This is a genomic window from Dendrosporobacter quercicolus, assembly GCF_900104455.1.
Taxonomy (GTDB): domain Bacteria; phylum Bacillota; class Negativicutes; order DSM-1736; family Dendrosporobacteraceae; genus Dendrosporobacter; species Dendrosporobacter quercicolus.
On sequence record NZ_FNHB01000013.1, the window covers coordinates 1 to 57,671 of the forward strand.

Annotated in this window: 55 protein-coding genes, 3 tRNA genes and 1 riboswitch (1 of these 59 running past the window's edge); of the genes, 13 read left to right on the top strand and 45 right to left on the bottom strand. The window is 51.1% G+C overall.

The features are described from left to right. Positions 1-161: 161 nt before the first annotated feature. The 4 genes from BLR06_RS17055 to BLR06_RS17070 all read right to left on the bottom strand — a co-directional run bounded on the left by BLR06_RS17055 (position 162) and on the right by BLR06_RS17070 (position 1,625). Entirely contained in the window at positions 162-479 is a 318-nt protein-coding gene (locus BLR06_RS17055) for an N-acetylmuramoyl-L-alanine amidase family protein (protein WP_092074807.1), read from the bottom strand. Between the two features lie 122 nt (positions 480-601). After that, positions 602-913, bottom strand: a complete 312-nt coding sequence (locus BLR06_RS17060) for a single-stranded DNA-binding protein (RefSeq protein WP_173812923.1) — start codon at positions 911-913, stop codon at positions 602-604. 158 nt (positions 914-1,071) lie between these two features. Next, positions 1,072-1,290, bottom strand: a complete 219-nt coding sequence (locus BLR06_RS17065) for a hypothetical protein (RefSeq protein ID WP_092074809.1) — start codon at positions 1,288-1,290, stop codon at positions 1,072-1,074. 113 nt (positions 1,291-1,403) lie between these two features. Further along, entirely contained in the window at positions 1,404-1,625 is a 222-nt protein-coding gene (locus BLR06_RS17070) for a helix-turn-helix domain-containing protein (protein WP_092074810.1), read from the bottom strand. Positions 1,626-1,818: 193 nt separating this feature from the next. Between BLR06_RS17070 and BLR06_RS17075 the strand changes: the two genes are divergently transcribed. Both BLR06_RS17075 and BLR06_RS20415 read left to right on the top strand, forming a co-directional pair. Beyond that, positions 1,819-2,163, top strand: a complete 345-nt coding sequence (locus BLR06_RS17075) for a helix-turn-helix transcriptional regulator (RefSeq protein ID WP_092074811.1) — start codon at positions 1,819-1,821, stop codon at positions 2,161-2,163. A gap of 77 nt (positions 2,164-2,240) precedes the next feature. Beyond that, the gene (locus tag BLR06_RS20415; RefSeq protein ID WP_173812925.1) at positions 2,241-2,555 is read left to right on the top strand and encodes a tyrosine-type recombinase/integrase; all 315 of its coding nucleotides are present in this window, start codon (positions 2,241-2,243) and stop codon (positions 2,553-2,555) included. 110 nt (positions 2,556-2,665) lie between these two features. On the opposite strand, the gene BLR06_RS17085 is transcribed toward BLR06_RS20415, so the two are convergent. The 4 genes from BLR06_RS17085 to larAH10 all read right to left on the bottom strand — a co-directional run bounded on the left by BLR06_RS17085 (position 2,666) and on the right by larAH10 (position 5,432). After that, positions 2,666-2,742, bottom strand: a tRNA-Arg gene (locus tag BLR06_RS17085). Between the two features lie 279 nt (positions 2,743-3,021). Further along, entirely contained in the window at positions 3,022-3,699 is a 678-nt protein-coding gene (locus BLR06_RS17090) for a GGDEF domain-containing protein (protein WP_092074813.1), read from the bottom strand. Positions 3,700-3,823: 124 nt separating this feature from the next. After that, entirely contained in the window at positions 3,824-4,111 is a 288-nt protein-coding gene (locus BLR06_RS17095) for a hypothetical protein (RefSeq protein ID WP_092074814.1), read from the bottom strand. 19 nt (positions 4,112-4,130) lie between these two features. Beyond that, a complete protein-coding gene (larAH10, locus tag BLR06_RS17100) occupies positions 4,131-5,432 on the bottom strand; it encodes an NPN-dependent 2-hydroxyacid racemase, LarAH10 family (protein WP_092074815.1) in 1,302 nt (433 codons plus the stop codon). Between the two features lie 271 nt (positions 5,433-5,703). Here larAH10 and BLR06_RS17105 point away from each other — a divergent pair, with 271 nt between their 5' ends. Further along, the gene (locus BLR06_RS17105; RefSeq protein ID WP_092074816.1) at positions 5,704-6,159 is read left to right on the top strand and encodes a DUF441 domain-containing protein; all 456 of its coding nucleotides are present in this window, start codon (positions 5,704-5,706) and stop codon (positions 6,157-6,159) included. Here the strand turns inward: BLR06_RS17105 and BLR06_RS17110 are convergent. Together BLR06_RS17110 and BLR06_RS17115 are read right to left on the bottom strand one after the other, a co-directional pair. Beyond that, the gene (locus BLR06_RS17110; RefSeq protein ID WP_092074817.1) at positions 6,156-8,258 is read right to left on the bottom strand and encodes an RNA degradosome polyphosphate kinase; all 2,103 of its coding nucleotides are present in this window, start codon (positions 8,256-8,258) and stop codon (positions 6,156-6,158) included. The genes BLR06_RS17105 and BLR06_RS17110 overlap by 4 nt on opposite strands. Continuing rightward, positions 8,258-9,817, bottom strand: a complete 1,560-nt coding sequence (locus tag BLR06_RS17115) for a Ppx/GppA phosphatase family protein (RefSeq protein WP_092074818.1) — start codon at positions 9,815-9,817, stop codon at positions 8,258-8,260. Before BLR06_RS17115 ends, BLR06_RS17110 begins: the two co-directional genes overlap by 1 nt. A gap of 228 nt (positions 9,818-10,045) precedes the next feature. On the opposite strand from BLR06_RS17115, the gene BLR06_RS17120 reads away from it, so the two are divergent. Further along, positions 10,046-11,566: a Ppx/GppA phosphatase family protein gene (locus BLR06_RS17120; RefSeq protein ID WP_245698209.1), complete on the top strand. Its 1,521-nt coding sequence runs from the start codon at positions 10,046-10,048 to the stop codon at positions 11,564-11,566. 63 nt (positions 11,567-11,629) lie between these two features. Here the strand turns inward: BLR06_RS17120 and BLR06_RS17125 are convergent, their stop codons facing one another. Next, the gene (locus BLR06_RS17125) at positions 11,630-11,809 is read right to left on the bottom strand and encodes a hypothetical protein (RefSeq protein ID WP_139164529.1); all 180 of its coding nucleotides are present in this window, start codon (positions 11,807-11,809) and stop codon (positions 11,630-11,632) included. Positions 11,810-12,038: 229 nt separating this feature from the next. Between BLR06_RS17125 and BLR06_RS17130 the strand changes: the two genes are divergently transcribed. After that, positions 12,039-13,109, top strand: coding sequence for a tetraprenyl-beta-curcumene synthase family protein (locus BLR06_RS17130; protein ID WP_092074820.1), 1,071 nt, complete (start codon positions 12,039-12,041; stop codon positions 13,107-13,109). A gap of 77 nt (positions 13,110-13,186) precedes the next feature. Here BLR06_RS17130 and BLR06_RS17135 read toward each other — a convergent pair whose 3' ends face one another. Then, positions 13,187-13,384 (bottom strand): small, acid-soluble spore protein, H family, encoded by a 198-nt coding sequence (locus BLR06_RS17135; protein WP_092074821.1) that lies wholly within the window; start codon positions 13,382-13,384, stop codon positions 13,187-13,189. 94 nt (positions 13,385-13,478) lie between these two features. Next, positions 13,479-14,075, bottom strand: a complete 597-nt coding sequence (locus BLR06_RS17140) for a hypothetical protein (RefSeq protein ID WP_092074822.1) — start codon at positions 14,073-14,075, stop codon at positions 13,479-13,481. 292 nt (positions 14,076-14,367) lie between these two features. On the opposite strand from BLR06_RS17140, the gene BLR06_RS19620 reads away from it, so the two are divergent. Further along, positions 14,368-14,574, top strand: a complete 207-nt coding sequence (locus tag BLR06_RS19620) for a hypothetical protein (RefSeq protein WP_092074823.1) — start codon at positions 14,368-14,370, stop codon at positions 14,572-14,574. Positions 14,575-14,665: 91 nt separating this feature from the next. Here the strand turns inward: BLR06_RS19620 and BLR06_RS17150 are convergent, their stop codons facing one another. After that, complete coding sequence (locus BLR06_RS17150) at positions 14,666-15,781, bottom strand: M20/M25/M40 family metallo-hydrolase (RefSeq protein ID WP_092074824.1); 1,116 nt, start codon at positions 15,779-15,781, stop codon at positions 14,666-14,668. Positions 15,782-15,863: 82 nt separating this feature from the next. Between BLR06_RS17150 and BLR06_RS19625 the strand changes: the two genes are divergently transcribed. Continuing rightward, on the top strand, positions 15,864-16,004 hold the full coding sequence (locus BLR06_RS19625; protein WP_173812927.1) for a hypothetical protein: 141 nt from the start codon (positions 15,864-15,866) through the stop codon (positions 16,002-16,004). A gap of 81 nt (positions 16,005-16,085) precedes the next feature. Here the strand turns inward: BLR06_RS19625 and BLR06_RS17155 are convergent, their stop codons facing one another. From BLR06_RS17155 to BLR06_RS17170, 4 genes are all read right to left on the bottom strand, one after another. Continuing rightward, the gene (locus BLR06_RS17155) at positions 16,086-17,228 is read right to left on the bottom strand and encodes a DNA polymerase IV (RefSeq protein WP_092074825.1); all 1,143 of its coding nucleotides are present in this window, start codon (positions 17,226-17,228) and stop codon (positions 16,086-16,088) included. A gap of 112 nt (positions 17,229-17,340) precedes the next feature. Next, positions 17,341-17,568: a hypothetical protein gene (locus BLR06_RS17160; RefSeq protein ID WP_092074826.1), complete on the bottom strand. Its 228-nt coding sequence runs from the start codon at positions 17,566-17,568 to the stop codon at positions 17,341-17,343. Between the two features lie 163 nt (positions 17,569-17,731). Next, positions 17,732-17,968, bottom strand: coding sequence for a hypothetical protein (locus tag BLR06_RS17165; protein ID WP_423069639.1), 237 nt, complete (start codon positions 17,966-17,968; stop codon positions 17,732-17,734). 23 nt (positions 17,969-17,991) lie between these two features. Next, entirely contained in the window at positions 17,992-18,945 is a 954-nt protein-coding gene (locus BLR06_RS17170) for a magnesium transporter CorA family protein (protein WP_092074827.1), read from the bottom strand. Positions 18,946-19,312: 367 nt separating this feature from the next. On the opposite strand from BLR06_RS17170, the gene BLR06_RS17175 reads away from it, so the two are divergent. Continuing rightward, a tRNA-Ser gene (locus tag BLR06_RS17175) sits at positions 19,313-19,401 on the top strand. Positions 19,402-19,427: 26 nt separating this feature from the next. After that, positions 19,428-19,518 (top strand) — tRNA-Ser (locus BLR06_RS17180). A 287-nt stretch (positions 19,519-19,805) separates the two neighbouring features. Here BLR06_RS17180 and BLR06_RS17185 read toward each other — a convergent pair. The 13 genes from BLR06_RS17185 to BLR06_RS17235 form a co-directional block, all read right to left on the bottom strand. Next, complete coding sequence (locus tag BLR06_RS17185) at positions 19,806-20,519, bottom strand: LutC/YkgG family protein (RefSeq protein ID WP_092074828.1); 714 nt, start codon at positions 20,517-20,519, stop codon at positions 19,806-19,808. A 5-nt stretch (positions 20,520-20,524) separates the two neighbouring features. Next, positions 20,525-21,946, bottom strand: coding sequence for a LutB/LldF family L-lactate oxidation iron-sulfur protein (locus BLR06_RS17190; RefSeq protein WP_092074829.1), 1,422 nt, complete (start codon positions 21,944-21,946; stop codon positions 20,525-20,527). Positions 21,947-21,951: 5 nt separating this feature from the next. Further along, positions 21,952-22,674 (bottom strand): (Fe-S)-binding protein, encoded by a 723-nt coding sequence (locus BLR06_RS17195; RefSeq protein ID WP_092074830.1) that lies wholly within the window; start codon positions 22,672-22,674, stop codon positions 21,952-21,954. A 333-nt stretch (positions 22,675-23,007) separates the two neighbouring features. Next, the gene (gene addA, locus BLR06_RS17200; RefSeq protein WP_092074831.1) at positions 23,008-26,709 is read right to left on the bottom strand and encodes a helicase-exonuclease AddAB subunit AddA; all 3,702 of its coding nucleotides are present in this window, start codon (positions 26,707-26,709) and stop codon (positions 23,008-23,010) included. Continuing rightward, positions 26,706-30,164: a helicase-exonuclease AddAB subunit AddB gene (gene addB, locus BLR06_RS17205; protein ID WP_092074832.1), complete on the bottom strand. Its 3,459-nt coding sequence runs from the start codon at positions 30,162-30,164 to the stop codon at positions 26,706-26,708. Before addB ends, addA begins: the two co-directional genes overlap by 4 nt. A gap of 11 nt (positions 30,165-30,175) precedes the next feature. Beyond that, positions 30,176-33,229, bottom strand: a complete 3,054-nt coding sequence (locus BLR06_RS17210) for an AAA family ATPase (RefSeq protein WP_092074833.1) — start codon at positions 33,227-33,229, stop codon at positions 30,176-30,178. After that, positions 33,226-34,377 (bottom strand): exonuclease SbcCD subunit D, encoded by a 1,152-nt coding sequence (locus BLR06_RS17215; RefSeq protein WP_092074834.1) that lies wholly within the window; start codon positions 34,375-34,377, stop codon positions 33,226-33,228. Before BLR06_RS17215 ends, BLR06_RS17210 begins: the two co-directional genes overlap by 4 nt. Positions 34,378-34,820: 443 nt before the next feature. Then, positions 34,821-34,985: a hypothetical protein gene (locus BLR06_RS19630; protein WP_173812929.1), complete on the bottom strand. Its 165-nt coding sequence runs from the start codon at positions 34,983-34,985 to the stop codon at positions 34,821-34,823. A 20-nt stretch (positions 34,986-35,005) separates the two neighbouring features. After that, on the bottom strand, positions 35,006-36,259 hold the full coding sequence (locus BLR06_RS17220; protein ID WP_092074835.1) for a Ger(x)C family spore germination protein: 1,254 nt from the start codon (positions 36,257-36,259) through the stop codon (positions 35,006-35,008). Between the two features lie 19 nt (positions 36,260-36,278). Beyond that, positions 36,279-37,385 carry a GerAB/ArcD/ProY family transporter gene (locus BLR06_RS17225; protein ID WP_092074836.1) on the bottom strand — a complete coding sequence of 369 codons (1,107 nt, stop codon included), beginning with the start codon at positions 37,383-37,385 and terminating at the stop codon, positions 36,279-36,281. Then, positions 37,382-39,268, bottom strand: a complete 1,887-nt coding sequence (locus BLR06_RS17230) for a spore germination protein (protein ID WP_245698210.1) — start codon at positions 39,266-39,268, stop codon at positions 37,382-37,384. Before BLR06_RS17230 ends, BLR06_RS17225 begins: the two co-directional genes overlap by 4 nt. A 106-nt stretch (positions 39,269-39,374) precedes the next feature. Next, on the bottom strand, positions 39,375-39,521 hold the full coding sequence (locus BLR06_RS19635; RefSeq protein ID WP_173812931.1) for a hypothetical protein: 147 nt from the start codon (positions 39,519-39,521) through the stop codon (positions 39,375-39,377). A 72-nt stretch (positions 39,522-39,593) separates the two neighbouring features. After that, entirely contained in the window at positions 39,594-40,529 is a 936-nt protein-coding gene (locus tag BLR06_RS17235; protein ID WP_175455992.1) for a phenylacetate--CoA ligase family protein, read from the bottom strand. Positions 40,530-40,786: 257 nt separating this feature from the next. On the opposite strand from BLR06_RS17235, the gene BLR06_RS17240 reads away from it, so the two are divergent. Beyond that, entirely contained in the window at positions 40,787-41,182 is a 396-nt protein-coding gene (locus BLR06_RS17240; protein ID WP_245698211.1) for a hypothetical protein, read from the top strand. A gap of 2 nt (positions 41,183-41,184) precedes the next feature. Here the strand turns inward: BLR06_RS17240 and BLR06_RS17245 are convergent, their stop codons facing one another. Beyond that, positions 41,185-41,886 carry a polysaccharide deacetylase family protein gene (locus BLR06_RS17245; RefSeq protein ID WP_092074839.1) on the bottom strand — a complete coding sequence of 234 codons (702 nt, stop codon included), beginning with the start codon at positions 41,884-41,886 and terminating at the stop codon, positions 41,185-41,187. Positions 41,887-42,262: 376 nt separating this feature from the next. On the opposite strand from BLR06_RS17245, the gene BLR06_RS17250 reads away from it, so the two are divergent. Further along, complete coding sequence (locus BLR06_RS17250; RefSeq protein WP_245698212.1) at positions 42,263-43,501, top strand: D-alanyl-D-alanine carboxypeptidase family protein; 1,239 nt, start codon at positions 42,263-42,265, stop codon at positions 43,499-43,501. Here BLR06_RS17250 and BLR06_RS17255 read toward each other — a convergent pair. The 6 genes from BLR06_RS17255 to hypA form a co-directional block, all read right to left on the bottom strand. Beyond that, the gene (locus tag BLR06_RS17255; RefSeq protein WP_092074840.1) at positions 43,498-44,280 is read right to left on the bottom strand and encodes a CheR family methyltransferase; all 783 of its coding nucleotides are present in this window, start codon (positions 44,278-44,280) and stop codon (positions 43,498-43,500) included. The two genes, BLR06_RS17250 and BLR06_RS17255, sit on opposite strands and share 4 nt — an antisense overlap. A 125-nt stretch (positions 44,281-44,405) precedes the next feature. Continuing rightward, positions 44,406-44,828 carry a MerR family transcriptional regulator gene (locus BLR06_RS17260; protein ID WP_092074841.1) on the bottom strand — a complete coding sequence of 141 codons (423 nt, stop codon included), beginning with the start codon at positions 44,826-44,828 and terminating at the stop codon, positions 44,406-44,408. Positions 44,829-44,985: 157 nt separating this feature from the next. Beyond that, the gene (alr, locus tag BLR06_RS17265; RefSeq protein WP_092074842.1) at positions 44,986-46,092 is read right to left on the bottom strand and encodes an alanine racemase; all 1,107 of its coding nucleotides are present in this window, start codon (positions 46,090-46,092) and stop codon (positions 44,986-44,988) included. A gap of 77 nt (positions 46,093-46,169) precedes the next feature. Next, positions 46,170-46,364 (bottom strand): aspartyl-phosphate phosphatase Spo0E family protein, encoded by a 195-nt coding sequence (locus BLR06_RS17270; protein WP_092074843.1) that lies wholly within the window; start codon positions 46,362-46,364, stop codon positions 46,170-46,172. Between the two features lie 4 nt (positions 46,365-46,368). Next, positions 46,369-47,028, bottom strand: coding sequence for a hydrogenase nickel incorporation protein HypB (hypB, locus tag BLR06_RS17275; RefSeq protein ID WP_092074844.1), 660 nt, complete (start codon positions 47,026-47,028; stop codon positions 46,369-46,371). Further along, positions 46,997-47,368, bottom strand: coding sequence for a hydrogenase maturation nickel metallochaperone HypA (hypA, locus tag BLR06_RS17280; protein ID WP_092074845.1), 372 nt, complete (start codon positions 47,366-47,368; stop codon positions 46,997-46,999). Before hypA ends, hypB begins: the two co-directional genes overlap by 32 nt. A gap of 452 nt (positions 47,369-47,820) precedes the next feature. On the opposite strand from hypA, the gene BLR06_RS17285 reads away from it, so the two are divergent. Beyond that, the gene (locus tag BLR06_RS17285) at positions 47,821-48,042 is read left to right on the top strand and encodes an alpha/beta-type small acid-soluble spore protein (RefSeq protein ID WP_092074846.1); all 222 of its coding nucleotides are present in this window, start codon (positions 47,821-47,823) and stop codon (positions 48,040-48,042) included. Positions 48,043-48,098: 56 nt separating this feature from the next. On the opposite strand, the gene BLR06_RS17290 is transcribed toward BLR06_RS17285, so the two are convergent. From BLR06_RS17290 to BLR06_RS17300, 3 genes are all read right to left on the bottom strand, one after another. Further along, positions 48,099-49,454: a DNA polymerase/3'-5' exonuclease PolX gene (locus BLR06_RS17290; RefSeq protein WP_092074847.1), complete on the bottom strand. Its 1,356-nt coding sequence runs from the start codon at positions 49,452-49,454 to the stop codon at positions 48,099-48,101. Between the two features lie 81 nt (positions 49,455-49,535). Continuing rightward, positions 49,536-51,497, bottom strand: a complete 1,962-nt coding sequence (locus BLR06_RS17295; RefSeq protein ID WP_092074848.1) for a penicillin-binding protein — start codon at positions 51,495-51,497, stop codon at positions 49,536-49,538. Between the two features lie 215 nt (positions 51,498-51,712). After that, positions 51,713-52,684, bottom strand: coding sequence for an HD domain-containing phosphohydrolase (locus BLR06_RS17300; protein WP_173812933.1), 972 nt, complete (start codon positions 52,682-52,684; stop codon positions 51,713-51,715). Between the two features lie 104 nt (positions 52,685-52,788). After that, positions 52,789-52,872: riboswitch (cyclic di-GMP riboswitch) on the bottom strand. Positions 52,873-53,144: 272 nt separating this feature from the next. Here BLR06_RS17300 and BLR06_RS17305 point away from each other — a divergent pair. After that, positions 53,145-53,591, top strand: coding sequence for an Lrp/AsnC family transcriptional regulator (locus BLR06_RS17305; RefSeq protein ID WP_092074850.1), 447 nt, complete (start codon positions 53,145-53,147; stop codon positions 53,589-53,591). Positions 53,592-54,368: 777 nt separating this feature from the next. On the opposite strand, the gene BLR06_RS17310 is transcribed toward BLR06_RS17305, so the two are convergent. The 4 genes from BLR06_RS17310 to BLR06_RS17325 form a co-directional block, all read right to left on the bottom strand. Next, entirely contained in the window at positions 54,369-54,704 is a 336-nt protein-coding gene (locus tag BLR06_RS17310) for a hypothetical protein (RefSeq protein WP_092074851.1), read from the bottom strand. A 144-nt stretch (positions 54,705-54,848) separates the two neighbouring features. Beyond that, complete coding sequence (locus BLR06_RS17315; RefSeq protein WP_173812935.1) at positions 54,849-55,409, bottom strand: 3'-5' exonuclease; 561 nt, start codon at positions 55,407-55,409, stop codon at positions 54,849-54,851. 468 nt (positions 55,410-55,877) lie between these two features. Then, entirely contained in the window at positions 55,878-56,645 is a 768-nt protein-coding gene (locus tag BLR06_RS17320) for an amino acid ABC transporter ATP-binding protein (protein ID WP_092074853.1), read from the bottom strand. 13 nt (positions 56,646-56,658) lie between these two features. After that, positions 56,659-57,671: the end of a hypothetical protein gene (locus tag BLR06_RS17325; RefSeq protein WP_245698213.1), read on the bottom strand. The gene runs 1,351 nt beyond the window's last position; only the last 1,013 of its 2,364 coding nucleotides appear in the window; its start codon lies off the right edge, out of view; the stop codon is at positions 56,659-56,661.

Consider the following 57,671-nt stretch of genomic DNA (forward strand, 5'->3'; position numbering starts at 1 on the left):
ACTGGAAAAACTAAAAGCCTTCGGCCACCGCTTCCCAGAGAATATGAGAAAATTTCTGGATGAATAACCTAACGTCCAGATAAAACATAAATCCTGCATCCCCTTAGCGGGAATGCAGGATTTATAGCAAGCAGGCGTTGGTTGGCGTAATGTGTGATCACCTATTGGCTGCTACTGGCCGCATATTCACCTAATGCCTCAGTCATGGCCACGGCCGCCGCCAACTGCCCGGCATAACCGCACATCAGCCGCCGCTCGTCCGCATGGGAGAGAAAAGCCACCTCCACCAGCGCCGCCGGGCAGCCGGTTTGCCGCAGCACCTGGAAATTGGCGGCCTTGACGCCGCGGTCGGCCGTTCCCAGCTCGGCCACCAGCCGGGCCTGCAGCAGGGCCGCCAGCCGTTTGCCTTCGCTGCTGCCCGGATAATGATAGACCTCCGTACCCTGGGCAGCAGGGCTGGCGGCGCTGTTGGCGTGAATGCTGGACGTCCACCACCGCTGCCGCGGAGCGTCGCCCCGGCTCCTTGGTTAGCAGACCCACCCTTGGCCCCTCCCGTGAACCGGGAGGGGAAAGAGAACCGCCGGCGCCAATTGTCCGGGCCTTATCCCGGCTTGTCCAGAAACTCGATGTCCCGGACTACGACCTCGGTCACCTTCTTGCGCTGACCGTCCGCGCTTTCCCATTGCCGGCTGTGCAGCCGGCCCTCAATCGCCACCCGGCGGCCGTCCCCGCCCTCCTGGCCAATCAGTTCGGCCAGCGCATCCCAGGCCACGCAGTCAATGGCGTCGGTTTCCTCCCGCACCCTGGTTCTAAACGCCACCGTCAGCGAAAAGGAGCAGACCGCCTTGCCGCTCACGGTAACCCGCATATCCAGCTCCGGGGACAATCTTCCCGCCAGAAAGACCTTGTTCAATGCCTCCCTCCCCTTGTTATGCACATCTTCACCGGCCCTACTACTATGTTTGGTTTACGTTTATACATAAGTTTACGTTTAGTTAATGTAACCGGGTTGCCAACCACTATGGTTGGCAAAAGGACCTCACCAGCGGCAAGCGCGGCTTATCCACAGGGTTATCCACAGACCACAGGCTTGCTCTGAATTGACCGCAGTTCATACCAAGGAGCTGACCGGCCGGGGCGGGGCGTATGAATGAGCAGCCCGGCCGCCACCAGCTCGCCGCGGGCCCTGGACAGCGTCGTGTAGCTGTAGCCCAGAAACCCCAGCAGCGTGCTGGCGGCCACCGTCAGCCGCGGCGGCCAGCCGGCCCGGTTGAACAGATGCATCAGCACGCCCCACAGCGCCTGGGCCTCGCTCGACAGCGTAGAACCCGTTGAGCTCGACAATGTAATTCACGGTCCCGCCCACATCCACCGGTGAAATTCCTGGTCCCGGCGTCCCGGCTTCACGGCAGGAAACGTTTCAGACCGGCCGTATTCACGCCCGTCTTGGCGCTGGCCCGCCGCCGCAGCCACTCATTGGCGGCCTTCACATGAATGATAAAACGGTTCCCCTCCTTGGACGCCGGAAAATCCGGCAGGTAGCAAAACTCCCGCACCCGGTTCTGGCCAATGCCGGTCATGGCCGCAAACTCCTTGACCGTGACCACCAGCTTGGTGTTTGTCATAGAGCATCTCTCCTCCCCCCAGTGAATTAACGCAATTTAATATTGCATTATGTAATAATCATAGCAGCCCTTTGATAATTTTTCAATACATTTCTCACTTTTATATTTACAAATCGCACTTTAACAATTACAATGTGGGTAGCAGCTCTTTTGATAGTGTGTGCAAATCAAATGTGATGGTGTGTGAAAAAACATGAGCAAAGAAATAGGAAAGCGCATCCGCGCCGCCCGCGAACGGCTCCACCTGTCCCAGGCCGCCCTGTCGGAACTGATCGGTGCCGGCAATCAGTCCACCGTGGCCGGCTGGGAGCGGGGACGGACCGAGCCGGACGGCGAAACGCTGGTCAAGCTGGCCGTCATTCTGAAAGTCTCGACCGACCACTTACTTGGCGTCGATGCCGGCGTGCTGGCGCTGCCGGCCGACGTCACCGACCTGGCCCGCGACATTGCCGGCCTGCCGCCGGCCGAGCGGGCCGTCATTGAAAAGATTGTGGCGGCCTTAAAGGCCGAAGACAAGGACAAAGTCGTCCCTGGTTGACCGGTGGATACGAAAACTGCTCTATCCCTGCGGCAAGCGCCGGAGGTAAAAAACAGGCGGCCGGGTGGCGGCCGCCTGTGGTTCAAGGGAAAATCCCCGGCCCCTGCGGCAACCTGCAGGACCCGCGCAGTTGGTCAAAACAATTCAAATGCCTGGCCAAAGCGGCCGGCATCGACATCACGTTTCATAAACTCCGGCACGACCACGCCAGCCGGCTCTCGGCCAACGGCGTCAGCATCAAGGACGCCCAGTACCGGCTGGGCCACAGCACAACCCATATGCTGCTCAATGTCTACACCCACAGGATATCCGGCGGCCAGGAAAAAATCGCCTCGTGGCTCAATTCTTCCTTTCCGACCGCCCCAACCGATCATGAAACACCACTTCATTGACCGTTTAGAAAATGCAGTTACAACCGCGTTGTTGTACGGTTGTTGTAAAACTGCTATAAAAACGACAAAAAAGGCTTTACGAAAGTATCGTAAAACCTTTGAGATATCTATGGTGACCCCGGCAGGATTCGAACCTGCGGCCTTTTGATTCGTAGTCAAACGCTCTATCCAGCTGAGCTACGGAGTCATTATAATAGCAACATCTTTCTGCCGACAAAAAATATAATATCATAAATCACCTATCATAGTCAAGCTTATTTATGTAAATATTTTTTAAATCTTTTACGATTTTTGCAATTATCCACAAAGCAACTGTATCCTTTTAACAATCAATTCACATGGAGAATGCCGATTACGCTGGAAAATCACGATGTTATCCACAGTTTTTGGCTCCTTGTGAATAAAAATGTGGATAACATCGCTTTTTTATAACAAAAAAGACGAATAAAGTTGTTAACCGACTTTTTCAACAACATACACTTACAATATTTTTTTCGACCTTAGCCTTATATAAAGCTTTGTCAGCCAATTCAATTAAAGCATCTATGGCGACAACTTTATCGACAGTTGCCACCCCCAGACTTATTGTAATTTGCAGCCGCCGGCCTTTATACACAAATTCCTGCTTTTCCACATATCTGCGCAATCTTTCAGCAAGTAAATGCGCGCCCTCGATACTTGTATCCGGAAGCAGTATGACAAATTCTTCACCGCCCCACCTTACAGCCACATCGCTGCTTCTTATATGCTTGCGAAAACCATCGGCAACCATCCGGAGAACTTTGTCGCCGGCAATATGTCCGTAGCAGTCATTTACCTGTTTAAAATCATCTATATCGATCATAATTAAAGCGATACGGCCTGCAGCCCGCTTTTGGGCCAGCATATCCCGCAGAAACAAATAAAAAAACTCCCGGTTGTTTAAGCCTGTCAGACTGTCCTGAAAACGGCCTTTGTACAATTCCTGAATTAAGCGGCCGCATTTACAGCCCAACAATACATCAACAATTGCAACTACCAGCCATATCGTCAGTGAAGCGGCCTGAATTAAATACTTTTCAGCCATAAAGCCAGTTAAATGCAAAACAATCACCGCTGTGATAATAATACCGGGTGCAAATCTGATAAAAAACTTACTCTGCATTTAACTCCTCCTTTACTTATGCACTTACAACACGCCTTAAACAGCTTAAATTTCTGACAGCTCATTAGATCACCCGCTCGCAAAAAAGTCTAATCCCACTTGGTGGGATTAGACTTTAAATAACTTAAGCCGGTCTGCTCCAGTCAACATGGACGCCAGTATTCTGCCACAGCCTGGACAATCCCAGTTCGAGATTACTAAGACTTTCCGTCGGCCGGACTAATCTGCTGGTAAAATCTTTGATCGTATTCTGCGGCGCATTGATCCAATGCTCTGTTGTTAAGAAGTTTTCAACTTCACATCGTTTCACTTCATCTTGCAGCAAAACATGAAGTTTTCTACTAACCGGCTCGTATTCAATAAAGCCATTGTCATTTTTATAATGAACGGCAACGCGGTACAACTGCTCCATCTTGTCAACGCCTTTCCTGTTAAAGATTTGGGGTCTTCAGTATTGGTACGGTATTGGCTGCATGAGGCATCACAATAATTTTATATTCAGACCGGCCAAGCTTGTCCTCAGCTAAGGCGATTGCTTCCTCAATGGTAGTTACCGGAGTCATGCCCGCCTTTTCAATAAAATCTCTATTTTCCGGCAGCGTCACTACAATATGCGGAATTTTTTGCGCCATTAGTCCCAGCTTTAGGGCAACAAAGCCCGGCACTGTAAAGCCTTCCCGCAACGCCTGTTCGCGCTCCTGTAAATTCTCGTAATTGAACCAGTCGCTAAAGTCAGGGGGCTCGGCAATATCGGCGCACTCCAGCAATAGGATAACCACGCCGTCATCTTTACAAGCCAATACAGCGTTATCAACGGTTTTTGACCCCTGGTACAAATTAATATCTTTCGGAAAGCCGCCAGCCGAAGCAATAACCAAATCGGCTTGCTCATCTATTGCAACGCCGAATATTTCAGCAGTTGTCTTGCAGCCCTCCTGCCAGGCTTCCAGCCAGTGCCCGGCCACAAAACGGGCAAAATTGCCCTCGGCGTCCAGCACAACGTTAAACAGGAAATCCGGCTTAAGCAGTTCAGCCATTTCCAGCATATCCTCATGCATGTGATTGCCTTTCAGCCTGCCGGAGCCGCTGACCGGGCTGATGCCTTGGCCAGGCTGTTCATGCAGGCAAAAACTATGATTTCCCTGAATCGTCGGATAGCTGGCAACTCCCGGTACGATACTTTTGCGGCCGCCGCCAAAGCCCGCCATTAAATGATATACAATGCCGCCGGTTAATATCACCCTGTCGGCGTTTACCACTGCTTTGTTGAGTCTCACCGGCACGCCCCGGCTGGTAGTGCCAATATCGACAAAGTCCTCCTCCACCGGTGCATGACTTTGAATAATATTAATCCGCCTTACCACCTCCTGACCGTACACGCTAATATTCTCAGCATCAGTATGATAACGATGCGCTCCTAAAGCAACAATCAGCGAGATATCGGCATCAGGAATTCCGGCTGCATTAAGCTCGTCTAAAAGATAAGGCAAAAACTGATCATGCTTAAGCCAGGCTCTGGTGATATCGCTCGCAATAAGGACAACCTTTTCCCCGGCCTTAACGACTTCCCGCAACGGCGGAACGCCAATCGGATTTCGCAGCGCCTGCCGGGCCGCTGCCGCTATATCGGTAATCGCCTGGTAGGGCTTGCCCTCAATAACTTTGCTTATTTTTTCGTCAGGCAGGGTAAGACTTACTGTCTTTTTACCCAAACCAAGTTCAAATTTGCTCATGGGACTTACCCCCTTAAATATTAGAAGAACTATTGCAGTGTCCAACTGCGCCGATAACGGCAACAGCCTAGTACCGTACGTCACCTAAGCATTTGGCTTATCATGCGGTCTTTTTTCGCATTCTAATCAATTTTTAAGTGACACACGCTAGCAACTTTAATCTACATTATAATATTATATCAAGCAGGAAATAATCAAAGCAAGAGGAATTTAAACAGAATTAGCGCAAGAGTACCTTTAGGGTATAGCGCTTATCAGGAGATGATTGAAAATGTCTTGGGACTATCTACCGCTATTGATTGTTCTTTGCCTGGGCGTACTTGGCAACAATTCCTCTGTCGGCATTGCCGCAGCAGTTCTATTGCTCCTTAAACTACTCGGCCTTACCTCCTGGTTTGAACCATTGGAACAAAACGGAATCTCCATCGGAGTGACAATCTTAACCATAGCCATACTGGCGCCGGTTGCAGCCGGCCGCATTACGCTTGCCAACATGGCTGAAGTGTTTAAAACGACTACCGGAGTGATCGCGATTGCCGTCGGCATTTTTGTCGCCTGGGCCGGCGGCCGCGGCGCCTGGTTTATGAAAGAGTCACCGGAGGTGGTTACCTCCCTCATCATCGGCACAATTGCCGGCGTGTGTTTTTTCAATGGAATACCGGTCGGACCGCTGATCGCCGGCGGCTTAGTCTATATGCTTTTATCCATAGCCAAGCTTTGGAGCTAAAAAACAAGATCCTTGCGAAGCAGCGGCCGCATCCGCGGTTCCTGTGCTGAACCGGTCATGGCTGTAAGTTTCTGAAGGCGGAGGTACAGTTCATCCTGGCTGTTGACAGACTTGCCTTTTTTGCTAACCCGCCGGTAAGTTCCGTCACTTTTCATTTGATAAGCTTTTTGATTGTCTTTGAGCATAATTTCCAATATCAGTCTAATCCGCTCAATATGACGGTCATCATCAACAGGAAACATCAGCTCCACCCGGTCATTCAGGTTCCGGGGCATCCAGTCGGAGCTGGAAAGCCAGATTTTTTCGTCGCCGCCATTGGAAAAGAAAAAGATTCTGTGATGTTCCAGGAACCGCCCCACAATGCTCCGGACCGTGATATTATCGCTTATCCCTGCAAGTCCGGGCCTTAACCCGCAAATACCGCGGATAATCAGGTCAATTTTAACGCCCTGGCTGGAAGCCTCGTATAGCTTGATCATCACTTGTTTATCAATCAGTGAATTCATTTTGGCGATGATGCGCGCCGGCTGTCCTGCCCGCGCCAGATCAATTTCCCGGTCAATCAATTGATATAGCCGGTCCCGCAGTCCCAGCGGCGCCACGACCAGTTTGTTCCAGACAGGCGCATCGGAGTACCCTGACAAAGTATTTAAAAAAGCCGAAGCGTCAATGCCGAATTGATCGCTGCAGGTAAACAACCCCAGATCGGTGTAAATCCGGGCTGTTGCGTCATTGTAATTTCCCGTTCCCATATGAACATAACGCTTAATCCCCTCATTCTCCCGGCGGACAACGAGGGCTATTTTCGCATGTGTTTTTAAACCCACCAGACCATATACTACATGACAGCCGGCCTCTTCCAGGCGCCGGGCCCACTGGATATTCTTTTCTTCATCAAACCGCGCCTTCAGCTCCACAATGACCGTAACCTGTTTTCCGTTTTCAGCCGCCAGCGCCAGCGCCCGGACAATGGGCGAATCGCCGCTGACCCGGTATAAGGTCTGCTTAATGGCCAATACCGCAGGATCATTGGCCGCCGACTGAATAAATTCCACAACCGGCGCAAATGATTCATACGGATGATGCAACAATATATCGCCGTGGCGAATTGCCGCAAAAATATCCTTTTTATCCTGAAGACAAACGGGCAGCAACGGTTTAAGCGGCTTGTAGCGCAAATCGCCGCAGCCCGGCAGGTCGGCAAAATTCATCATGCAGGTTAAATCCAGCGGCCCGGCCGTTTCATAAACATCGTCCCCGGTTATTTTCAGCTGTTCAACGAGGAAGCGCTTAATATCTTTGTCATTGCTGCGGCCAAGCTCCAGGCGTACAGCCTCGCCCCGTTTGCGCAGCCGCAATGATTTTTCGACTTCAGCCAGCAAATCTTTGGCATCCTCCTCATCAATCGATAAATCAGCATTCCGGGTGATGCGGAATGGCACAATAAACCGAATCCGGTGACCCTGGAATAAGCGCTGACAGTATTGGATAATAATATCTTCCAGGAAGACAAAAAAACGTCTCCGGCTGTAAACAGGCGCTTCGATAATTCTCGGCAGTACGCCGGGCACCGGCACCACAGCAAAGCTTTCCTTGCCGTCATGCCCGCAGAGCACCACGGCAAGATTTAATGAGCGGTTGGCCAGAAACGGAAAAGGATGGCTGGCATCCAACGCCATAGGAGTAATGACAGGGTATATGGTACTGTTAAAATAGTGTTCAACCCACTCCCGGCCCTTGTCCGATAAATCAGCCGGCCTGCTCAAACAAATCCCCTGCTCTGCCAACTTTCCCGTCACAGCTTTGAAATAACGGTATTGCAGCTTGACCATGTCCTGCGCCGCTTGTGCAATCTGGTTAAGCTGTTCACCCGCCGTCAAGCCCGCAATATCCACTTTGGTCATGCCGCTTTCCTGCTGCTGCTTTAATCCTGCCACTCTGATCATAAAAAACTCATCCAAATTGGAACTGGTTATCGCAATAAACCTGAGACGCTCCAGCAGCGGCACATCCTTTGCGGCCGCTTCATTCAGAACCCGCTGGTTAAACTTTAGCCAGCTTAATTCGCGATTGATAAAATACTCTTGTTGATCAAACATCAGCTTACCTCCGCACTCCTGGTCAGAATCGCCCGAATTCCAAAAACACTTTCAAAAAACTTAACCTTATCAAGAAAAGTCCACTCTTCTAATGAGATATCCGCCTGTGTGTTTACCTTAATCGTGATCTGATTTCCTTTTAGTTCAATAGCAAGACTGGTGCTTTTTTGCCGGTGCGCACGGTCAATTGCATCCGCCAAACGAATAATCGCCGCCAATTTGCCCACAGTAACCTGCTGCTGATCGGTAAGTCCGGCAAGACTTAGGTTGTCGCTCACCGGCGTTATTTTAGAATGGTATCGTGCGACATTGGCAATAATATTTTTTTCCATCTCTGAAAAACCCATAATATCAGAAGAATCGATTAGTTGATAAGAGTAAGAATAATGCTGACGCAAACTGACAAACTTGCCGATATCATGCAAAATACCCGCCGTGTGCAGCATCAGCCGCTCTCGCCGGCCAAGGCCGTGAATTTTCGCCATATGGTCAAACAGCAGCAAAGCAGCGCCGGCAACTGCGTCCGCATGGCGGCAATCGTACTTGTACTTAGCGCCCAGGGAACAGGCCAGACTAATAATCTGACGGTCGATTACCTCCGACCATTTGTCCCGGGTTTTTTCCATAATATGCAATAAGCAGATACCGTCAATGAACTGGTCATCCGGAATGACGATCTTGTCAATGTCAGTTAAACCAAGAATCTGCTTATAGAGCACAATCGTCGGCAAAACCATTTCAGCTTTGGCTTCGCTTAGCTCAAAAGTCTTGATGATCTGAGGTAAATTTAATTTTTTAACTTTATCGTATAACTTGTAAAAGTCAGTCAGCTCAACCAGGGCCAGTCCATCCTTCAGACCATAGCCCAGTATCTTCAACAGCAGCTTGGTCTCTGGCCCGGATAAAACCAGATACTTGATCGCATATTGCTCCAGCGCCTGCTGAACAGGCTTAATTGCACTATAAATATACTCTGACAGGGCTTGCTGAAAATACATGGACTCCCGCTGCCATTTATCAAAACTTTCTTTAATGCGCAATATACCAATATGAATGTTTTGCTGGTACTTTAGGGCGCCGTTTTTATATAAGGTAATACCCAGGCCCCCTGAAGATATATCAACAAACAGCAGCCCGTCAGGCGTATTGGTCAAACCGTGATCCTGGATATTTTTAAACACAGCGGCATATTTATAGAAAATTTCCTGCGGCATGTCCACAATCTCCACCCGCAAGCCTGTCTTTACCTTAATTTGATCCAGGATATAATACCGGTTAACCGCCTCACGCACCGCAGTGGTGGCAACCAGGCGATAATCGCGTACACCGTATTCAGCCAGCAACCGCTTGTAGCCTTGCAATAACTCGCACAATTCGTTGATCGCCAAAAAACTGATACGCCCGCTTTTAAAGGTTTCTTCACCAAGCGACACCTGGCGGGCAGCCTGGTCAACCACCTTGATATCATCAATATTCCGGTATTGAACAATTTGAATGCCAACTTGCTCCGAACCTAAATGTATTGCTGCAAAAAGATTGCAAGTTGCCTCTTTCAACATATAATTCACCTCTTCGCATATTTTCGCTAAAAAAGTGCAAAGTCCCGCCCCGAAATACCTTGCTCAGCCCTGATTCCTGTTAAGTCTTTGTTAATTTTTCATAACAATTTGGCCGAAATCCAGGCCACACTGAACGGAGGCAGCCAGCAAGAGTAATTTTTCAGGCTGCTGAGAAAAGGATATTACAATAAATGGCGAATACTGTCCGTTAGAAAGGAGTTGTAGGCGTTGAGGCCAGAACGAATAGCAATTATTGATCTAGGTTCCAATTCAGCCCGGTTAATCGTCATGCACATAGACGATAATGGCGCTTATAACCTGGCTTATCACCAGAAAGAAGCCGTACGGTTAAGTGAAGGCATGGCCGGCGACGGCCTGCTCCAGCCAGCGGCAATGCGGCGGGCAATTCACACATTAGCCATATTCGCCCGGATGATCGAGCTGCTGCAGGTGGATATAACCCTGGCAGTCGCAACCGCCGCCGTACGCAATGCCCGGAATGGCCCGGCTTTCATTCAGCAGGTGGAGCAGGAGACCGGAATTAATGTACAGATTATTTGCGGAGATGCCGAGGCAACCTTGGGTTATCTGGGAGTAACAAATACCATCGACATTCAGGACGCGGTTCTATTTGACTTAGGCGGCGGCAGCACCGAGCTTACGCTGATCAAAAACCGTAAAGCCGAGCAAACCGTCAGCCTGCCTTTTGGTTCGGTTAACCTGACCGAAAAGTTCAATTTGCAAAACAACGCCGCCGATTCGCAGCTGGAGAGCGCAATTGCTTTTATGCTGCGCCACTTTGAGCAGCTCCCCTGGCTCAAAGACAACTCCATTCCGCTGATCGGCACCGGAGGAACAGCCAGAAACATCGCCAAAATAGATCAGAAACGGAAAAACTACCCAATTGCCAAAGTCCATAATTATCGCCTGGGCTGGCTGTCCTTTGCAGCCCTCTGGCAAGAAATTTCCCGAAAAACGCTGTCGCAGCGCCGGAAAACGCCCGGGCTTAGCAACGGGCGGGCTGATATTATTCTAGGCGGCTTAAGCATTGTTAAAGGCCTGTTTGATATTACCCGGAGCAGCCAATTGATCATCAGCGGCTGCGGAGTGCGTGAAGGCGTATTCTTTCAGCATTATTTGGGCAGCAGCGGGGGGATATTACCGGATATCCTGGAGCACAGCGCCAACAATATGCTGTTGTTTTATAAAGGCCATACCGGCCATGCCAGCCATGTAGCCGATCTGGCCGCAGCCATGTTTAACGGCTGGTCCGATTTGCTTGCTCTGAGCGCCCGCCAGCAAAAGCTGCTGAGAGTTGCGGCTTTGTTGCACGATATCGGCATAACGATAAATTACTACGATCACCCCCGCCATAGCGCCTATTTGGTTGAAAACGCCAGACTATTCGGACTGACGCATCGCGAACAACTGCTTACCGCCGTGATTGCCGGCTGGCATGAACGGCCTAGCGCCAAATTCGTCAACCACAGGGTCTATCATGAGTTTTTAGATGAGAACGACTGGCAAACCGCCCGCAAACTGGCCTTGCTGCTGGCGATCGCCGAAACCCTCGATGCCAGCCAGATTGGGCTGGTCAAAAAGATTGAGGCTGTTTTTTCCGGCGGACAGGCCCATTTGCTGTTATTTGCCGACGAACCCATACCAATGGCGCAGCAAACCTGGACTAAGCTGGAACGCTGGTTTAAAAAAGACACTGGCGCAAACCTGACTATGAGTTATAGCCGCTGAGTATTTCAGCCAAACAAACAGCAGAGGCTGCACCCCATTGGCGCAGCCTCTGCTGTTTGTTCGTTATGGGGCGACTGTACGCCGCACTTTTTCATAACCGGCCGGTTCCCCGAATACGCCGGCGCAGTTGGGCTGCAGCCTTCGCATTGGGAAATACCCCAGCTCTTTTGCCGCCGCCTCATAATCATATTCAACCTCGATAATCCCGTCATTAAAGCCACACTTGCCACAATAGTCATTCATCTCGCCGGGCTGATACCGGCTGCCTGCTTGATTTACAGATTGACACAGGTCAATGATGACAATAACCCCGCCGATCATCTATACTAATAGTAGCGATAATTAGCAATACTAGTGTCTTGGCAAAGTTGTGAATTAGGATTAGACAGTGTGGATTTTTTCGCCCTGCGGGGACGGAAGCAACAAACAGTTTTAATGTGAGTTCTACTTATACTAGACCGGAGGATAAAAAATGGTAAAGACCCTAATCAACACATTGGCCGGCTTTAACCTTGTAGGCAAACTGATTACCGTTGTTTTGCCGGTTGTCGATCAGGAACTGTCCTATTGGCGCGATTTTGCCGACAATAACGCCGGCCCTGAACTAAAAAAACAGGCTTTAGCCAGCATCAGGGACAAAAAATTTCACTGCCAGGGCGGCAGCGTATACAGCTTATATGACGGGGTAAACACCAAAGACTTTGTCAGACTGATCGTCGCTCTGCAAACAATCAGCGATTATTTGGATAATCTTTGCGACCGGGCCGGAATTGCCGACGAGGCGTCATTCAGACAATTGCATCTGGCAGTCACTGATGCGCTTGACCCGGCGTCGCCTGGTCATGATTACTATCGTTATTATCCGTACAGTCAGGATGGCGGCTATTTAACCGCTCTGGTTCAAACCTGCCGGCAGGAGCTGACTAAGCTGCCGGCCTATGAAGCAGCCAAGCCCGCGGCATTAAAACTGGCCGGACTATACAGTGAACTTCAAACCTATAAACACCTTGATCCGGCGATCAGGGAAATCAAAATGCGGGAATGGATCGATAAGCATATCAACAAGTATCCTGAACTTACAATATGGGAGTTTGCGGCAGCCACCGGCTCAACCCTGGGCATGTTTATGCTGCCCGCCGCCGCCGCCAATCCCGCCCTGACCGCCCGTGACGCCGAGGATATCGCCGCTGCTTATTTCCCCTGGATCAGCGGTCTGCATATCCTGCTGGATTATTTCATTGATGCAGTTGAAGATCAGACCAACGGCGACCTTAATTTCGTTGCTTACTACCAGGATGAACGGCAGATTCTCGACAGACTGAGTTTTTTTAGCCGGCAAGCCCGGCAACAGGCGCAGTCCACCCCTAACCCCGCTTTTGCCACTACCGCTGTCTGCGGCTTACTGGCGTTATACCTGTCTGATCCTAAACTGTCCACCAGCAGGGACAAAGCCATCCGGCAGGCATTGCTCCGTAATTCCGGAGCCTACACCAACCTGCTTTATCGCATCTGCCGGCTGCTAAGATTGAAACAGGCCTTATAGCTGAATTGCCCCTAAGGAACAACGGGAGCCGCCTCCAAGCCTTTCGGCGGGAGAGACGGCTCTTCGCTAGCTGCCGGTCATTGCCTTCCGGTGACCGGACCGGTTTCCACCAGCCGGTCTATCGACACATGAACGGTATTGCCTTTCTCCAGATAAGTAACATACGCGGTATTGCGCCCTTTGTCAATATTGTCAATCCACACAGCGTTATTGCGATACTGGACGCCAATGACATCGGCCGACTTCATGATTTCTTCGGCTCTATTTGCATGCATCGCCAAACCCCCTTTTTTTAGGGATAGTATTTGCCGCCTGTTTTATTATCATACAGACGCTGCAGCGATGCCGGACAAATGCCGCAGGAGAAAACTACTGCAGTGATTTATGGGCGGCCGGCACGGTAATTTGCTTAAAATAGCGGCCATTGATTTCAATGGTGTCACAAAGGCCGTCATCAACAATTCGCACCCGGCCGCTGCCAATAAATTTATCCACAGCCTCAGGACATTCCACTTCCTGCCATCTAAAACTCCGCTCATCAGGCGTACCGGCGTTCTCAGTGTAGATCTCAGCTTCAGGTCCGGGTTTCTCCTGGCCGCTGCACCGGGCCAGATGCCGCTCTAAATTTTCAATAAAAACCCGGCAGATATCTTCAGGAATATTGAGCGCGCCCTGTTCTTCCCCCGCTTCATCCGCCAAAGCCAAAAACAGGGCATTGCCAAAAATAATTTCCTGTTCGTCAGGGTGGGGAAACCGCCTGTTGGCGGTCAAACCCAGCGGTACCGCCAGGTCATTTACAAAAATATGCAGTGAAACGCCGTTGCCGACATTAAACAAGCGGGTACTGGCGAAATTTCCGGCCAGAATATCGGCTATTTCTTCAATTTGCTGCTCAATATCAGCGGATAATTGGCAGATAACCAGGTCTTTACCCGGTTCCATCAGTATTGCATTAATCGTTGACAATATCGTTCTCTCCCCTGTGTCACTTTTGTTTGCCGGACTTAAAGCAAGGTTCCTGACCGATTAACTTCGCCGTTAACAACAAAAAACCTTTCCCGGTTGGCCGATCAGGCTGTACCTTACTAGCAGAATCACCGCAAGTTTATTTTCCCAAATTTTTAGTAAATAAGTATTTCACATTTTCGCAAACCATCATAGTATAAGATAAGACGCGTTATCGTCTATTAAGCTGCAATCCTGGATGACCCGGATTGCGGCAACTGGGCATTATTAGTTTTAGAGGAGTGATCTTACCTTGGAAAACATAATTGGCAGACAAACAATGATCTTTAGAATTTCCGAGCTTTGTCACATTATAAACTCCTGCCGAAGCACCGGCGGTAACCCTAATCAGTACTATGACGAGCTGGAACTGCTGTTGGAGCGCTACCAGCAATCCAAAAACAAACAAGCCGCTGCCGCCGATACGGAAGCACACTATCTGCTTGCCAGCTTCCGCTAAAGAAGGTCTTATACTTACCAGTGCCTTGACCAACCAAAGGAAAGCCAGCTGTTCAGTCAGAACTCGCTGGCTTTTTCCGTTTACTGTAATTTCATTCAACTGCCGCTGAAATGATGGCAACCACCAGCTCAGCCGAATGATACAGATCTTCTTCTTTAATAAATTCTTCAGCCGTATGCACTTTGCTCATACCTACGCCCAAAACCGCGGTCGGCACACCATAAAAATTAAAATAATTGGCGTCACTGCCGCCCCCGGTAGCCTGCAGTACGGCTTTTAAGCCGATATTGCCGGCAGCTTTCACCGCCAGAGCCACCACCGGGGAGTCGTCGGCCAGTTCAAAAGGGTCATACGCATGACGGACCTCCACCTGGGCCCGGCCCCCGTTTTGCGTCGCTACCCGTTCAAAAGTATGTTTCATATGCTCGGTCTGGGCGGCCAGTTTGCCAATATCGCGGCTGCGGGCTTCACATTTTAACTCGACCCGGTCAGGGACAATGTTGGTCGCCTGACCGCCGGATATCATGCCGACATTGGCGGTCGTCTCATGGTCGATGCGCCCCTGCCTAAGTTCAGCTAAAGCCTTGCCGGCCATAACAATGGCATTCACCCCTTCCTCAGGCGCTACGCCGGCATGAGCCGTCTTACCGTAAATAATCACGTCAATACTGTTTTGCCCAGGCGCTTTGGTAATAATCTGCCCCGGCGACCCGCCGGAATCCAAGGCATACCCCAGGCTGGCCTTTAAATCGGACCGCCTGATATGCTTTGAGCCATCCAGGCCGGCTTCTTCGGAAACCGTAAAAACCACCTGGATGCCGCTGTGCGGCAATTTATTTTCAATTACCACCCGCAGACCTTCCAAAATAGCGGCAACCCCGGCTTTATCATCAGCGCCTAAAATAGTATTGCCCGCCGATTTAATCAGGCCATCCTGCACCACTGGTTCAACCCCGGCGCAGGGCTCTACGCAATCCATATGCGCGCTCAGCATAATACTCTTACCTGCCACGTTTCCCGCCAAATAGCCGATAATATTGCCGCAGGCGCCGCCAATTTCCGAACCGGCCTGATCCTCAAAAACGCTTAAACCCAATTGAGACAAGCGTTCCTTCAGCAAATCCCCAATTTCACGCTCAGCCTTGGACGAACAACGAATCCGCAGCAAATCCAAAAATTCCGCCAACATACGCTGCTTATTAATCATGCCTTTTCCATCCTTTCTATTAAAAATTGCCAGCTATGTAAACAAACGCAATGGTTAAACTAAATAACGGAGGTGATAACAGATGAAAAACAATTGTCAAATTGACAAAAAATGCGCCAAAAACGACCAGGCTAATCAGGTAAATCTGGAGTTTTCCCAGGAGTTAGCCGCTAAAAATCAGCTCCGGAACGACAAAGAATGCAAGTCGGAATGCAAACGCTAATCATAGCTGTTTCTTCGCCTGAAACGACGGCCTATTGCCGTCGTTTCAGCATTTTCCGTTAATCAGGGCAGTTTCAAGACACTAGCGCAACAATTGGGCTTTGGTGATAATTGCCTCGCCAAACCGCGACTTCAGCCGGTCAACCGTACTATATAAAGCCCGCCGTTTGTCGCTTTCGTCAAATAGCGTCAGTTGATCGCCGGACTGCAGACTGCTTACCGTAATGCCCAGCAGCCGTATACCCTCGGTATGACTGCACTTGTCAAAAATCATGCAGGCAGTTAGATAAATAGTTTCATCAAAGTTTGTTGACTGCGATAAAGTACAGCTTCTGGTAATTGTCCGGAACGAACGGTATCTTATTTTAACCGTAATTGTCCGGCCGCTGTACCCCGAGCAGCGCAAGCGCCAGCCCACTTTTTCGGCCAGCGCCAGCAATTCGGCTTTCAGTCTGTCCGTCCCGGTCAAATCAGCAGCAAAAGTCAGCTCCTTGCCGACGGACTGAGGCGGACGTTCAGCGATAACCAGCCGGACGTCCCGGCCGTTAGCCAAAGCATGCAGCTGCTGGGCAATATTGCCGCAATGCTGAATGAGAAGTGCTAAATCAAACCGGGCCAGCTCACCAATTGTAGTGATGCCCAGCTCCCGCAAAATTTTATTCGTTGCAGCGCCAACACCCCATAGCCGGCTGACAGGCATGCTTTCCAACACGCCCAAAGCTTTTCCCGGGGCGATAACCACCAGGCCGTCCGGCTTTTTGAGCTCTGAAGCCAGTTTTGCCAGAAATTTGTTTTCAGCCGCCCCGACAGATGCCACCAGACCAACGGTCTGCCTGATCCGCTGCTTAATTTCAGCAGCCAGCTGGTATATATCCGGATAAAGCTGCTCCATGCCGCTGACATCTAAAAAAGCTTCATCCAGCGCCAGCGGTTCAATGAGGGGGGAGAACCCTGACAGCACAGTCATAATCCGGGCCGAAACCTCACTATACCGGGCGTGGCTTCCGGCCAGAAAAATCCCCTGCGGGCACCGGCGGCGAGCCTCAGCCATTGGCATGGCCGAATGTACCCCAAATTCGCGCGCCTCATAAGACGCGGTGGAAACAACGCCGCGGCTGCCCAAACCGCCAACAATTACCGGCTTTCCGGCCAGTTCCCGATGATCCCGCTGTTCAACGGCTGCATAGAACGCATCCATATCAACATGAATAACCCAACGCTGCATGTTTTTCACTCATTTCCGGTGCGGCACACCGCCCTAAATCGGTGCAGCCATAGAGCGCGTGCCGGTTTAATTGCTATTTAAGAACACCCGTCCCGGCTTGTAAAGTTCCGGTTCAGGATTTTCCGCCCAGTAGCGAAGTATGGATAACAATAGGATCCAGCGGCTTAAAGCGGGTATCTTCTAAGAATTGCAAATCTGCCCGCAATTTACTGAGCTCATCCCGCAGAATACTTTTCGTATAATTATATTCTTCAAGCCGTACTACAGCATCAGACAGTTCGGCAATTTTTTCTTCATACTCCTTATGCTGCCGGACAATTTCCAATCCCGTCTTAATCATCGTGCGCTTCTCCTTACTTGTCAAAATTACACCCTTTCTAATTATACCCCGATCTTGACAAATTCATTGAACGGAATGGAAAAACCCCATTCAAACAAAACAAGGCCTTGCGTTATCTACCCAAGGCCAAAATGTCGATCATCATTTGCAGTCATTTTTTGTTTTAGCAGGATTTCCGGCCAAACCGGGGATGTCTGGCCGGCTTTAAGCTCAACCGCAGAATTAATTCCACCGCTCGCTTAAGTTCAATATCCTGGCGGCTGTGGGCTGTTTCCATTACGCAGATCGGATTGTCTACCCCCACTTCGCCCCCGGGCATATAAATATATTCATGATTGATCGTATCGCCGAAAATAATACCGGCCTTGAGCTGGGCAGCAACCATAACACTCATCTTCATCCCTACAATCACCAAAAAATTCGTTAAAACATGTTTTTCTTCCATAAAACAAACGCACTGACTGAAGTTAAGGCCAGCGAAATCATTGAAACATAAAGAAATCCGTGACTCTCGGCAATCGGAATAACAACATTCATGCCGAAAAAGCTGGATATCATGGTTGGTATCGCCATGATAATCGTCATTGAGGCCAGAAATTTCATTACCATGTTCAAATTATTAGAAATAATTGAAGCAAAAGTCTCAACCATGCCAGTCAGAATACGGCTGTACATTTCAACCATTTCCTGCGCCTGTTTATTTTCAATGATAACATCTTCCAGCAAATCTTCATCTTCTTCAAACATTTTAATGAGATACTGCAAATTGTTATTGGAACGCAGCCGCAGCAGCTTTTCCATTACTACGCCATTGGAACGCAGCGATGCATTGAAATAAGTCAGGGCTTTTTGCAGTTCCAGAAGTTGAAACAGGCCCTCGTTCTTCATCGAACGGTGCAGCTGTTTTTCGATTTCATCCGTCAGACGACTGATTTGCCGGATATATTTTAAATATAACGTCGCCGACTTATATAAGAATTGAAATAGAAACCTGGTTTTCTTGAATGTACTGAACAGTTTGGCGTTATTGCAGTTAAACTCGGATAAAACTTCGTTATTCTCCAGGCAGACAGTAATGACATAATCCCGCGTCAGTACAATTCCCAGCGGCAAAGTATCATAAGAAACCCTGGTGCGCATAACCGGAACATTAGTGATAATCAGAATACAGTCATCCTCAATTTCCGTACGCGAGCGCTCTTCTTCATCCAGCGCCGCTTTTAAAATATCCATCGGTATATTGACTGCTGCCGCCACAATGTTAAGCTCAGCGACAGTCGGATTGACAAGATTGAACCAGGCCCCTTTTTCCAGGGCATCAACAGCCAATTCACGCAGAGCTCCAGTGTAACAATCGCTTTTATACACTTGCAGCATGAATATTCCCCCTTTTCATGGGGAAGCAGGTCCAGATCTCTCACTAAAAAAATTTAAATAAGTAAGAAAAATGGAATATTCCCCGATATTTGATTATTTTTACAAAACAGCGTAAACTAGGTATGTCTACATCCATTTTTCTCACCTGCCTCATTAGTTTAATTAGCTTTACATTAAAAATATACTCTCCGGGCTTACAATAGTCAATACATTTAACCGTAATTTATCATTTCCGCTACAGTTGGTACTTGAAACAATACGCAGGACTGGCCGTACCAGCTCCGGTATGCAGTGACTTTATTTACCGTCAGCAAGCTTGTTGACAAAGCCCTTTTAATTTTGCTATAATGTTAGATGTGCCGGACACGGAGGGGTGTCCGAGTGGTTTATGGAGCTGGTCTTGAAAACCAGTGATCCCGCAAGGGACCGTGGGTTCGAATCCCACCCCCTCCGCCATATTAAATTTAGACAACACAGCATTCGGAGTGGTACTCAAGTGGCTGAAGAGGACGGTTTGCTAAATCGTTAGGGGTCGTGAGGCCCGCCAGGGTTCAAATCCCTGCCACTCCGCCATCAATGAAAAATTGACGGCTATCAACGGAAACGTTGGTAGCCGTTTTATGTTTCCCTGGTCTTACAGCCTCCCCCTATTCTATCTATGATTCATTCTATTCCGGATGAGCGCAATTGCCTCTCTCAGTTTCAACACGTTCCTTCAACAAAAATGCCAGTTTTCGCAAAAGCAGCGCTCAAACTTCCTCCTATATCGGCAACAGCGCCCGGGATGATTGACCTGCCCCGCCTTAACCGGCTTTGTATAAGCAGCACAACAGCTCCATTGCGATGGAGCTGTTGTGCTGCTATTCATCCATAATGCAAACATACACGTACTTGGAGCCATGAACGCCAATGGTTAAATCCATCTCGATATCCGAAGTGCGGCTGGGTCCGGCAATAAAGGTGGTGGTGGTCGGCAGTTTTGTGCCATAACGCTGTTTTAGCAGTTTCATTACCGAGTAAAAACCGTCAACCAATTGCGCTGTTGTAAAAACAGCAATCAGCGTAATCGGCAGAATAGACACCGTTGTCGGTTGCCCGGCGCCGCCCGGCAGTACCAGCGTTCCCGTCTCGGCCATGGCAATATCGCCCCACACCACGCCGGCCTCCATTGACTCGGCCGACGGAATCCACTCCTGGCGGCCCGTCGCCAGCGGCCATACAAATAATTTGGCCTCAGCCTGGGCAAAAATCTCCCTTAAATTTAGTTTTTCCAGTTCGGGATGATCCCACCGGACAGCCTGCTGAATTCCCCTTTCGCGAATGATCGCGGTCAGAGCGTTTGCCAGTTCGTCCCTGTTTCCGACACTAAACGCCTGACCGCCCAGTGCCTTCCACTCTTTGATAAACCGTTCCCTGAGCTCCCGCCGTTCTTCAACTGTTGTGCCGCGTTCCGTGAATAGGCCGTCCATCGGATTCTCCACCCGCCCGGCTTTTGAACCCGGCGGCGTCTTAATACGATTGCGGATTGCGGAAAAAAACGCTTCCCGGTCGCCCGTCAGCTTGCCTTGCGCCATTTTATCTACTCCTTTCGCTCTTCATTCAGTTCCGGCCAAATTTCGTGGAAGAACTTATCCGGCAACGCCGGCATGTCACGATATTTCAACCAGTCTGAGATTGGCGGCGGACCATAAGCAATTTTTTGGGCTTTAACCAGCGGAAACTGGAACCGGCGGGCCATACGGATGGAAAAACGGTACCGGCTCATACTGGCAAAAACCGCATTCCAGCCTTTGTAGGCAATATCTTCTAAAATTTCGCCTTTTTTCTCCAGCTCCACTTTGTCATTGCGCAAGGCGTACAGCATATCGTGCAACGGTATCTTTACCGGACAGGCCGTGTGGCAGGCCCCGCACAAAGTAGAGGCATAAGGCAGCTCGCCGTATTTGGAAATCCCCTGGTATAAGGGCGATAAAACAGCGCCAATCGGCCCCGGATAGACCCAGCCGTAAGCATGACCGCCAATGTTCCTGTACACCGGGCAGGCATTAAGACAGGAACCGCAGCGGATACAGTTAAGAACCTTTTCATAGGTTGAACCAAGCAGCTTGGAACGGCCATTGTCAACAATGACCAGATGAAATTCCTGCGGCCCGTCCAGTTCCTCTTCCATACGGATACCGGTAGACAACGTATTATAAACGGTTATTTTTTGACCGGTTGCGCTGCGGGCCAGCAAAGACAGCATCACGGCCAATTCCTCCACGCCCGGCAGGATTCGTTCCATCCCCATAATGGTCACAAGCGTCGGCGCCAGCGCCGATATGATTCTGGCGTTGCCTTCATTGGTGCATACCGTAACAGCGCCTGAATCGGCAATGGCAAAATTACAGCCGGTAATGCCGATATCGATATTCAGAAACTGTTGCCGCAGATATTTACGGGCAAAAGCGCACAAATCAGCTGTCTCGGCCGGTATTTTTTCGTTGCTTACGGCATTAAACAGCTCGGCCACCTGAAAACGGTTCTTATGCATTGCCGGAACGATAATATGTGATGGCGTCTCATCCGCCAGCTGGATAATCCATTCACCCAAATCGGACTCAATCACTTTGCAGCCCATTTTTTCCAGCGCCGGATTGAGATGAATTTCCTCAGATACCATCGACTTGGATTTTACAATCGATTTGGCATCCTTCTCCTTGGCCAGGTTTTCAATATACTGCACCGCTTCCTCGCCGGTCCTGGCTAAGCAAACATGGCCGCCTCGCTGTAAGACATTATCCACCAGTTGCTCAAGATACTGATCCAGGTGCTGAATGACATGCATCCGAATGGCCTCCGCCCGTTCGCGGAAAGCCGCCCAGCGCTCGGGCCCCACTTCGGCAATGGCTTCGGCCCGTTTGCCTCTTAACCGTCCGGTGCCTAATTTTACCGCTTTAATCATTACAGTATCAGCCAGCGCTTTATGATAGCGCTTCCGGAAACTAGGTTCAATATGCATTGTCATCACACTCCTTGATCCAAGACTTGCGCCAGATGCATTACTTTTACCGGATAGCCCTTACGGCTTAAGCGGCCGCTGATATTCATCAGACAGGTCAGGTCACTGCCGGCCAGCACCTCGGCTCCGGTCGCAATGACATTGTCGACTTTTTCTTCCAGAATTGCGCCCGATATGTCGGCCATTTTCACTGAGAAGGTCCCGCCAAAACCGCAGCAATCATAGGAATACGGCAGTTCAACAAAATCAAGGTCTCTCACATTCTTCAATAAAAGCTTCGGCTGTTCCTCAATGCCGAGCAGCCTGGACATATGACAGCTGGAATGATAAGTAACCTTCTTGCGGAAGGTTGCGCCCACATCGGTTAGGCCCAGCACATCTACGATAAACTGCGAAAATTCGTACGTCTTATGCACAAATTCCTCGGCCCGTTTTTCCCAGACAGGGTCACCGGCAAACAAGGTCGGATACCCATGGTGAATCATTGAGGCGCATGAGCCGGAAGGCATAACAATCCGCTCGCTTTTCTCAAACACCTCAATGACCTTTTTCGCCACATCGGCCGCTTCCCGGTGATAACCGCTGGAATACGCCGGCTGTCCGCAGCAGGTCTGCCCCTCGGGGAAATCCAGCTCCACGCCGCTGCGCTTCAGTACATTGACAACGCTTCTGCCCACATCGGCGTACATCATATCGGCAATGCAGGTTACAAATAATGATGCCTTCAATATTACCCCCCCCATATAGCTCCTGGCTAAATTCGCTTGCTCCAGCAAAGCTTACCATTAGGTTTGGCATTAACAGCAAATTTATTCATTTCGGCCGGTAACGGTAAAAAGCGAAAAACGGAATTGAACCGCAAAGTACGCGAAGTACACAAAGAGAACGCCAAATACGGTGCGAAAACTATCGCACCGGGGATAACGCGGGTTGAAGGCGCAAGAATGGCAAAATAGCGCGCTCCGGCTAACGTGCGGCAACTGACTGCGCCAATGCCCGCAGCAAAAAAACAGGCTGCTGGCCCGATGTCCGGGAAAGTCAGCCTGTTTCAGTTTCAGAGGTTACAATTTAATCACTTCATTGGTACTGAATAAATAGAGATATTTTTCTTTTACCTGCTGCTTTAAGATTAATGCCGCCGCCTCGGCATAAAAATCCAGCTGGATCGCGTATTTTTCCGCCAGCCGTCCGCCAGCCCTGACAGTGTCGGTTTTATAATCTACAAGCACCAGGCCGTCGGGTTCATCAAATAACATATCAATGATGCCCTGAACAAAAATTGTTTCGCCACTGTCCGCCAGCTCCGGATAGAATCGCGCCGCCGGCAGCATAAAGCTAAACGGCAGCTCCCGGCGCACTTTGGGCGAACGGCAGATACGCCGGCCAAGCTCGCTGGCAAAAAACTTCCGGACACCGGCCAGGTCGGCTTCAGCCGCCTGTTCAGGCGTCAGCAGCTCCCGCTCAATCATCGCCTGTAACTGGCCTGCCAGACCGGCTTCGCTTAAATCAGCGCCAGGCTCGATATGCTGCATAACAGTGTGTATCACTGTGCCATATTCGGCTGGCGTCAATTTGCCGGTTTGCTGAAGAAAGCGCGGCCGGGCGAAAAGCGGCCGCTGCTCAAACAGCCGTTGGCCGCTGTCGCGATCAAGCAGTTCAAAGCGGCGCTTGATCTCACTCACCGATAATTTGGCCGGTTTACCGACAGCCTCATAATGAGCATATTGCCAGCCTAACCGCCGCTCTACCCATTCGCTTTCTTCCCCGGCGGGCACCGGCGCAAACGCCTTCACCTGGTCAAGCAGCGGGGCGCTGACCGGCGTCTGCGCACCGGAAGCGCCCAACTCGGCGGCCGGGCAGATCCGAATAGACCAGCGGCTGGCATCGTTGGCCAAGCCTTCCGCCGGCGGACCGCAATCGGCAGTATAGTCCCGCAATACCTGCCCGTCGGCGTGACGGGCAACCGCCGGAACCAGCCAGTCCAAATAACTTTTGGCCCCGGCAATCAGTGCGTCCGGCAGCAGCAGCGGCCCATAACCGGCCGTTTGACACCAGGCCACCGCTTTTTGGGCAACTTTCACGGTTGAGCCGACCAAAATAATTTTTTCCCTTGCTCTGGTTAAGGCTACATACAAAACACGCAATTCCTCGGCCTTGGTTTCCATGCTTAACTTATACGCAATCCCCTGCCTGGCCAGCGTAGGATAGCGAAACCTAAGCTCAGGATTGGTAACATAGGGCCCGACGCCCAGTTTTTTATGGGTCAGTATGAGGGCCTTGCTGTCGGCAAGATTAATAGGTTTGCCCAGATCGGCGAGAAAAACCACTGGAAATTCCAGTCCTTTGCTTTTATGAATACTCATTACCCGGACAACATCTTCACTTTCCCCTAAAGCCCGGGCAACAGCCAAATCCGTCCCTTTATTCCGCAGCCGCTCAATGAACCGCAAAAACCGGAACAATCCGCGAAAGTTGGTGGTCTCATACTGACGGGCCCGATTGTACAAAGCCCGCAGGTTGGCCTGACGCAGCACGCCGCCCGGCGTCCCGCCAACATAGTCGTAGTAGCCGGTGTCACGGTACAGCTGCCAGATTAGCTCAGGCACCCCTTTACGCCGGGAAAAGCTCCGCCATTCGGTCAACTGAGCGATAAATTTGGCCAGCTTCCGCTGCAATTCGGCCTGCTCCGCATTCTGAATGCCGGCGCAGGCCGCCGTGGACACGGCACTCCATAAATCAGTCCCCTGCCGGCTGAGCCGGATAGTGGTTAATTCGACCGGCGACAGGCCAACAACCGGCGACCGCAAAACTCCGGCCAGGGGGATATCCTGCCGGGGATTGTCAATGATACTCAGCAAAGCCAGCATCACCTGTACTTCTATTTCCCGGAAATAACCGGAATCAATTTCCGCATAAACCGGAATATTGGCCTGTCGCAGCGTTTCCAGCAAAATATTGGCTTTATTTTTTACTGACCGCAGTAAAATGACCATGTCTCGCCAGGCCAGCGGCCGGTATTGCTTGAGTTCTTTGTCAAAAGCAACATAACCGCCGGCCATTAGATCATTGATCCGGGCTGCAATCAGCCGCGCTTCCAGCTCAAACCCGCCTGGCTCCGGCAGGGCCGGCTCAAGTCCGGCCGCCTCTTCCCCGGTATCGGACTCCGCCTCCGCTTCAACCGGCCTGTCACGGTCGACAAGCCAAACCTCAGCCGGCCCGTCCAGCGTACGCCCACTGCTTGCCGGATAGGCCGCCCCCGGGTTCAGCCGCTCGGCCAAACCGTATTCCAGTTCAGCCACCCGCGGTGTCATCAATTGGCTGAACAGAAAATTGACGGCCTGCAGTACGCCGGGCCGGCTGCGAAAATTACGGGTCAGATCAACCCTGGCGCAAGTTTCAGGGCACAGTGGATACTGACGGTACTTGGCCAGAAACAGTTCGGGCTCGGCTAGCCGGAAACGATAAATGCTCTGCTTGACATCACCGACGAAGAAGGCATTGGGCCGGTCAGGCTTAGTCAGCAGGGCCAGAATAGTTTCCTGAACGCCGTTGGTATCCTGATACTCATCGACCATAATCTCCGCATACTTATTCCGGCAGGCCAGAGCTACCGCCGATGGCCGGGCCTGATCCGGCGACGACTCAGCCTCCAGCAGGATTTGCAAACAAAAATGCTCCAGATCATTAAAATCCACCAAGCCTCTCACCGCCTTGGCTTTGCTGAAGCCTTCGGCGAAACGGCTGACCAGTTCGCCAAGCTCAGCCACCACCGGGGCGGTTAGGCGCAAATCCTCCAGCAGCTCGGCTGCCGGCCGGTCAAAATATAATTGCTGAAACTCGCTGACTTTGTCCTTTACTGCCTGCCGGCCTTTTTGAAAGTACTTTTTCACCGCCTCGTCAATACCCCTGACTGACGGCAGCTTGGCAAAAGTGCAGCAGGCTAACGCCTGGTTTAGCTGTTCCCAGGAGCAGGCGGCTGCGGCAATCAGTTCATCCACCAGATCCTGATCGGACTGTAAAACTTCCTGATAAACCTCCGGATTTCCCGGCAGCAGGCATTCCCGTCTCAGCTTGGCCAGCACTTGCCCGGCCTGCTCCAGTTCCAGGGCAATTTTATCCAGGATCAACGCCGGCCAGGGGGTATCCTCAATACCGGCCGCCGCCGGGACGCTAAACGCCTGCGCCAGCTGCCTGAGCCAGTGCTCAGGCCAGGGATGGCTGCGTGAAAAGCTATACAGGCCCAATATCAGGTCGTATAAGGCCTGATCACTGTGATCCTCGCCATAGTGAGCGATAAATTCCAGAAAGGCGGGGTCGCCATCCGTATATTTTTGTTCAAATAAGGATTCCAGCACATCAGCTTTAAGCAGATTAAGCTCAGGTTCACCGGCAATCCGAAAGTTAGGGTCCAAATCCAGCAAATGAAAATTCTGCCGGACAAGAGTCTGGCAAAAAGCGTGAATGGTACAAATGGAAGCAGTATTCAGCAGTACCAGCTGGCGTTCCAGATGCCGCGAGCCGGGATTGATTTTTAACGCCTGCGTCAGCGCGCCGCCAACGCGCTCCCGCATCTCAGCAGCGGCGGCATTGGTAAAAGTGACTACCAGCAGTTTATCAACATCCACCGGCTCCTGTTCGTCCGTCACACGGCGGACAATCCGCTCCACCAGCACAGACGTCTTGCCGGAACCGGCCGCAGCAGCGACCAGTAGATTTTTCCCGCGCAGTTCTATTGCCTGCAATTGTTCGTCAGACCAGCTCACGCTTTATCCTCCTTCCTGGTCAGCGCCTGAATAACAATATCATCAGCCATATCGGCAAGCTTGCGAAAATCATTCTCCGGCAGCAGCCGGTCAAACTGACAAACCGGCAAATACCGGCAATAGCTGCAGGCCTGATAACTTTTCAAGGCGCAAGGGTCAATGGCAATTTCCCCTGAAAGTATTTGTCGGCCGGTTTCAGCCAGGACGGCCTCAATATGCTCCAGCAGCAGGGAAAACTCCTCACTGCTTTTCACATAAGCCAGACAGCTGCTGTAAAACGAATTGTCTTTCTTCAAGGCAATTTTTAAAAAATCGGATTTACTGTCCATGGCGGTATCCAATAAACGGACAACCTCCTGATCGGCCAGCACCCAGCCCGGCATTTTCAGCTGCTGATTGATGGCCCTTTCGATTTGCTCAGCGCTTAATTTGACCGTCGACGCCACACTGGGATTTTTCACAAAATAATACAGCACTCCTGCCGGCAGGCATTCAGCCAGGCCGGACAAATCGCCGGCCGCTTTTTGTACAACAAGCAAATAAGTCAGCAATTGCAATTTCAGGCCATAATAAACGTCAACCAGTTTGAGCCAGGCGCCGCCGGATTTATAGTCAATGATCAGAATATAGCGCCGTCCATTGTATTCGGCCTGATCGATCCGGTCAATTTGCCCGGCCAGTTCTAACCGGTAGCCGTCGGCCAGCGGGTACACCAGCGGCGGCAGGGCATGCTCGCCGCGGCCAAAGTTTTGCTCAAAGGCCAGCGGCTTAAAGCTGCTGACCCGGTCAAATTCAGCCAGCCGGCGCACTGAGCGCTCAATCGTACGCTGCAGCCTGCCCAGCAAATGCTTATGCTGCCCGGAGCTCAGCAAAATTTCATTCTGCAGCTTTGGCGCCAGTTCGTTGACAATCTGAGCGCAATGCTCACTGTATTCCGGGTCGGCAAAACTGCCCCAGGCCCGTCCGGCGCGCTGCATCCGGTCGCCGAAGGCCTTGAGCGCCGCATGCAGAAACTGTCCTAAATCGGGAGCCTGCAGCCGGAACACGGCCCGCTCTTTCAGACTAAGACCATACTGGGCAAAATGCTTAAACGGGCAAGCGCGAAAACTCTCGAATCTTGTCACACTGCCCCGCAGTCTTTTATTGCCGGCATACAGCCGCCGGGCCAGTTCCACCGGCAGGGAACCGGCCGTATTGGCATGAAACAGCCCGGCCACCGCCTGGCTAAGCTGACGGCGGTACGGGCCTTGCTGCAAGGCCCAGTTATACACATCCCACCACACGGGACTGATCTCCTGGCCATGTTTATATTGGCGCAAAGCAACCGCCAAACCGGCCAAAGCCCGGCGGGGATGGCTTAGAAGCTCCTGCTCCCGCCCCGGCGCAGGCTCCAGCGGCAAACTCTTCAGTTTCGTTATTCCAGCCAGTTCTTTCAGTCGTTTGACCACAATGGAAGGATTCAGACCTTTGCCTTCGTCGTCGGCCAGCGGATAACTGACCCATAGATAATGGGTGCTTCTGGTTAAAGCGGTATAGACCAAAAACCGTTCGGCAAAATGATCGGCCGCCGCTCCCGGGGCAAGCTCCAGTCCGGCGCCGGCAATGATTGAGCGCTCATCGTCGGTCAGCAGTCCCTCACCGCGGCCGCGTTTGGGCAGCACACCGTCATTGACGCCCAGCAAGTAGACCGCCTTGACATTGCTTATGCTATTCTGCTCGAGCGCCGAAACCGTTACATAGTCCAGTCCCGGCGGTATCAGACTAAGTTTCAGTCCCTCCAGTCCATCGGACACCATTGCGGCAAACTCGTTCAGACTGAGCTCCTGGCTGCCGCAGGTTTCGACCAACTGCTCCAGCAGCTTGATGATGCTTTCCCAAATCTGCCGGTGCTCGCGCGCCTGCGCCAAGTCACCTTCCCGCTCGGCGCTGAATGCCCATTCCTCCAGCTTTTCAGGCGCCTTTAGCGCTTCCAGCAGTTGGTATAAAGCCGTAGTCAGTCCGGTCACATTGCCTGCGGCCTTTACCTGCCGGCTAAACGCCAGCAATGGCCGGATGGCAATGGCTTTAATTTCGTTGATATCGTCCAGGTACTGCTGCTGACCGGCATTGATTTCCTCGTTTTCCCCTAACGTCAAGCGCCGGACAAACGTCCAAGGCTCATTCCCGGTCCAGCGGCTGCCCCTAATGCCGAATTCCAGGACATAGTTTTCCAGATCATCAATTTGATCGCGGGTTAATGGAAAGAAGTCGGTCTTAAAACAACGGAACAGCGGTTCGTAACTCCAGTTTGCGATGCTCTCCAGCGCCGATCGTATCAGTTCGGCCAGTGGATGGTGAACAGGCTGCCGCTTGCCGTCGCTGAAAAACGGTATGTCATACTCAGCCAGCACAGCCGCCGCCAAATCGCTATAGGCGGTTGTATCTCTCAGTAAAATTGCCGTATCACGCCAGCGATAGCCCTCTTCCCGGCACAAACGGACAATATCGGCCGCCACGCCCTCAATTTCCACCCGCCGGTTTGCGGCTTCCACAATGGTTAGGCACTGCTTATCGCCGCTAAAAGTCTTCGGCGGAAAGCTAAAGAAATTTTGCTCAACATGTTTGAGCAGAGGCGCATGTACAAAACGCCGGGCAGCGGTAAGCTCAAATTCCTCAACCGCAATGCCCTGACTCTGCGCCAAGGCTTTGAGCTTACGCCAGGTATTCCACTGGCGGTGAAACAAGGCCGTTTCCAGCGCGTGCCGGCTGCTGCCGGTATCTGCCAGGCACAGGGTCACGGTTACGCTGGCCGCGGCAGCCATGACCCGGCTGAGAATGGCGGTTTCCTGGGGATTGAACCAGCTAAAGCCGTCAATCCAGACATCCGCCGCTGTGAGCAGCGCCGATTGGGGAATTTTATCGGCAAATAAGGAAAGGCAATCCTCGGGATCGGTATACTTTCCGGCCAGCAGTCCGTTAAACTGCTGATAAAGCAGCGCTAAATCCTGAAGTTTATCCTGCAGGGGCGGATGGTCAAATGCGCCGGCGGCTTGCGCCAATAAGCCCGGCGTTATGGCATAAGTCTTGAATTCCCGGATCATTCCGGCCAGAGTTTCGGTAAAGTCCCGCTGGTTAGCCGCCCGTCCCAGCGCCTTCAACTGCTGACGGTTGTCCCTCAACAGTTTGCCCAGCAGCAGCTTTTTCCCCAGCTCATTAATTTGCGGCCGGATAGCTCCGCCTGTTTCCAGCAGCACCCGGTGCGCCAGGCGGCGAAAGCCGAACACCGCCGCCCGTGAAAACCCATGCAGACCCGGCGTATTGGCCAAAGCCAGCTCGGTCTGAAACGTAGCGTGCTCCGGCAAAATCAGCACCAGCGGAGCCCCCTCCGGAGCTTGTCTGAGCTGTGCTCTGATTTCCTCCAGGCATTGGTGCGTTTTTCCGGAACCGGTCCGGCCTAAAATCAAGCGCAGCAACATAAAACCCCCTCCTAACCTACCCTAAAGCAGGCCGTACTGCCATGCCGGGTTGCACATACTTCCAATCTGGCGTCAATTCGTTCTTTAAGTTCCGGAACATGGGAGATGATGCCTACCAGCCGGCCTCCCTGCTGCAAATCCAGCAAGGCCCTGATTGCAAAATCCAAAGCTTCCGGGTCAAGCGTCCCAAAGCCCTCATCCACCAGAATGGTATCCAAATGAATGCCGCCGGCGTAAGACTGAACCACATCCGCCAGCCCCAGCGCCAGGGACAGAGAAGCCAGAAAGGTTTCACCGCCTGACAGGGTGCCGACGCCGCGGGCCGAGCCGGTATAGTGATCAAAGACTTCCAGGTCCAGGCCTCCGGCGGCGTTCTTGCGCGCCCGGTCCATCGTCCGCTGCAGCTGGTAACGGCCGCGGCTCATCATTTTCAGCCGCTCATTTGCGGCAATAGCCACATCATCCAGTAAGGCCCCCAGTACAAACCGCTGAAAGGTAAGTTTATACTCGTTACCGCCATTGGCCACCTCAGCCAGCCGCCCCAGCACGCCGAACCGCTTTACGGCTGTTTCGATCCGGCTGTTAAGGCTATTGAGTTTAGCCAGCCATTGCTCCTGTTGAGCCGTCAAAGCCGCCAGCCGGATTTGCTCGCCTACCAGCGCAGTATGGTTGAGCTGCAAGGCCGCCGCCGCTTGCTCCAGCGCCGCCAGATCAGGCTGGCTAAGACCGGCTGCAGCCGCTTGCGCCCTTTGCAGCCGCTCCTTGGCGGCAATCAGGCCGTCGTCAAAAAATTTAATGCGCTCAGCCAGCCTGCTTAAATAATCCGGGGGTTTTTTGGCGCTGCGGTAATCCTCCCTGTCCTGAAAACCCGCCTCCTGCAGACGGCTGACAAACGCCAGCTGGACCTCCCGCTCGCGGTGTCTCCGGTCATTTAGATTGCTGGAGGCGTGCTCGCAGCCGGTCTGGGCTTTGGTCAATTGCCGGGCTGCTTCCTGCGCCTGCTGCTGCGCAGCTTCCAGGCTTTGCTTCAACCGGCGCTGGCGCTCCTCTGCCTCAGCCTGGGCCTGCCGCAGGACGGCAGGCTGCTGAAATTGCTCCGGAATCGCCGCAAGCCGCTCCTGCAGGATTGCCTCAGCCCGCTTGAGTGCATCATCAGCCTGCCGCCAGGCCTGGTCGGCCTGCTCCAGGCCGGTAGCCAGACTGTGCTCATTTTCGGTCAGCCGGACCAGCTCTCTGGCCGTTGCTTCAGCCTGCCGGCCGGCGGCTGCGGCCTGGGCATAGGCGGCCTGTACGGTTTGCAGTTTGGCCTGCAAGCCGTCGGCGGGCCCTCGCGCCTCAGTTCCCAGTTCCTGCTCCAAATCCTTCATCCGGCTGCTCAAAGCGCTGCATTCGCTTTGCTGCCGGCCAAACAAGGCTCTTAGGTTTTCCCGCTCGCGTTCCAGCCCTTCCACAATCGTCTGCTGCGCTTTGATTGCCTGCTCATCCGGCACAGGAACAGCGTTGGTCGCCGGCTGCGGATGTTCCAGCGCCCCGCAGACCGGGCAAGCCTGCCCCGGCGTCAACTGGGCCGCCATCAGCGCGGCTTGCCCCCGGGACCAGGAACGCTGCAAAGCGGCTAACCGTTCCCTGGCCGCCAGGTAGGCCTTATCCATTTGCTTTAAAGCAAGCTCCCCGTCCGCCAGTTGTTTCGCGGCCGCCGCAAACTGCTCCTGCATTTGCGCCAGCCCCTGCCGTTTAACTGCCGTACGGCTTAATTCATCCACCGACGCCTTATAGCCGGCTGCTTGCGCGGAATGCTCCAGCAACGACTTATAGTTTTCGTTTTTTTGCTGAACAGCAGCCCTGATTTCACTGACGCCGGTCTCCAGCTCAGCTTTCGCGCCGGCCGCCCTGCCAGCCGCCGTCCTGGCCGCCGCCACTGCCTGGTGCGCCTCTTCCAGCGCCGTAACCTTAGCGCTAAGCTGATTCAATTGCAAAACTTCCCTGGCCGCAGTCTCCCGCTCGGCTTCCCGGCCGGCTTCCATCGCCAGCTGCCGTTCTGCCGCCGCCAGCTTGTTTTGGGCAAGCTCCAGCTGCCGGTTGTTCTGGACGGCAGCTGCTTCCAGAGCGGCAATTTCCTGAACGAGCTGATTGAGCATATCCTCGGTATCGGCTAAGGCTAAGGCTTTCTGAGCCTTAGCCAGTTCAGCTCTTTTTTCTTCCACCAGCACCGCCTTGGCGGTATACTGCTCTAAATCCTTAGCGGCATTGTCCCGCTCGGCAAGTTTGGCTTGCACCAGCATGCCGTCAGCCACAGCCTGCTGCGCCTGCTTAAGCTGCTGCGCCAGGCTGTCCAGCTGTTCTTTGACGGCGGCCAGGGCCGCGGCATTGCCTTTCAGCTGCTCCTCCAGCTCCAACGCCGACGCTATGCCGGCTTCACCCTGGATCCACAACCGCTCCCGCTCCAGCTCCTCAAACGTTTTCTTTAAGCCGGCGGCTTTGACCTTAAGGCTTTCCTCAATATGACGATAAAGCTCGGTTTTAAATAATACCTGCATAATTTCCTGGCGTTCGCTGGAATTGGCGGTAAGCAATTTGCGGAAATCGCCTTGCGGCAGCAATACCACTTGCCGGAACTGACTGCTTTTAAACCCCAGCACCGCTTCAATTTTTTTCGTTACATCACTCCAGCCGGCAGCCGCTAGCCGCGGCCCGGACTCATTCCTAAGCTCCCATAATTCAGCCTCAGCCGGCTTGACGGTAATTCCGTCGCCGCGCTTTTTGGGCCGCTCCTGCTCCGGGCTTCGCCTGATCCGGTATACCGTCCGCCCAACGGAAAAGTCAAATTCCACCTCGGTGGCAGTCCGGAGATCGGCATGATCGCTGCGAATGCTTTTTGTATCACGGGCCGATCCGCTGGTATCGCCGTACAGCGCAAAACAAACAGCATCCAGAATGGTTGTTTTTCCCGATCCGGTAGGCCCGTGTATCAAGAAAAAAGAACGGCCTTTTAAATCGGTAAAATCAAGGCGCTGGGTTCCGGCATAAGGACCGAAGGCGCTGATGGTCAGACGAACGGGTCTCATAGCTTGGCCTCCCTTTGTTCGCGATAAAACTCTTCCACTACGCCGGCGAATTGTCCCGCCTGCTCGGCACTAAGTTCCTGGCCGGTCATTTGCGAAAAAAATGCGCCGAACAGTTCCGCCTCAGTCAGCCGCCGGTGATCGCCGGACGGTTTTTGCAGCTTGCCGCCGGACATAACCGCCGGCCGCTCAATATGCAATATATTGGGATATATAGACTCCAGCCGTCCGCGGGCATCTAAAATCGGTTCCAAATCCTGTAACGTTACCATGACATAATCGTCTTGGGGCCCGCCGGCCGGCGGCCCTTGCAGGATATCGTTAAAATAGCCTTCCAGGCAACGGACATCCCGGCGCGGCTTGAGACTGACCATTTCCACACTTGCCGCGCCCTGCTCGTTGAGTTCCACGAGCTGAATCCCTTTGCTCTGCCCGGCCTCGGCAAAAGAATATTTCAGCAGCGAACCTGAATAGCGAATATTGTCTGCCCCGGCCTGCTGCGGCTGATGTAAATGCCCTAAAGCGGTATAATGAAACGGCTTAAACAGGGCCGCGCTTACCGCACTGCTCCCGCCGACCGATAAGGGCCGCTCGGACTCGCTTTCAGCGCCGCCGGCGATAAACGCATGGGCAATGGCAACCTTGCGGCCACGCTGGGGAATTTTAGCCAGCGTATGATCAATCAGCGCCTTAAGCGCCTGTTCATGATCGGCAACGGCAATGTCCAGCCGTTCCCGGACCAGCGCCGGCTCGGCATAAGTCAAAGGCGCAAAATAAACCGGGCCGGACTTATCATTTAACACAATTGGCTCTAACTGTCCGGGCAATGCCCCGACAACGTGCAGACCCTGCCGGGCCAGCAGTTTATTGCCAAAGCCCAGGCGTTCCGGGCTGTCATGATTCCCGGCAATCATCACCACCGGCGTCCGGTAGTCCAGCAGTATCTTTGATAGCACGTCGTCCAGCAGTTCCACCGCCTCGGTCGGCGGAACCGCCCGGTCATAAATATCACCGGCAATGACGACGGCGTCAGGCTTAGCCTCACCTACAAAAGCCACAAACTGATCCAAAATATAAGCCTGATCGTCAGTTAAATGCAAGCCATGAAAAATCCGGCCCAAATGCCAGTCTGACGTGTGAATAAACCGCATCTGTAATACCTCCTGCCGCATACAGTCAATATCTGTTTTGTTCGTTATCGGGCCGCTAAAATCCTACATCTGCCGATTGAGAACCGCCGGCATTAGCCAACAAGAAATATTTACCGGAAAAATTGCCATAACTTGTCTTAGTCGTTCAACGTAAAACGGGAAAAACTAAACGAACCAAGGAGGTGATTTTCATGGCCAAAAACGCCAAAAAACAAACGAAACCGCAACAAAATTCCCCTGCTGCGGATACTGCCAAAAACAAGCCGGTAATGCCTTGTAAAAATTCACTGCCTACCTGATGATCCGCCGGTCTCTGAACTCAGGACATTTGCTAAAGCCCCGGACTTCAGAAAACCTTTGCATTGGCGCACCATAATAAAGGGAGGTGTCTGTAAATGTTTAACATTTACAGACACCTCCCTCCTTTTTCATTACAGCATGGACTATGGATGGGTCAGCAGCCGGTACACCGGCAGAGCCAGGCCTATAAGGATAATCACATATACACTGACTCCGCCGGCTTTGTTGCCGTTATGAATCAGCCACCGGCTATACGTAAAAGCGTGAATGCCGGAGGCCAGAACAAGAAGCAGGATAACAGTATCCATTCTTTACTCCTCCCGCCGGTTCAGGTGATGGGGCTGGTTTTAGTTATAAACCCGCTCCGGCGAATCTTGGTAACAACCTTTACGGTAATATCGGCATTCCGGTACATTGCCGGCCAATCCACCCGGCTAAGCTCCTGATACCGGTTAAATTCGGGCCAGAGACGGCAGCTCAGTCCGGCTGCATCACTGCCCAGCGGCTGGGTAACATCAAGCATCGCCCTGATGTTTTGCTGAATTGCGGTTGAAACCTGCCGCTCCAGCCGCTCACGGTAGTCGTCCCCTTCATAATACACGCCGCTGCTGATTGCCGTTATTTCCGCTTCAATAAAAATATCTATAAAAAATTTTGCCTGGCCGTCAACGATTGACGCTTCAATCTTCGGCTTACGTCCCTGCTCAATCTCCAAATTCACTATTTTGCCAGGCGCCAGCGGGTCGGCCAGCGACAAAAAACCGCGGCCGAACTTGCCCTCCACCAAAGCCAGGCCTCTGGTTTGCTTGTTGTCCAGAACCCCTGTCATTTTATCGCCGGTAAAAATCGCCGTCCCCAGAAACTCGGTCGGATTGTCCGGGCTGGGACGCGGTATTTCCCCGGCTACATAGCCGCCGGTTTTGTCAATAGAGTGCTCCTCTTTAGCCGCTTCAGCGGGTTGACCTCTTTCCGAAAGACTGCCTACCAGCGTTAAGTATGGCGCACCGCCGCCATTTTTCAAGCGGCAGTAGTAATCATGAATATTGGTCGGCAGATAGCTGCTGCTTTCACCGGAAGACGCCATCATGGTCTCAATATAACGGTTGGGCGACACCTCAAGCTTTGGCTGATTCTTCTCGATAAATTCCCTGGCGGTGCCATTGTGAACCACCATTAAAAACATGCTGCCCCGGTATTCCCGGAACCGGGTTAATGGCGGCAGATGAGCGTCTATCCCTTCCCGGGCTATTTTTTCCCCTACGATAATTCCTTTTACATGCGCCAGATGCAGTATTCTGGCAACCGTGCTGTTGGCCAAATCCCGGGCCTCGGCCAGCGTGACCGCTTTGACCGTCAGCACCTCGGACGCTTCAGTGATATCCTTGGGAGCGCTGCTGCTGCCGGCGCCAAAACTGCGCGGGACGGCGAACTGCAAGGTATATTCAAGCTGTCCATCATGATTACGGTCAATGCCCATTAACAGAACATAAGCAATTTCATCCGTTTCCCTGGCTCCGTTGCAGCCCGCGGCGGCCAGACAAAGCACGCTCAACAGCACTGCCGCAATGATCCGCCGGCCCATGCAGCCACCTCCTTTCCCGTCAGCCGGATGCCAGCGCCGGTTTTTTTACAAACTTTCTATAACAGGCGGCCGCAAACAGCCAGCCGGGAATAAAGTATGCGCCGACATTATAATAGGTTTTTAACAGGCTGGCCTCCCATTCATTGGTTGTGACAATATCACCGGGAATCATTGCCAGCTCAATTAAAATAAGCAGAACAACCGGCACCAGCGGCGACAGCGTAGGCAGGTCCAGCAGTCTGGCGATCAGGTACAAGCCAATATAGACGCTGATTGCAATACTGATTATCCCGACGATGACCCACAATAAAATAAAAATGGCCTCAATCCGCTGTATATACCGGCTAAGATACACCAGCCGGGCTGCCTCAAAAAACGGCAAAGTTTTTTCCTGGCCAAAAGCCACGCCAAACACCATCAAATAGACAACAAAGAACAACCCTTTAAGAATCAGGCTGCTGCCCAGGCCAAATATCGCACACAAATTCAGTGTCCGGAAATTTTGAAAGGCGGTTGCCAGTATGACCGGGACGAATGCGCCAAGATTAACGCCGGCTGTCAGCAAGCCGTATTGAACGATCCGGCCCAGTCCGTTCCCCTGCCAGGGAGTCAGATAATAAATATTGTACATCGGGCTGAGCAGCAGCAAAATGGCTGCCATACTGCCAATAATAAAAGGCAATAACAAATAAGAACTGCGGGCAATGGCCTCAATGCCTGAATAAACCAGCAAGCCGGCCGCCAGAGCATAGACAACAATAATAAAGCTGAACTCAGCGTTCGGTAAAGCGGTAAGCAAAGTATTTTCAGCGAATTGCCGCATTAAAAACGCCGCCTGACTAAAAAAAATGCTGCTGTAGACCAGCATGATCAGCCTGGCGCCCCATTTGCCGACCAGTTTAACCGCCATGCTGTACAGATCGCCGGAAACCCATTTATAAACATAATGCAATAAAATCGCCGCCAGCAATATTGGTATGCCGGACACGAATGGACTAATCCAGGACAGGCCGGCTCCAACCTCAGTGGACTGAGCCGGCAGCGTCAGAAACACTTTAACGAAAGTGATGACAAAAATCAATCCGATTCCCTCGGCAATTCCCATTTTTCCGGTTTGATAACTCAACGCTCGTCCTCCCCTCTCTCCGGCTGTTTGACTGTCCACTTGCGGCTAATATGCGGCTGCCGCCGGCGGTCCTGGGTGTTTAAGCCATCCGGACGTACTTCCTGCCTAAATACCGGACCGCGGACAACAACGTCCATACCGGCCATGGTCCTGGGCGCAACCGGGGTCATATACGGAACGCCGAACGATTTCATAGTGGTTAAAATAGCCGTAATAATTAACAGCCCGATCGCGATGCCTACCAACCCCATGACCGCCGCCAGCGCAATAAAAACAAACCGCAGCAGCCGTCCCGCAGCGGCCAGCCGGTAATCAGGAATTGTAAAAGAGGCAAGACCGGTGATGGCAATGACCACTACGGTAATGGGACTGACGAGATTGGCCGATACCGCCGCCTGCCCCAAAATAATGGCGCCGACAATACCGATCGTAGAGCCAAGCAGGCCGGGAATCCGCAGACCGGCTTCCCGGATCAGCTCGAAGGAAAACTCCATCAGCAGCAGCTCGCCGACCGAAGGAAACGGCACGCGCTCCCTGGCGCCGGCAATAGCCAGAACCATTTCCGTCGGCAAAGCTTCGACATGAAAATAAATAATAGACAAGTAGGCCGCCGGCAATATCACCGCCAATAGCGTACCCATCAGCCGGAGCATCCTCATGACACTGCTGATAGGCGTCTTGAGACTGAAATCTTCCGCCGAATGGAAAAAAGTAAAAAAACTGACTGGCACCACATGAGCAAAAGGCGTACCGTTTAATAAAATCGCCACCCGGCCTTCAGCCAGGCTGGCCACTGTACGGTCCGGACGCTCGGTGGACAGCATTTGCGGCAGCGCGATATAAGGATGATCTTCAATAAATTGTTCCAAGACGCCCAAATCGGCAATATAATCACTGGAGACACCGTTTATACGGCGTTTTATCTCAGCAACCAGCTGCGGGTTAGCCAGCGACTTTAAATACATGATCGCGCACTTGGTTGGTATGCGGTCACCCACTTCAAAAATTTCAGTGACTAAGTCATTGGTCGGCATCATTGTTCTAATCAGCCCGGTATTCACCCGCAAGGCCTCAGTATAGGCCACCTGCGCCCCCCTGACCGATTGCTCGATTTCCGGCTTGCCGACGCTGCGGTGCTCATAGCCCTTGGTTTCAAGCAAGGCGGCTTGGTTGACGCCCTCAATGAATAAAGCCGAATCCCCGCTGTTCAGACCGCTCATCACCTGGGCGAACGTATCTACCTCCTGCGCTTGATTGCTGGGGAGAAACCGGCTGATCAACTGTTGCAAAAGCTGCTCTCCCCGGAAATCATGCTTTGTTTTATCCAACAGCATCAAGGGCTGCAATATGGCCAGATTGATCAGCTCTTTGTCGATCAGACCATCCATGAACACCAGCATTGCTTTTACCGGCGCTTCACCGGGAATGACAAAATGACGGATAACAATGTCTTTGTTTATATTTACATAATATAATTTTTTCAATTGTATTTCGTTCTCTTCAATGCTGTAGCTCAACTGACGCTCAATTAAGTCGGCGTTATTGGCATCATAAGCCAGCAGCAGCGGTTCAAGCTCAGTTTGCTGCCGTTCCAGCTGTTTGAGCTCGGCTTCTAACTGCCGGTGTTCAGTCTGGTTGTTGCGCCGCAGGGCCTGAATGACCGTTTCCATCACTTTAGTCAGCCTGCCGGCAAAACCAAGCAGTTTAGTCAGCTCCTGATGCGAAGCTCCCAGCCCGCTGTGCTCCGGCTTGGAAATGCCGTTATCCATAACGCTTTCTTTATACTCGCCCAGGACAAAGCGGCGGGCGGTGCTGGGCGGCTGATAGACCAAACAGTTTTTTATGTACCGGTATACTTTAAATACCAGGTTGTCCTGCAACACTGCCCACCTCCACTCTGAATGGTAAATATAGCATTTCCTGGTTTAGCTGAATTTACTCGCAATAAAATTGCCCTGGCAGTCCGCCAGGGCAATTTCGAGGAGAATTTTAATCCATCATTTCTCTGAACATATACTGGGCCGCCTTATAAGCGGCTATGCCGGCCACCACTACAGTGGCTACCTTCTTTATATCGACATTTTCCCAGTCCATATCCATGCCCATGACAGAATAGTGTTTTTTTCTACGCCACATATAAACACCTCCTCAATCATAATGTAACCAATGTCAGCATTTAAAAACCAATTTAAATTTTGGGAATAACATTCAAAACAGCAGCCTTGCCAGCGTGCGGCCACAGGCGCACGGCGCCCGGTTTAAGACCGCCTGACGCCCCGTCCGGTACCTTAGCACCGGCATTGCTTCCTTGCCCAGGCTGGTCAATACCAGTTCTCCCGTTTCCCCTTCGGCTTTTACCTCGCCGTTCAATGGATTGATAATTTCCGGATAGAAATAGTCTTCCTGGATATGCAGACCGCAATTGGCCGGACAGCCACCGGCCACGCCAGGGCCGATCAGCTCGTTCACTGTATAAACATCAACTGCGGCGGCGTTAAAACAGCCGGCTATTTCAGCGCTCAGCTTATTGTCCGGCCGGCTCGAAATAATATAGACGGTAGAAACAGGCAAAGCCTGCAGGTCAATAGCCAAAGCCCGGGCCGCTTCCGCCAGAGCCAGCAAATATTCGGGTGCGGCCGCCAGGGCTGTCACCCCAAATTGCGCAAGCGTTGCAAGCTGTGTCTCCGGCGGCAGGAGTGCTGCCGGCAAAACCGTTGCCCCGGTTATTTCGGCCGCATAATGCAAGCCCAAGCCTTCCGGCTGCAAACCATAATCAGCGATGATCTGGATAACCCCGCCAGGATTTAAACCACCGGCCACCAGCGTCCTGGCCAGCATTTCCAGCCACTTGGCGATATCACCGCTGGTATAGGCAACAGCAACCGGCTGCGCCCCGCGACCGGTGATATGTATTCTCGCCACCGAGCTTAGCGGAAAAGTCAGCAAACCATAAGGATAGTGATTGACCAAATCACTGCGGGTAGTAAACGGCAGCTTTGCCAGGTCTGAAATTCCGGTAAAACAATCAGGCCCCAAAGCCAGCTCCGCCAGCTTTTCCTGATAGAAAGGACTTTTATCACACAGCCGCCTGATCAGCTTGTGAAGCTTAGCCGATTGTAAGCTGGTCATTGCGCTTCTGTCCATTGTTTCAATCTCCCGATTGCACAGCATGACGATTGGCCCCCTTTGCCCTGATGCTGGATAAATCAGTAACCGGCCAGCTGGTTCAGTACCGACCCAATTACCCGGGCGGACTTTCCTGCCCATTATCCGCTTTTTCTTGATTATCGCTGAAAGTATAGCAATCCGCCGCCGCATTTGTCAATCTATCGCCGAAAGTCACAAAGTTCTTGCTAATAAAATCCATCATTCGGGACAAACTAGTAGATAAGGAGGTGTCAATGATGGACGGAATCGTTTGCACAGAATGTCATTCTTATTTAACCACAGACTTGAGTAGTTGCCCAGGCTGCGGCACTGCCATCATCCTGTCGGGCGAAGCAAAAAATATTATTGACCAGCTGCAGCCCAACTGCTTAATTCACCGTTACGAAGGTTCAGATTTGCTCGAACCGGCCTTTATTATTAAAGAAGCGAAAAAAAACGTAAAAGTAGCCACAAAACTCAAAGATTATTCCAGGCCCATTGTTGTGGACAAAACCAAAGTCTATTCGTTCAATCAAAACGTGTTAAGCTCCATTCAGGCTTTGCGCAATGAGCGTACCGCCACCATGCGGCGCTACGATCAGTTGATTGAAACACACTGGAAAAACTTAAAGCCTTATCATCAACCGTAAAATTACTGCTTTGCCTCATAGTAATTTAAAAGTTCACTAACCGTTACCAGGCGATAGCCTTCCGCCCGCAGATGGTCAATGAGCACACCGATGCTTTTCGTAGTGGTAATCGGGTATTGCCCGTCATGCAGTAAAACAATGCTCCCAGGCTTAATATTGGTCATCACATTGCGGACCAGCTGCTGCTCGCTGATTCCCTGCCAGTCCCGGCTGTCAATTGACCATAAAATAGTAGTATACCCTTTTTGCCTGGCTTCAGTCACAATGGCATCATTATAGCCGCCGCCTGGCGGCCGCAGCAGTGTCGGTCTGGGGGCGACAGCCATAATCAAATGCTCTGTTTTTTCAATTTCCTCCAACCGCTCAGACTGGCTCATTTTATTCAGAAATCGGTGACTGTAAGCATGATTGGCCAGCTCATGGCCCTCTGCGGCGGCTTGGGCCAAAAGGAAAAGATTTTTCTCAGCATTCTTGCCTAAAATAAATAACGTAACTTTCGCCTGCTTTTGCCGGAGAGTTGCCAAAAGCTCGGGCGTAGCCTGCTCATGCGGGCCGTCATCAATCGTCAGTGCTACTACCTTTTGGGTGGTCGGCACTCTTTTGATTACGCTAAGTTCTTCATTCAGCCAGCTTTGCTGCAGGCCAATGACCGCAGCTGCAAAAAAAACCGCTACACTCCAGAATACCCAGGAGAACGGTTTCATCGCTATGACCTCCCATCCGCTTTCCCTGACTTCATTTCTTAATTTTTCATAACCAATTCAGCCTATTACGTACTGTTTGCTGCGCCGCCGGAAATAGCCCTGTTACCGCCGCCTCCCTTGATTCTACGCCGGGCAAGAAAGAGATATACCTCAATAGATGCAAACAGAAAGCATCATTCTCCATTGCCGGCAATATAATTTCTATGTACTTAGCTGCGGTAAAGCCAGTACCGTGCGCCGCGAAGGCAGAAACCGTTGTTGACTTTTGCCGTTTTGACCAACGAAGCAAAGACGGAAAAGGACCGCATGCTAAGCCAAATATTTACATGACGCGCGGTGCTTGTACGGAAAGACAATGGGCTGGAGGGGATGAACTATGCTCGTTACTGGAAAGCCCGGCTTGCGCCGGGCGCTTGGCGCAAGCCTCGGCTTGCCCTTATGCCTGTCAAAAATGAACTTTTGCGAACTTAAAATAAGAGTTTTCCTCTTTATTCTGGCGGCAGCTTTATTACTGCCGGCCGTCGCGCTGGCTGCCCAGCCTAACATTAAGGCCAGCGCTGCCATATTAATGGATGCCAAAACCGGCCAGATTCTCTATGAAAAAAAAGCCCATAACAAACTGGCGCCAGCCAGCACCACCAAAATCCTAACCGCAATCATCGCTATTGAAAGCGGCCGGCTGGATGAGGAAGTGACCATCAGCGCCCGCGCCGCCGGCACCGCCGGATCGTCCATGCATTTGCAGATTGGCCAGAAGATTTTATTGCGTGAACTTATCACCGGCCTGCTGCTGCGCTCAGGCAACGACGCAGCGGTTGCGATAGCCGAATATTTGTCCGGGTCAGTCGAAAATTTTGTTATCAGCATGAATAGCAAAGCGCAGGAGCTCGGCGCCTATAACAGTCATTTCCGCAACCCGCATGGTCTAACGGCGGCCGGGCATTATTCCAGTGCGTTTGACCTGGCCTGGCTGGCCCGCTATGCTATGCTCAACCCCGTATTTGCGGAAATAGTCAGCACCCGCCAGACCAATATTGACTGGCTTGACACCAAGGGGCGCGAGCATGACCAACAGTTAAGAAATACCAACAAGCTGCTCTGGATGCTGGAAGATGCGAATGGCGTGAAAACCGGCACAACCGGCGAAGCAGGACCATGCCTGGTTTCCAGTGCAACCCGCGACAATCAGAAGCTCATTGCAGTGGTATTGCATGACCACACCCGGTGGGTTGATTCAATGCAGCTGTTGAACTGGGGGTTCAGCAATTTTCGGCTGTTTGAATATGCCAGTCAGGGAGAGATTCTAACCGTACTGCCGGTAGAGCGCGGTCTTAAACCGGTGGTTGATGCAGTGTCAGCCGACGAAGCGGCTCTGGTCGTTGCCGTGGATCAATACGGCGCAGCTACAGTGGAAGTGGAATTGCAGCAAACGATAAAAGCCCCTGTCTACCAGGGGCAAAAAATCGGTGAAATTATTTTCTTTGTTAACGGCAAAGCAATGAAAACCACTGATATTATTGCCGGGCAGGAGGTGGAAGAACGTACACCGGCCCGTTTACTGCTCAATCACCTGACCGGCTGGTTTAAAAAATTATCCGCCTGGGGATTGATCTAAAAAGGTTTGCGGTAAAAAAACGGCAAATAGCTTTGAAAGCCGATGTCACGAAAATTGAGAATAGCCTCGGTACCGCCGACAAACAAAATTCCGCCAGGCTTGAGCGCGGCGAAAAAGCGCCGGTATAATGCATCTTTGGCCTCTTCAGTAAAATAAATGACTACATTGCGGCATAAAATAAGATCAAAGCCGGATTCGAATTTATCCAGCAACAGGTTATGACGCTTAAATTCAACCCGGGCCTTAATATCATCGCTTATGACATAATTCGTCTCCACCTGTTTAAAATATTTCTTTTCGCGGGGTTGCGGAATATTCTTAAATTCATTGCTGGTATAAATTCCTCTTTTCGCTTTAGCCAGAATTTCAACATCCAAATCAGTTGCCAATATTCGGTGTCTGGTACTTGGCGTCAGCTCACTCAGGATAATTGCCAGCGAGTAGGGCTCAGCGCCGATCGAACAGCCTGCACTCCAAATATTTAATTTAGAATGTTTCGCCAGCAAATCAGGCAATACTTGCCGCTCCAGCTCACCAAATTTCTCCGGAGTACGAAAAAACTCAGTGACATTAATTGTAAGATAGTCGACAAAATCTTTGTAAAGCTGCTGATTGCCGTCAATCAGATCAAAAAAACCGCTATAAGTACTCACGCCGTGTCTGGTCATTAAATTCGTAATACGCCGCTGCATTTGGGTAGGTTTATAATCGTTAAGATTGATGCCCGACTTTCCATTGAATTTTTGTTTAAACGTTTCCCAGTCTTTCTCATTGCTCACTATACTGTACCCTCCATCAGCTATCTTCATCTACAGGTCTATTGCCGGCATGAATAGCTTTTGTTTACAAATACACAAATGCATTATGATTGCGATATTCGACAATACCAACAGATTTTCCTACTTCATTCCTGATCGTCTGTGATTATACCAATACGCTCCTTGGGCAGGCTGTTGTCAAACAGACGGCGGGCACAGATTTCATCATAATGCTGAAGCTTAAAATCCACTTTTGTTAAATGCTTTTGCAGGTCTTTAATTTGCCGCACAACGTTGTGGCGGTGCTCCGTAAATATTTGCCGGCGGGCCTCAATGGTTTCATCACCCCGCATACACAAATCAATATACACTTTAATCTGTTTAACCGCCATTCCTGTTGCTTTCAGACAACAGATCACGGACAACCATTCAAGGTCACTGTCGGTAAAGCGCCTAAACCCACTATTGCTGCGTTCTACAAACGGCAGTAAACCCTCTTTATCGTAATACCGCAATGTATGGGCGCTTAAATTTGTTTTTTCCGCTGCCTGCTTAATCGTATAGGCCATGACTACGCTCCCCCCATTTTGCTGCTTTGAAGAACAAAAGGAGTAATCGACTAATCATGATCTCACCCGGTAATCATAATTAAACATTACTCCTGTTCATCCTTAGCAAGTAAGGTACTATATTTTTAATGCGATTGGCCAAACCCGGCTCCTGCTGTTATCGATAATCCCGCGGCACTCTTTTGCCGATCATACAGACGACTTCATAATTAATTGTGCCAAGGTGCGCGGCGACCTCGTCGGCCGACAGCTCGGAACCCCCAAACAGCAATACTTCGTCGCCCTCCTCGACCCCGGGAATATCGGTTACATCCACCATAAACTGGTCCATACAAATTCGCCCGACAATTTTTGCCCGCTGTCCTCTGATGATTACACTAGCCTTGGGTGACAGCAAACGGGTCCAGCCGTCGGCATAACCAACCGGCACTGTGGCAATTCTGCCGGAGCGCTCAGTGATATAGGCGCAGCCATAGCTGACGGCGACGCCGGCCGGTACCTGCTTTACAAAACTGACCAAAGCCTTAAACCGCATCACCGGCTGTAAATCAATTTGCCGCTCAACTTCCTTGGACGGCCATAGCCCGTATAATATGATCCCTGCTCTGACCATATCCAGCTGCGTTTCCGGTAAATCCAGGATGGCGGCGCTATTTGCGATATGCCTTATCGGTATATTGATGCCGCGCTGCCTGACAGCGGTTAAGGCCTGCTCAAAACAGCCAAACTGTTTTATGGTATAGGTTTTGTCCTTAGCATCGGCAGCTGCAAAATGGGAAAAAATCCCTTGAATAATAATGCCCGGCAATGCGGCGACAGCTTCGGCAAAAGCGGCTGCGTCCTGCCACCGGACGCCTAATCTGGTCATTCCCGTATCAATTTTAATATGAACTTTAGCCGCTTTTCCCAGGCCAGTTGCCGCTTGCGATAAAGCCCGCGCAGTTTCAATGGAAAATACCGTTTGCTCAATGTTGCTCTCAACTACGTGTACAGCCTGTTGAGGCGGCATATACCCCAAAACCAGAATAGGCTCTCTAAAGCCTGCGGCCCGCAGTTCTAAAGCCTCGCTGACAATGGCGACAGCCAGACAGTCGGCGCCTGCCGCCAAGGCCGCTCTGGCCACCGGTACAACGCCATGACCATAGGCGTCAGCTTTAACTACCGCGCAAAATTTTGTTCCTTTGCGCAACAACCCTTTAATCTCACGCACATTATGAGCAATGGCCGCCAGATCTATTTCAGCCCACGCCGGACGTTCAAACATTGTCTTTACGCCTCCCCGCCACTATAATAAAAAACCAGGCCGGAATATCCAGTCCCAGTTGTAAATTTTTACAGCATTTAAAATGCAGCCTTATTATTTGCCTGACTTAACGTAGTTTTGTTGCGTTCATATTTTACAATCAGACTATCCAGATATTCACTAAGTTCGGTGACCTCAGGATCAATAAAATGCCCTTTTTTGACATCAACCAATTCGTGAAGCCGGGTACGAACTTTTTCGATTTCCATTTGTAACTGTCTTAATTCAGACACGCATTTAACACCTCGCCTGTTTTTTTACTTGCGCTCTAAGCCAGTCATACCAATCATCAAGCCCTTCACCCGTACGGCAGGAAACAGCAAGCACACTTGCTGCGCCATTCATTGTTGTAAGATCGTTTATGGCTGATGGCAAATTGAAATCGGTAAAAGGCAGCAAATCTATTTTATTCAGCACAACAGCGTCAGCTTCCCGGAAAATGAGCGGATACTTCTGGGGCTTATCCTCGCCCTCCGTAATACTAAGCACAGTAACCCGGGCCTGCTCGCCAATATCAAATTCGGCAGGACAAACCAAATTGCCGACATTTTCAATAATTACAATATCTAAATCCTCCAAGTCCAGGCAGTCGAGAGCAATGTTGACCATATTGGCATCAAGATGGCAGCCCCCGGCTGTATTAATCTGAACTACCGGCGCACCCTGCATTTCAATCCGCCGGGCATCCCTGTCGGTATATAAGTCCCCCTCAATAACAGCAATTCGCAGCTCACGCCGGAGCGCCGCAATGGTATGTTCCAGAAGGGCCGTTTTACCGCAGCCAGGCGCACCCATAAGATTCAAAGCAAAAACGCCTTTGCTCAAAAGCCGCTTGCCAACCTGGGCCGCCATTGCCTCATTGGCTTCAAGAATATTGGCCATTACCTTTATTTCCATCTTCCACCTCAAACAGATCAACGATAAGTTCACGGCCTGTTAAAACCGTGATGCCGGCTGAACTGCAGCCAGGACAGATAAAGCGGTTTTGCCGGATGTTGAACTGCAATCCACACTGCCCGCAGCGGCCGGTAAGCTCGACAGCAACAATCTCCAGTTGAGCGCCCTCCGCCATCGTGCCTGCCGCCAGCATGGCAAAACCAAATTCCAGCGATTGCGGAACCACCTGGGTCAGTTCCCCCACCAGCAGGCGAATCCGGCGGATGGCGGCCGCGTCTTGCTCAGCAGCCGCAACTAGCACAATATCCAGAATGCTTTGCGCTATCGTCAGTTCATGCATACTGCAGTACCTCAATGAACGGTTTATAAATAACCCAAGGGGGAACCGCAATTCACCTAAACATTTGGCTTAGCCTGCCGTCTTTTTCCGTCCTGCTTCGTTGGCCGAAACGGCATAAGGGCAACAAGGGTTTCAGCCTTCGCTGCGCTCGGTACAAACCGTGTTTTCTTTATCGTAGTCTTGCATATGTCCGATATGCGCGGCTTCTCCGCCTTGCAGGGCAAAAAACCCTCGCATTCTAATCTCAAAATCCAAGTGACTCACGGTACTGGTGTCTTGTAATGCATAACAGTATTATGTACTTCTAGCCAGTTTATTTATTCCCTGCATTCTGGAAAAATTTTATATTGCCCATTAAAGCCATTGCCACTATTTACATAATGCTCGACAGCATAACCTTCCGTTCTTTTGCTGATAATATGATTACAACGATAGCAAGGAGGTGACAAACAATGGCTAGAAGCAATAAACCTGTTAATCCTGGCGCAGCAAACGCCCTTGACAGCATGAAGTATGAAATAGCTTCCGAATTGGGCATCGCTGATACTGTTCGTCAAAACGGCTGGGCTACTATGACATCGGCAGACTGCGGTCGAGTAGGTGGGCATATGGTTCGCCGCATGATTGAGCAATATGAATCCGGCATTGCTGGAACCAGCAATACTCAACAATAATGTTTCAAAAAGGGCGGCTTAGCCGCCCTTTTATTATGTGAAAATCCAGGCCCTGATCAACGTTTACGCCTTAACAACAGCCTGAGCTCCTTAAGACTGCGGGTATTTATAATATCGTTTGCTGTTAAACCGCCTTTACGGGCGGACGCCAAACCATTGTCAAGGTAAGATAATTCGGCGATAGAATGAGCATCAGGATTAACAGCCAGCAGCACCCCGGCGGCTTTGGCCTGCCCGTGCCAGCGCCAATCCAAGTCCAGACGGTTGGGGTTGCAATTTATCTCCAGGATCGTCCCGGTTTGGGCTGCCGCCTCAATGACGGCAGGCAAATCAATGCGAACACCCGCTCTTTTCAGCAACAGCCGGCCGGTAGCATGTCCCAGTATGCTGACATAGCGATTAGACATTGCTTTGATGATTCGCTTGGTCATCGTTTGCTCATCTTGCTTGAAAGCCGAATGGACTGAAGCAATAACAAAATCAAACCCGGCCAGAATATCATCACTATAATCCAGCGATCCATCAGGTTTTATATCACTTTCAATTCCGGCTAAAATAGTAAAATCGCTGGTTGCATTAAGCTGGTCAATCTCGCGGCGCTGCTTTAGTACTGCCGCCGTTTTCAACCCGCCGGCATAAAAAGCCGACTGACTATGGTCGCTAATCCCTAAATAAGCCCAGCCCAGCCGTTGCGCGGCCTGGCGCAAACCGGCAATCGTGTCGCTCCCGTCAGAATAGTCGGTATGAACATGCAAACCGCCTTTCATATCCGCCGCCGTCACCAGCAACGGCAATTTCCCCGCCCGGGCCAGGTCTATTTCGGCATAGCCTTCCCGTAATTCCGGAACAATATACGCAAGCTTTAGCAACCGGCAAAGCTCTTGTTCGTCCCTCAACAATATTTTCTCACCGGTTGCAGCAAACAGTCCCTGCTCACTCCAGCTAAAACCAGCCTGCTTAGCCCAGGCGGCAATTTGCGCGTTATGCGCAGCACTGCCGGTATAATAATACAACGCTGCAAAAAAATCCGGCGGCTCAACTACATGGATGCTTAGCTTGACGCCAACAGTAAGCAGTACACTAAGCCTTGTCAAACTGCGCTCCAGCCTTGTACCGATTCCCGGCAGGGATTGGGCAAAATCAAGAAGATCGTCTCCGGCTGCAGTGCCTGCAACAATATCAATATCGCTCACAGCTTCCAGACAACGCCGGATACTCCCGGCCACAGCAATATGGCCGGCTTTGCTATGCAGACGTAAATATTCGGCGATTTTCTCCGCTAATGGGCGCGCATCTTTCAGCAGCAGCATTGCCTGTGTTTTCTCCACCCTTATCCCCCGCAGTGAAATGATCCGTCCGGGTACCTCACCAGTCGGCTGCTTTAGCAGTCTTCTGCCTCGCTGGATGATCATAGTTTAACGCAGCTGAGGTACCAGTCCCTTATCTGCCGTTATTCTACCGTTTTAAGGCTGACAAGGTACTATCATCTTACCCTAGCGCGGTTCAAAATATACTGTAATTTCATCGCCGGGATTAACAACTGCGTTTGCGGGCAAGCTTTGTTCCACTGCCACGCCGGTACCAACCGGAATTATGCTCAAGCCCAATGCGCTCAACTCATCAGCAGCCTGCCGCATGCTTTTTCCGGTTAAGGACGGAACAGCAACCTTGCCTGGCGGTACGTTGACCGGCGGCGGACTGGCCGGCGGCGGCTCAACCGGTCTGGCTACAGGCGCTGTGTTTTCTCCTTGCGGGATAATATCGAGATATCTTAGGACTTGTCCCAGAATTTCGCTGGCCACTGGCGCAGCGACCTGGCCTCCGTAATACAGACCGTCAGGGTCATCAATAATTACCAAAATTGCGACCTGTGGCTGTTCCACGGGCGCAAAACCGGCAAAAGAGGCAATATAATGCCCGGCCTGATAACCCCGGCCATCTTCCCGCAGTTTTTCGGCAGTGCCTGTTTTTCCTGCAATCCGGTAACCTTTAACAGCAGCCGGCTTGCCGCCGCCTTCGGATACCACCTTTTCTAACAGCATGGTCAGAGTTCGCGCTGTTTCCGGACTGACGGCCTGCCGGACAGGCTGAACCTCAGTAGCGCTGTATACTGAGCCGTCAGTATATTTTATTTCTCTGATAATGTGGGGCTTTACCAGCACACCGTCATTGGCAATCGCAGCAATGGCGGTAATCAGCTGCAGGGGCGTTACCGCGATGCTTTGCCCAATCGACATTGTCGCAATATCGGAAGGACGCATCTCATCAGGATTAAACAGTATTCCTACTTCCTCACCAGGCAGATCAATGCCGGTAGCTTGCCCAAAGCCGAACAGCCGGGCATAGCTCGTCAGCTTGGCTGCCCCCAGCCTCATTCCGACTTCGACAAAACCGGTATTAATAGAATTTTTGATTACATCCAAAAAAGTTATATTCCCGTAGCTTTCATCACTCCAATTCTTAATACGGCGACCGGATACCTCAATAAAGCCGCTGTCCTTAAATCTTTCCTCAGGCCTGACCAGCCCCTCCTGGAGCGCCGCCGCGGCTACGATTGCCTTAAAGGTCGAACCTGGTTCGTACACAACCGATACCGCCCGGTTTTTCCAATCCTTGGCATCATAGCGATAAAAATAGTTAGGATTATAGGTAGGCCGGCTGGTCATAGCCAGAATATCACCGTTGCGGGGATCCATTATAATTACCGCGGCGCTTTGCGCCTTGGTAGTGTCCATTGCCTTATCCAACGCCTTTTCAACAATAAATTGGATATTACTGTCCAGCGTGAGATGAATGCTTTTCCCCTGCCTGGGTGCAGCAAACGTAAATATCGAATGAAATATGGGCAGTCCGCGGTTGTCGGTAATAACGGCTTGCTCCGACAAATCGCCTTTAATAACCTTATCCATCACCAGTTCTATTCCATCCAGCCCCACATCATCAGTGCCGACAAAGCCTAATACCTGAGCCGCCAGACTATCATTAGGATAATAGCGCTTACTCTCTTCCAGAAACCCCAAACCTCTGATATCATGTTCCTGAATAAGCGAGTTCAGCTTTTTTGCAACTTCAGGTTCCAGCATGCGCTGCAGCCAGATAAATCTGCCGCCGCGATCAAGCCGCTCCTTGATCTGCTCCGCTTTCATATCAAGCACCGGGGCCAGCAGAGCGGCAATGGTATCAGCATCTTTATTCAAATGTTCCGGATCGGCATACAAAGACTTGGTTAAACTGCTTATCGCCAGTTCACGCCCTTGACGGTCGTATATGGCGCCGCGCGGCGACTGCAGTGTTTTACGTTCTTTGAGCTGGTTTTGCACTTTGGCCGACAACTGATCGCCATCCACAAACTGAATCCAGGCAATTCGTCCGCCTAACACTAAAATCAATACGAACATGAATGATATAAAAACAGCGATTCTGCGCTGCAGCACAACTCCTGGAGCACCGGGCATAAAACTCAACCTCTCAAAATTATTATATTAGCATATTCGTGCCAAAGGATGATTTTCCCTTTACAAAAATATCCCCTTAATCAGCCAGAAGTCGACCGGCTTTGCAGGGCAATAAAAAAACACCCCGCTCAAACCGCGAAGAAGCACCAAAGAAGGCGATAATAAAATGAGGTGTCTTAGCGCGCTCTTAAAGACACCTCATTTTATTATGCCTTCTATAACTTAAGCTTTTTATCCGCCTGACGGTAGTACATCATTTCAATAAATGCTTTACTGATCGCAGGGTCAAATTGGGAACCCGAACACCGCCGGATTTCCGCAAAAGCCTCCCCCGGCGGATATGACTGCCGGTAACATCGTGCGCTGGTCATGGCATCAAAGGTATCGCACACCGCCAGCATCCGGCTAAACAAAGGAATTTCCAGACCGCTCAACCCTTCCGGATAGCCACTGCCGTCAAACCGCTCATGATGATGGCGAACCGCTCTGGCAATATCCTCAAAACCGTTGATATTGGCCAGGATACTGGCGCCGATTGCAGAATGCTGCTGAATAATAGCAAATTCCTCCGCCGTCAGCCGGCCCGGTTTATTCAGAATATGCTCAGGAATGCCAATTTTCCCGATATCATGAACTAAACCGGCCAAATACACCCGCCCAACGATATGCTGGCCCATGCGCATATACTGGGCCAGTTCCAGCATAAGTTCGGCTACGCCCTCGCTATGTTCCTTTGTATAGGAGTCGCGGGCGCCGATTGCCTCCGCAAAGGACCTGATGATACTCAGGTTGATATTATCCAGATTGGCTTCAATTTTTTTGTATCTGTCAATATCAACATAATCGGCCAATACGTATTCCAGCTTTCCGGCCTCACCGGCGATAAGATAGGTATTGGTCAAAAACCATTTGTTGCGGCCTTGCACCGACAAATAACATTCCCGCCTGATCAGTTCTTTGCCAACCTTCATTGTCTCAATTAAAGGACTGTGTAATTGTCCGGATATAGGATGTTTCTTTTGCTGCTGAATGACATCACATAATGAACTCCCAATAAAATCAACCTGCTCTTGCGCAAGCCATTGACAAATTGATTCGTTGGCGTAAATCACCGTATAATTGTGATCAATCATCAACCACCCCTGGCTCGAACCCGAGTCTATCACTTCAAGAATTTTCTCTCTCACAGCGCCGGCGCCTCCATCTTTTGTAGATAGGAACATAAAAAAGACCAGTGCTAAGCCCTGGTCTTCTGATCTCCATCCATGCAAACATCTCAGCACTTGGCTAAAATGGCGGCTTGGCGGTCATAGACAACGTCCTTAGACCCATAGCTTTGCGTCCTTGCCTTTCAGCAAGTTTGCCTAAATATTTAAAATTCAGCATAATAGTATGGCAGAACAACTCGTATCCTGACATTAATTGTAGAATATTACCATAATAATTGTCAATATTTTTAATTTTACCATTTCCCCCAGTTAGTGGGATATGCTTATTTCTCCGCCAGTGCCGCTTACCTGTTAAACGATCAAGCCGGTGCTGAAAAAGTGGCACAGGGACTTAGCCCCGCTATAAAATAAGATTGAAAAGAGCAGAAAAACATATTAAGATAAATTCAGATAAATAAAGGCTGGAATGGTGATAAAGATGGATGCTGTTGATATTAGAATATTAAAGCTGCTGCAAAGAAATGCCCGGAGTACAATATCCGACCTGAGCACTGGTGTCGGCATGTCAATGCCGGCCGTCAGCGAACGCTTAAAAAAACTCGAAGCATCGGGAATTATTAAGCAATATTGCGCTATTTTGAATCCGCAGCTCTTAAATAAGCAGCTTATGGCTCTTATGTTCATCAGTTTGGAACATCCGCGTTTTCATGATTCGTTCGCCGATTTTGTTAAACAGGAGACGGAGGTTCAGGAATGTTATTCCATTGCCGGTGATTATGACTACTCCCTGAAAGTTATCACGGCAAATACGCTTTCGCTCGAACAGTTGCTAAACAAGATTAAAACCTTGCCGGGCATTCAAAAAACAAAAACAATTGTAGTATTATCGACCATTACTGACCGCCCGTCGGTTACACCTGATTGAGCGGCCGCCTTGCCATGAACGCCGCGGCCCTAACCGAATCTGCACGGGAGTTTGTTCGGATATAACCGGCAGTCTGCCCGCGCCGGCAGTAAGCAAAATCAACTTATGCCTGCGGTCAGTTCTCCGCAGAACGCAAAACGCCGCTACAGAAATCAATCTGCAGCGGCGTTTGCACAAGGCGGATGTATTAAGCTATCAGCAAGTTGGTGAACAGTCATCCTCGTTGCAGAAGAAAATCAACAGGATAATGATAATAATAATGATCCACCAACTACCTTTGCCACCGCCACCACCAAAGCGACCAAATCCCATTACGACTCCTCCTTTGGAGTTAATTTATTTTGGCTACCGTATCCTATGATGCTGGCGGCATAGTTGCTACTCACCGGCAATAAAATTATCATGTTGCAACCGCTGTCGGGCACAACTTCCGGCAGCTTGCCACAAGCAGGACAGACCTTGCTGTCAGTCTTAACCGGCGCTTGCTTTATGGTAAACTTTTTGCCTGTCAATGCATAGGATATGGTAAACCAGATAGGAGGAGTTAATATGATGACATGGGCGATCGTCATAGTAATCATATTAGCCTTGTTGTCAAATTTTTGGATTTGGCTTATTCTTGCAGTTCTGGCAATTGTTTTCTGGCTGTTTTATAGAGAGTTGTTTTAGCGGGCCGCGCCGAGATGCCAGCCGCAGCTGATTTGGGCAGACAAGGCAAGCTGCCTCATAATATTAGGAACCCATAGTCTCCGGCAGCCAGCCGGAGACTATGGGTTCCTAATCATGTAAATTGGGTGTACCGGTAGACTCTTGCATTTTCCTGATGGCTGCTACCTCAATATCAATGATCCAGCCAATAAGCACTGCCGGGATAAAAGCCTTCCGCCAGCCTAAAATATCCTTGATATGCTGAATTGCCAAACGTCGTTTTTCCGAATTCTCCATACTATCGGCAAACTTATCAAGTTCAAAAATTATACTCCGGATATTCTCTTTGAGCTTGCTTTCCGGAAGCCTGCTAAACAGCACAAATAGCGTCATTGCCAAAGCATTGGCCGCCAGCAGCGCTCCGCCAGTCCAGATAAAAAATTGTAGCTCACTGGAAAACGGCATGCAAATGCGCCCTCCCTTGTTAACATTGCTTCTATATTATGTTATGCCAGCCGGCTAGCTGATGCTATCCCGCCCGGAAATTTGCTCAGCACATAAAAACAACACCTGCGGCTAAATGCCGCAGGCGTAAATGCAGAACCCAGTTTAATATTCGCCGCTAAAAAGATCTATAGCTTTAGGCCCGGCTTTAGCGGCCACACGATAAATTTCGACGTTTGCCGGGCCGGCCCGCAGAATAATTTCAGCGCAGGCATTGGCGTCGCTAGCTGCGTCATGATGATTCAGGGGAATGTTCAGGTAAGCGGCAACGGTTGAAAGCTTGTGATTTCTTAGCTTTGGCCAGGCTTTTCGCGCGGTTTCCACTGAATCAATGACGTAAAGCTCGGGAACTGGCAATTGATAATAGTCAAGCGTTTCCGTTAACACGGTGATATCGAATTCCGCATTATGCGCCGCCAAAATCTGATACTCAACATAAGGTTTGACTTCCGTCCAAATATCAGCGAAAACAGGCTGATCCTTAACCATGCGGTAAGTAATCCCATGCAAGTCCGAAAAGGTAAAAACTTTCGACGGAGGTTTGATCAACCAGGATTTTCTGGCAACAATTTTGCCGTCGCTTACCACAGCCACCCCTAACTGGCAGGCGCTATTGCTTTGATGGTTGGCTGTTTCAAAATCAATTGCGGTAAAACTTTCACGCACGTTTATCCTCCCCTTTGCCTGATTTTAAAAAAGCGGTAATTCAGACCAGCCTTTCAGGCAATTGAACCTGCGGCGAAAAGCAATACTACATATTTCCTTATTATTTATCGAATTTCCTGTGCGGCCAGTAAATAAAATTCCGGGGGGCGCTGCTGGTTAAATTGTCTTACCTTAAGCCAAAGGAGCCGGCCGCCGTCTACCGCTTGCCGCTCCTTACCCGGGAGGACGTCATTCGTGAAAAAAGCGCATGGGATACTCTTTCTGGCGGGGTTCGCTGGTTGTCCTGGCGGAAGCTTCTCGGCCTTTGGCAGCTAAAGCAGCATAGCATTATACAACAATCGTCCGCCGGCTGTGCTGTCCGGCGGACGATTGTTGTTCAGTGATGCAATTACAAAATGCCCGGATGTTAACAAGCATTCATTCCATACACCCACGGAGCGCGACCCGGTGCTGCCGTTTGAGCGCTGACTAGTCATTGCCGTACAGGCTTTGCGCACTGGTATTCATCTGGTATTCAATCAGTTCCTTATATTTTCCGCCAATTTCCGAAACCGGCCGGACAAACACCCGCGAAGGTTCGCCTTCCTCCACAATACTGCCTTGATCCATTAGCACGATCCGGTCAGCTACCCGCAGCGCAAACGGCAGCTCATGAGTTACCACAATCATGCCGCTGGCCCGGTTGCGGGCCAAGTCCTCCATGACGACCAGCACTTCCCGCACCAAAATGGGATCAAGAGAGGCCGTAGGCTCATCCCACAGCATAAGCTCGGGCTCATAGGCCAAAGCCCTGGCAATGCCGACCCGCTGCTGCTGACCGCCGGACAACTCCCCCGGCTTATGCTGCAAATGACTCTCCAAGCCAACCTTGGTCAGCGCTTCAACCGCCTTATCCCGGGCGGTGTCCTGCTGCATTCCGCTCATCACCATGCCCAGCATAACATTTTCCAAAGCAGTTAAACGGCCAATCAGGTTAAAGTGCTGAAAAACAAAGCCAATGCGTTTGCGGACATCGCGCAGCTCATCCGCATTCAGCCCAATCACATTGACGCCGTTAAGCAGGACAGAGCCTTCGTCAGGCTCAATCAGGCGGTTGATGACGCGGATAGCTGTCGACTTACCGCAGCCTGACGGTCCCATCAGCACGACTGTTTCCCCTTTGCCGACCGTAAGACTGAATTGCCGGACAGCGACCAAACTGCCAAATTGTTTATAGAGATTTTGTACAGTAAGCATATTCTCACCTTGCCTATTTAAATTTCATCTTACGCTGATTAAGCTTTTGCAGCAGGCCGGGCCGGCTGCTGGGAATGACAATTTCCCGCATAATCTCATCAAAGGACAATCCGAGGGCCTCCCCGGCAGTCACCTCATCCACAGCAACAGGGCTGATTTTTTCGGCGTTGTTGGCCACCAATAATCCGAGCAGAGCGCCAATGACCGGAACGCCAAGCCAGGGCAAATAAGGGATTCCGCCTCCGGACAGGACAAACATGGCGGTCATTAACAGCGCGCCGGTAAGCATGCCATAAAAGCATTCACGCGCCGCAAACACATTTCTTATCCTTTGGAGCAGCCGAAACTTCCGCTTGGGCTGCGGCGCTTGCCTTATCATGCGATTGCGGCGAATAACGCTCATAATCGCGGCATGATCCAGAACTAAGAATAAAATAACGGCAATAATGGAAATCAGGCCGGCCAAAATGGATTTTACCTGTCTTAAAATGATCATAACCTCAGCCCGGGGGTCCGGTTCAATGATTCCCAGATCGGAGGTATATAAGGATAAATTCGTATGCCCTGCCTCACGGTAAATGACCGGTGCTGCAAAATCGGTGGTGACCGCACTGCTGGTCATTATTTGAATACGCTGACTGGGAATTACCTGACCGGCGATAAACTGATCCAAGAGCTTTATCGAGCTGCTGATCTCGGCATCCTGCAAAAGGGGCACGCTTGCACCCAGATATTGCAGCTGCTCGGCAACCGCCGTTGCATTAAACTGCTCAAATTGGACCAGCCGGCCGCCGGCCGCCGCCAGCGTCTGCCTTGCCCCGTTGACGTCAAATGACCGTAAACTGCGGACAGTGCTATTGCCGTTGACAACAATACTGTCAATGGCGTCCCTCGCCTGCCTGCCATCGTTCGCCACCTGATCGAGCGCACTCATTCCCGCCTGTAAGTGCTCAATGCTTTGCCGGGTTTGCGTCAACCCGGCAATTGAATTTTCAACATCCGGACTGAGGACCCGGACAACCTGCA

Excerpts from the sequence above, each read along its gene's own strand:
- BLR06_RS19630 (WP_173812929.1), bottom strand. The coding sequence starts at position 34,985 with ATGGATACTGTTATCCTGCTTCTTGTTCTGGCCTCCGGCATTCACGCT.
- BLR06_RS17105 (WP_092074816.1), top strand. The coding sequence starts at position 5,704 with ATGTCTTGGGACTATCTACCGCTATTGATTGTTCTTTGCCTGGGCGTA.
- BLR06_RS17110 (WP_092074817.1), bottom strand. The coding sequence starts at position 8,258 with ATGTTTGATCAACAAGAGTATTTTATCAATCGCGAATTAAGCTGGCTA.
- BLR06_RS17135 (WP_092074821.1), bottom strand. The coding sequence starts at position 13,384 with ATGCATGCAAATAGAGCCGAAGAAATCATGAAGTCGGCCGATGTCATT.
- BLR06_RS17170 (WP_092074827.1), bottom strand. The coding sequence starts at position 18,945 with ATGCTGCAAGTGTATAAAAGCGATTGTTACACTGGAGCTCTGCGTGAA.
- alr (WP_092074842.1), bottom strand. The coding sequence starts at position 46,092 with ATGTTTGAACGTCCGGCGTGGGCTGAAATAGATCTGGCGGCCATTGCT.
- BLR06_RS19625 (WP_173812927.1), top strand. The coding sequence starts at position 15,864 with ATGAAAAACAATTGTCAAATTGACAAAAAATGCGCCAAAAACGACCAG.
- BLR06_RS17210 (WP_092074833.1), bottom strand. The coding sequence starts at position 33,229 with ATGAGACCCGTTCGTCTGACCATCAGCGCCTTCGGTCCTTATGCCGGA.
- BLR06_RS17125 (WP_139164529.1), bottom strand. The coding sequence starts at position 11,809 with ATGAATGACTATTGTGGCAAGTGTGGCTTTAATGACGGGATTATCGAG.
- BLR06_RS17155 (WP_092074825.1), bottom strand. The coding sequence starts at position 17,228 with ATGCAGCGTTGGGTTATTCATGTTGATATGGATGCGTTCTATGCAGCC.
- BLR06_RS19635 (WP_173812931.1), bottom strand. The coding sequence starts at position 39,521 with ATGTGGCGTAGAAAAAAACACTATTCTGTCATGGGCATGGATATGGAC.
- BLR06_RS17190 (WP_092074829.1), bottom strand. The coding sequence starts at position 21,946 with ATGCATATTGAACCTAGTTTCCGGAAGCGCTATCATAAAGCGCTGGCT.
- BLR06_RS17160 (WP_092074826.1), bottom strand. The coding sequence starts at position 17,568 with ATGATTAAGACGGGATTGGAAATTGTCCGGCAGCATAAGGAGTATGAA.
- BLR06_RS17130 (WP_092074820.1), top strand. The coding sequence starts at position 12,039 with ATGGTAAAGACCCTAATCAACACATTGGCCGGCTTTAACCTTGTAGGC.
- BLR06_RS17290 (WP_092074847.1), bottom strand. The coding sequence starts at position 49,454 with ATGATCATCCAGCGAGGCAGAAGACTGCTAAAGCAGCCGACTGGTGAG.
- BLR06_RS17185 (WP_092074828.1), bottom strand. The coding sequence starts at position 20,519 with ATGGCGCAAGGCAAGCTGACGGGCGACCGGGAAGCGTTTTTTTCCGCA.
- BLR06_RS17215 (WP_092074834.1), bottom strand. The coding sequence starts at position 34,377 with ATGCGGTTTATTCACACGTCAGACTGGCATTTGGGCCGGATTTTTCAT.
- BLR06_RS17285 (WP_092074846.1), top strand. The coding sequence starts at position 47,821 with ATGGCTAGAAGCAATAAACCTGTTAATCCTGGCGCAGCAAACGCCCTT.
- BLR06_RS17250 (WP_245698212.1), top strand. The coding sequence starts at position 42,263 with ATGCTCGTTACTGGAAAGCCCGGCTTGCGCCGGGCGCTTGGCGCAAGC.
- BLR06_RS17310 (WP_092074851.1), bottom strand. The coding sequence starts at position 54,704 with ATGCCGTTTTCCAGTGAGCTACAATTTTTTATCTGGACTGGCGGAGCG.
- BLR06_RS17320 (WP_092074853.1), bottom strand. The coding sequence starts at position 56,645 with ATGCTTACTGTACAAAATCTCTATAAACAATTTGGCAGTTTGGTCGCT.
- BLR06_RS17260 (WP_092074841.1), bottom strand. The coding sequence starts at position 44,828 with ATGGCCTATACGATTAAGCAGGCAGCGGAAAAAACAAATTTAAGCGCC.
- BLR06_RS17095 (WP_092074814.1), bottom strand. The coding sequence starts at position 4,111 with ATGGAGCAGTTGTACCGCGTTGCCGTTCATTATAAAAATGACAATGGC.
- BLR06_RS17295 (WP_092074848.1), bottom strand. The coding sequence starts at position 51,497 with ATGCCCGGTGCTCCAGGAGTTGTGCTGCAGCGCAGAATCGCTGTTTTT.
- BLR06_RS17150 (WP_092074824.1), bottom strand. The coding sequence starts at position 15,781 with ATGATTAATAAGCAGCGTATGTTGGCGGAATTTTTGGATTTGCTGCGG.
- hypA (WP_092074845.1), bottom strand. The coding sequence starts at position 47,368 with ATGCATGAACTGACGATAGCGCAAAGCATTCTGGATATTGTGCTAGTT.
- BLR06_RS17115 (WP_092074818.1), bottom strand. The coding sequence starts at position 9,817 with ATGTTGAAAGAGGCAACTTGCAATCTTTTTGCAGCAATACATTTAGGT.
- BLR06_RS17220 (WP_092074835.1), bottom strand. The coding sequence starts at position 36,259 with ATGGGCCGGCGGATCATTGCGGCAGTGCTGTTGAGCGTGCTTTGTCTG.
- BLR06_RS17245 (WP_092074839.1), bottom strand. The coding sequence starts at position 41,886 with ATGAAACCGTTCTCCTGGGTATTCTGGAGTGTAGCGGTTTTTTTTGCA.
- BLR06_RS17090 (WP_092074813.1), bottom strand. The coding sequence starts at position 3,699 with ATGCAGAGTAAGTTTTTTATCAGATTTGCACCCGGTATTATTATCACA.
- hypB (WP_092074844.1), bottom strand. The coding sequence starts at position 47,028 with ATGGAAATAAAGGTAATGGCCAATATTCTTGAAGCCAATGAGGCAATG.
- BLR06_RS17070 (WP_092074810.1), bottom strand. The coding sequence starts at position 1,625 with ATGACAAACACCAAGCTGGTGGTCACGGTCAAGGAGTTTGCGGCCATG.
- larAH10 (WP_092074815.1), bottom strand. The coding sequence starts at position 5,432 with ATGAGCAAATTTGAACTTGGTTTGGGTAAAAAGACAGTAAGTCTTACC.
- BLR06_RS17240 (WP_245698211.1), top strand. The coding sequence starts at position 40,787 with ATGATGGACGGAATCGTTTGCACAGAATGTCATTCTTATTTAACCACA.
- BLR06_RS17075 (WP_092074811.1), top strand. The coding sequence starts at position 1,819 with ATGAGCAAAGAAATAGGAAAGCGCATCCGCGCCGCCCGCGAACGGCTC.
- BLR06_RS17235 (WP_175455992.1), bottom strand. The coding sequence starts at position 40,529 with ATGGACAGAAGCGCAATGACCAGCTTACAATCGGCTAAGCTTCACAAG.
- addB (WP_092074832.1), bottom strand. The coding sequence starts at position 30,164 with ATGTTGCTGCGCTTGATTTTAGGCCGGACCGGTTCCGGAAAAACGCAC.
- BLR06_RS17305 (WP_092074850.1), top strand. The coding sequence starts at position 53,145 with ATGGATGCTGTTGATATTAGAATATTAAAGCTGCTGCAAAGAAATGCC.
- BLR06_RS17165 (WP_423069639.1), bottom strand. The coding sequence starts at position 17,968 with ATGAAGATGAGTGTTATGGTTGCTGCCCAGCTCAAGGCCGGTATTATT.